The 55,574-nt window shown below is 60.3% G+C and carries 55 protein-coding genes and 1 tRNA gene (2 of these 56 running past the window's edge); 28 read left to right on the plus strand and 28 right to left on the minus strand.

Annotation, left to right across the window (positions count from 1 at the left end; translation table 11 throughout):
- Both ACYJRZ_RS20650 and ftsE read right to left on the minus strand, forming a co-directional pair.
- Positions 1 to 774, minus strand: the 5' portion of a protein-coding gene (locus ACYJRZ_RS20650; RefSeq protein ID WP_459462034.1) for a cell division protein FtsX. 273 nt of this gene lie to the left of the window's left edge; the window shows 774 of its 1,047 coding nt (coding positions 1–774); the start codon lies at positions 772 to 774; its stop codon lies off the left edge, out of view.
- On the minus strand, positions 767 to 1,426 hold the full coding sequence (gene ftsE / locus ACYJRZ_RS20655; RefSeq protein ID WP_004107686.1) for a cell division ATP-binding protein FtsE: 660 nt from the start codon (positions 1,424 to 1,426) through the stop codon (positions 767 to 769). The genes ACYJRZ_RS20650 and ftsE overlap by 8 nt, the downstream gene beginning before the upstream one ends.
- Positions 1,427 to 1,636: 210 nt before the next feature.
- Between ftsE and ACYJRZ_RS20660 the strand changes: the two genes are divergently transcribed.
- From ACYJRZ_RS20660 to ACYJRZ_RS20670, 3 genes are all read left to right on the plus strand, one after another.
- Positions 1,637 to 2,302, plus strand: a complete 666-nt coding sequence (locus ACYJRZ_RS20660; RefSeq protein ID WP_459462036.1) for a hypothetical protein — start codon at positions 1,637 to 1,639, stop codon at positions 2,300 to 2,302.
- Positions 2,303 to 2,443: 141 nt separating this feature from the next.
- The gene (gene hpt, locus ACYJRZ_RS20665; protein WP_095435999.1) at positions 2,444 to 2,992 is read left to right on the plus strand and encodes a hypoxanthine phosphoribosyltransferase; all 549 of its coding nucleotides are present in this window, start codon (positions 2,444 to 2,446) and stop codon (positions 2,990 to 2,992) included.
- Positions 2,993 to 3,151: 159 nt separating this feature from the next.
- The gene (locus ACYJRZ_RS20670; RefSeq protein WP_069612925.1) at positions 3,152 to 3,511 is read left to right on the plus strand and encodes a response regulator; all 360 of its coding nucleotides are present in this window, start codon (positions 3,152 to 3,154) and stop codon (positions 3,509 to 3,511) included.
- A gap of 45 nt (positions 3,512 to 3,556) precedes the next feature.
- Here the strand turns inward: ACYJRZ_RS20670 and ACYJRZ_RS20675 are convergent, their stop codons facing one another.
- The 5 genes from ACYJRZ_RS20675 to argH form a co-directional block, all read right to left on the minus strand.
- Complete coding sequence (locus ACYJRZ_RS20675) at positions 3,557 to 3,982, minus strand: cupin domain-containing protein (RefSeq protein WP_459462038.1); 426 nt, start codon at positions 3,980 to 3,982, stop codon at positions 3,557 to 3,559.
- Positions 3,983 to 4,036: 54 nt separating this feature from the next.
- Positions 4,037 to 6,781 carry a TIGR02302 family protein gene (locus ACYJRZ_RS20680; RefSeq protein ID WP_459462040.1) on the minus strand — a complete coding sequence of 915 codons (2,745 nt, stop codon included), beginning with the start codon at positions 6,779 to 6,781 and terminating at the stop codon, positions 4,037 to 4,039.
- A gap of 227 nt (positions 6,782 to 7,008) precedes the next feature.
- The gene (gene lysA / locus ACYJRZ_RS20685; protein ID WP_459462042.1) at positions 7,009 to 8,280 is read right to left on the minus strand and encodes a diaminopimelate decarboxylase; all 1,272 of its coding nucleotides are present in this window, start codon (positions 8,278 to 8,280) and stop codon (positions 7,009 to 7,011) included.
- A 13-nt stretch (positions 8,281 to 8,293) separates the two neighbouring features.
- A complete protein-coding gene (gene lptM / locus ACYJRZ_RS20690; protein ID WP_015341316.1) occupies positions 8,294 to 8,488 on the minus strand; it encodes an LPS translocon maturation chaperone LptM in 195 nt (64 codons plus the stop codon).
- A gap of 99 nt (positions 8,489 to 8,587) precedes the next feature.
- The gene (argH, locus tag ACYJRZ_RS20695) at positions 8,588 to 9,988 is read right to left on the minus strand and encodes an argininosuccinate lyase (RefSeq protein WP_145636286.1); all 1,401 of its coding nucleotides are present in this window, start codon (positions 9,986 to 9,988) and stop codon (positions 8,588 to 8,590) included.
- 23 nt (positions 9,989 to 10,011) lie between these two features.
- Here argH and tlpA point away from each other — a divergent pair, with 23 nt between their 5' ends.
- The gene (gene tlpA / locus ACYJRZ_RS20700; RefSeq protein ID WP_459462044.1) at positions 10,012 to 10,677 is read left to right on the plus strand and encodes a thiol:disulfide interchange protein TlpA; all 666 of its coding nucleotides are present in this window, start codon (positions 10,012 to 10,014) and stop codon (positions 10,675 to 10,677) included.
- Between the two features lie 208 nt (positions 10,678 to 10,885).
- Here tlpA and ACYJRZ_RS20705 read toward each other — a convergent pair whose 3' ends face one another.
- The 6 genes from ACYJRZ_RS20705 to ACYJRZ_RS20730 form a co-directional block, all read right to left on the minus strand.
- Positions 10,886 to 11,764 (minus strand): 3-hydroxybutyryl-CoA dehydrogenase, encoded by an 879-nt coding sequence (locus ACYJRZ_RS20705; protein WP_459462046.1) that lies wholly within the window; start codon positions 11,762 to 11,764, stop codon positions 10,886 to 10,888.
- A gap of 144 nt (positions 11,765 to 11,908) precedes the next feature.
- Positions 11,909 to 12,838, minus strand: a complete 930-nt coding sequence (locus tag ACYJRZ_RS20710; protein WP_459462048.1) for an electron transfer flavoprotein subunit alpha/FixB family protein — start codon at positions 12,836 to 12,838, stop codon at positions 11,909 to 11,911.
- Between the two features lie 26 nt (positions 12,839 to 12,864).
- Positions 12,865 to 13,614 (minus strand): electron transfer flavoprotein subunit beta/FixA family protein, encoded by a 750-nt coding sequence (locus tag ACYJRZ_RS20715; protein WP_459462050.1) that lies wholly within the window; start codon positions 13,612 to 13,614, stop codon positions 12,865 to 12,867.
- 195 nt (positions 13,615 to 13,809) lie between these two features.
- Positions 13,810 to 14,388: a cob(I)yrinic acid a,c-diamide adenosyltransferase gene (locus tag ACYJRZ_RS20720; RefSeq protein WP_459462052.1), complete on the minus strand. Its 579-nt coding sequence runs from the start codon at positions 14,386 to 14,388 to the stop codon at positions 13,810 to 13,812.
- A 91-nt stretch (positions 14,389 to 14,479) separates the two neighbouring features.
- Positions 14,480 to 14,683 (minus strand): twin transmembrane helix small protein, encoded by a 204-nt coding sequence (locus tag ACYJRZ_RS20725; RefSeq protein WP_015341309.1) that lies wholly within the window; start codon positions 14,681 to 14,683, stop codon positions 14,480 to 14,482.
- A gap of 118 nt (positions 14,684 to 14,801) precedes the next feature.
- Positions 14,802 to 15,635 (minus strand): SDR family oxidoreductase, encoded by an 834-nt coding sequence (locus tag ACYJRZ_RS20730; RefSeq protein WP_459462055.1) that lies wholly within the window; start codon positions 15,633 to 15,635, stop codon positions 14,802 to 14,804.
- Positions 15,636 to 15,747: 112 nt separating this feature from the next.
- Here ACYJRZ_RS20730 and ACYJRZ_RS20735 point away from each other — a divergent pair, with 112 nt between their 5' ends.
- Positions 15,748 to 16,695 (plus strand): YihY/virulence factor BrkB family protein, encoded by a 948-nt coding sequence (locus ACYJRZ_RS20735; protein ID WP_459462057.1) that lies wholly within the window; start codon positions 15,748 to 15,750, stop codon positions 16,693 to 16,695.
- Here ACYJRZ_RS20735 and gluQRS read toward each other — a convergent pair.
- Positions 16,660 to 17,541, minus strand: a complete 882-nt coding sequence (gluQRS, locus tag ACYJRZ_RS20740) for a tRNA glutamyl-Q(34) synthetase GluQRS (protein ID WP_459462059.1) — start codon at positions 17,539 to 17,541, stop codon at positions 16,660 to 16,662. The two genes, ACYJRZ_RS20735 and gluQRS, sit on opposite strands and share 36 nt — an antisense overlap.
- Between gluQRS and ACYJRZ_RS20745 the strand changes: the two genes are divergently transcribed.
- Positions 17,540 to 18,229: a DNA-3-methyladenine glycosylase family protein gene (locus ACYJRZ_RS20745; RefSeq protein WP_459462061.1), complete on the plus strand. Its 690-nt coding sequence runs from the start codon at positions 17,540 to 17,542 to the stop codon at positions 18,227 to 18,229. The genes gluQRS and ACYJRZ_RS20745 overlap by 2 nt on opposite strands.
- 112 nt (positions 18,230 to 18,341) lie before the next feature.
- Entirely contained in the window at positions 18,342 to 18,899 is a 558-nt protein-coding gene (locus ACYJRZ_RS20750) for an HNH endonuclease (RefSeq protein WP_149635818.1), read from the plus strand.
- 191 nt (positions 18,900 to 19,090) lie between these two features.
- On the opposite strand, the gene ACYJRZ_RS20755 is transcribed toward ACYJRZ_RS20750, so the two are convergent.
- The 5 genes from ACYJRZ_RS20755 to ACYJRZ_RS20775 form a co-directional block, all read right to left on the minus strand.
- Positions 19,091 to 19,603 carry a disulfide bond formation protein B gene (locus tag ACYJRZ_RS20755; RefSeq protein WP_459462063.1) on the minus strand — a complete coding sequence of 171 codons (513 nt, stop codon included), beginning with the start codon at positions 19,601 to 19,603 and terminating at the stop codon, positions 19,091 to 19,093.
- 19 nt (positions 19,604 to 19,622) lie between these two features.
- Positions 19,623 to 20,216: a YqaA family protein gene (locus ACYJRZ_RS20760; protein WP_459462065.1), complete on the minus strand. Its 594-nt coding sequence runs from the start codon at positions 20,214 to 20,216 to the stop codon at positions 19,623 to 19,625.
- Positions 20,217 to 20,370: 154 nt separating this feature from the next.
- Complete coding sequence (locus tag ACYJRZ_RS20765) at positions 20,371 to 20,853, minus strand: hypothetical protein (RefSeq protein WP_459462067.1); 483 nt, start codon at positions 20,851 to 20,853, stop codon at positions 20,371 to 20,373.
- A 467-nt stretch (positions 20,854 to 21,320) separates the two neighbouring features.
- Positions 21,321 to 21,405 (minus strand) — tRNA-Leu (locus tag ACYJRZ_RS20770).
- Between the two features lie 144 nt (positions 21,406 to 21,549).
- A complete protein-coding gene (locus tag ACYJRZ_RS20775; RefSeq protein WP_459462068.1) occupies positions 21,550 to 22,848 on the minus strand; it encodes an MFS transporter in 1,299 nt (432 codons plus the stop codon).
- Positions 22,849 to 23,078: 230 nt separating this feature from the next.
- On the opposite strand from ACYJRZ_RS20775, the gene ACYJRZ_RS20780 reads away from it, so the two are divergent.
- Entirely contained in the window at positions 23,079 to 23,666 is a 588-nt protein-coding gene (locus ACYJRZ_RS20780; RefSeq protein WP_459462070.1) for a TetR/AcrR family transcriptional regulator, read from the plus strand.
- 103 nt (positions 23,667 to 23,769) lie between these two features.
- Here the strand turns inward: ACYJRZ_RS20780 and ACYJRZ_RS20785 are convergent, their stop codons facing one another.
- Positions 23,770 to 24,564 (minus strand): class I SAM-dependent methyltransferase, encoded by a 795-nt coding sequence (locus ACYJRZ_RS20785; RefSeq protein ID WP_459462072.1) that lies wholly within the window; start codon positions 24,562 to 24,564, stop codon positions 23,770 to 23,772.
- 173 nt (positions 24,565 to 24,737) lie between these two features.
- Complete coding sequence (locus ACYJRZ_RS20790) at positions 24,738 to 25,718, minus strand: aldo/keto reductase (protein WP_459462074.1); 981 nt, start codon at positions 25,716 to 25,718, stop codon at positions 24,738 to 24,740.
- 255 nt (positions 25,719 to 25,973) lie between these two features.
- Between ACYJRZ_RS20790 and ACYJRZ_RS20795 the strand changes: the two genes are divergently transcribed.
- Positions 25,974 to 27,614, plus strand: a complete 1,641-nt coding sequence (locus ACYJRZ_RS20795; protein ID WP_459462076.1) for an AMP-binding protein — start codon at positions 25,974 to 25,976, stop codon at positions 27,612 to 27,614.
- Here ACYJRZ_RS20795 and ACYJRZ_RS20800 read toward each other — a convergent pair.
- Together ACYJRZ_RS20800 and ACYJRZ_RS20805 are read right to left on the minus strand one after the other, a co-directional pair.
- Positions 27,601 to 28,872 carry a GNAT family N-acetyltransferase gene (locus ACYJRZ_RS20800; protein WP_459462078.1) on the minus strand — a complete coding sequence of 424 codons (1,272 nt, stop codon included), beginning with the start codon at positions 28,870 to 28,872 and terminating at the stop codon, positions 27,601 to 27,603. The two genes, ACYJRZ_RS20795 and ACYJRZ_RS20800, sit on opposite strands and share 14 nt — an antisense overlap.
- Positions 28,873 to 28,874: 2 nt before the next feature.
- On the minus strand, positions 28,875 to 30,290 hold the full coding sequence (locus tag ACYJRZ_RS20805) for a lipopolysaccharide biosynthesis protein (RefSeq protein WP_459462080.1): 1,416 nt from the start codon (positions 30,288 to 30,290) through the stop codon (positions 28,875 to 28,877).
- Positions 30,291 to 30,538: 248 nt separating this feature from the next.
- Here ACYJRZ_RS20805 and ACYJRZ_RS20810 point away from each other — a divergent pair, with 248 nt between their 5' ends.
- A complete protein-coding gene (locus ACYJRZ_RS20810) occupies positions 30,539 to 31,168 on the plus strand; it encodes a glutathione S-transferase family protein (RefSeq protein ID WP_459462082.1) in 630 nt (209 codons plus the stop codon).
- 102 nt (positions 31,169 to 31,270) lie between these two features.
- On the opposite strand, the gene secA is transcribed toward ACYJRZ_RS20810, so the two are convergent.
- Positions 31,271 to 33,991, minus strand: coding sequence for a preprotein translocase subunit SecA (gene secA, locus ACYJRZ_RS20815; protein ID WP_459462084.1), 2,721 nt, complete (start codon positions 33,989 to 33,991; stop codon positions 31,271 to 31,273).
- A gap of 246 nt (positions 33,992 to 34,237) precedes the next feature.
- Between secA and ACYJRZ_RS20820 the strand changes: the two genes are divergently transcribed.
- The 4 genes from ACYJRZ_RS20820 (at position 34,238) to mutT (ending at position 37,664) form a co-directional block, all read left to right on the plus strand.
- Complete coding sequence (locus tag ACYJRZ_RS20820; protein WP_459462086.1) at positions 34,238 to 35,161, plus strand: peptidylprolyl isomerase; 924 nt, start codon at positions 34,238 to 34,240, stop codon at positions 35,159 to 35,161.
- Between the two features lie 61 nt (positions 35,162 to 35,222).
- The gene (argJ, locus tag ACYJRZ_RS20825; protein WP_459462088.1) at positions 35,223 to 36,464 is read left to right on the plus strand and encodes a bifunctional glutamate N-acetyltransferase/amino-acid acetyltransferase ArgJ; all 1,242 of its coding nucleotides are present in this window, start codon (positions 35,223 to 35,225) and stop codon (positions 36,462 to 36,464) included.
- 10 nt (positions 36,465 to 36,474) lie between these two features.
- Positions 36,475 to 37,254, plus strand: coding sequence for a GNAT family N-acetyltransferase (locus ACYJRZ_RS20830; protein ID WP_459462090.1), 780 nt, complete (start codon positions 36,475 to 36,477; stop codon positions 37,252 to 37,254).
- Positions 37,251 to 37,664, plus strand: coding sequence for an 8-oxo-dGTP diphosphatase MutT (gene mutT / locus ACYJRZ_RS20835; RefSeq protein WP_459462092.1), 414 nt, complete (start codon positions 37,251 to 37,253; stop codon positions 37,662 to 37,664). Before ACYJRZ_RS20830 ends, mutT begins: the two co-directional genes overlap by 4 nt.
- Positions 37,665 to 37,718: 54 nt before the next feature.
- Here the strand turns inward: mutT and ACYJRZ_RS20840 are convergent, their stop codons facing one another.
- Complete coding sequence (locus ACYJRZ_RS20840; RefSeq protein ID WP_459462094.1) at positions 37,719 to 38,045, minus strand: hypothetical protein; 327 nt, start codon at positions 38,043 to 38,045, stop codon at positions 37,719 to 37,721.
- A gap of 390 nt (positions 38,046 to 38,435) precedes the next feature.
- Between ACYJRZ_RS20840 and ACYJRZ_RS20845 the strand changes: the two genes are divergently transcribed.
- Complete coding sequence (locus ACYJRZ_RS20845) at positions 38,436 to 38,753, plus strand: hypothetical protein (RefSeq protein ID WP_015341285.1); 318 nt, start codon at positions 38,436 to 38,438, stop codon at positions 38,751 to 38,753.
- 76 nt (positions 38,754 to 38,829) lie between these two features.
- The gene (locus ACYJRZ_RS20850; RefSeq protein ID WP_459462096.1) at positions 38,830 to 39,012 is read left to right on the plus strand and encodes a Flp family type IVb pilin; all 183 of its coding nucleotides are present in this window, start codon (positions 38,830 to 38,832) and stop codon (positions 39,010 to 39,012) included.
- Between the two features lie 20 nt (positions 39,013 to 39,032).
- Here ACYJRZ_RS20850 and ACYJRZ_RS20855 read toward each other — a convergent pair whose 3' ends face one another.
- Positions 39,033 to 39,917 carry a methyltransferase domain-containing protein gene (locus tag ACYJRZ_RS20855; protein WP_459462098.1) on the minus strand — a complete coding sequence of 295 codons (885 nt, stop codon included), beginning with the start codon at positions 39,915 to 39,917 and terminating at the stop codon, positions 39,033 to 39,035.
- Between the two features lie 118 nt (positions 39,918 to 40,035).
- Here ACYJRZ_RS20855 and ACYJRZ_RS20860 point away from each other — a divergent pair, with 118 nt between their 5' ends.
- The 5 genes from ACYJRZ_RS20860 to ACYJRZ_RS20880 are packed head-to-tail and all read left to right on the plus strand — an operon-like array spanning position 40,036 to position 42,993.
- Positions 40,036 to 40,812, plus strand: coding sequence for a ComF family protein (locus ACYJRZ_RS20860; protein WP_459462100.1), 777 nt, complete (start codon positions 40,036 to 40,038; stop codon positions 40,810 to 40,812).
- Between the two features lie 30 nt (positions 40,813 to 40,842).
- A complete protein-coding gene (gene grxC, locus ACYJRZ_RS20865; protein ID WP_112336471.1) occupies positions 40,843 to 41,100 on the plus strand; it encodes a glutaredoxin 3 in 258 nt (85 codons plus the stop codon).
- Between the two features lie 23 nt (positions 41,101 to 41,123).
- Complete coding sequence (locus ACYJRZ_RS20870; protein WP_459462103.1) at positions 41,124 to 41,981, plus strand: carbon-nitrogen hydrolase family protein; 858 nt, start codon at positions 41,124 to 41,126, stop codon at positions 41,979 to 41,981.
- Entirely contained in the window at positions 41,978 to 42,406 is a 429-nt protein-coding gene (locus ACYJRZ_RS20875; protein ID WP_459462105.1) for a DUF1178 family protein, read from the plus strand. The genes ACYJRZ_RS20870 and ACYJRZ_RS20875 overlap by 4 nt, the downstream gene beginning before the upstream one ends.
- The gene (locus ACYJRZ_RS20880) at positions 42,406 to 42,993 is read left to right on the plus strand and encodes a DUF3291 domain-containing protein (protein WP_459462107.1); all 588 of its coding nucleotides are present in this window, start codon (positions 42,406 to 42,408) and stop codon (positions 42,991 to 42,993) included. Before ACYJRZ_RS20875 ends, ACYJRZ_RS20880 begins: the two co-directional genes overlap by 1 nt.
- Before the next feature lie 36 nt (positions 42,994 to 43,029).
- Here the strand turns inward: ACYJRZ_RS20880 and ubiG are convergent, their stop codons facing one another.
- Positions 43,030 to 43,782, minus strand: a complete 753-nt coding sequence (ubiG, locus tag ACYJRZ_RS20885) for a bifunctional 2-polyprenyl-6-hydroxyphenol methylase/3-demethylubiquinol 3-O-methyltransferase UbiG (RefSeq protein WP_459462109.1) — start codon at positions 43,780 to 43,782, stop codon at positions 43,030 to 43,032.
- 264 nt (positions 43,783 to 44,046) lie between these two features.
- On the opposite strand from ubiG, the gene ACYJRZ_RS20890 reads away from it, so the two are divergent.
- From ACYJRZ_RS20890 to clpB, 7 genes are all read left to right on the plus strand, one after another.
- Entirely contained in the window at positions 44,047 to 44,673 is a 627-nt protein-coding gene (locus ACYJRZ_RS20890; RefSeq protein ID WP_459462111.1) for a hypothetical protein, read from the plus strand.
- 171 nt (positions 44,674 to 44,844) lie between these two features.
- Entirely contained in the window at positions 44,845 to 46,119 is a 1,275-nt protein-coding gene (locus ACYJRZ_RS20895) for an aspartate kinase (protein WP_459462113.1), read from the plus strand.
- Positions 46,120 to 46,210: 91 nt separating this feature from the next.
- Positions 46,211 to 48,478, plus strand: coding sequence for a phosphoenolpyruvate--protein phosphotransferase (gene ptsP, locus ACYJRZ_RS20900; protein WP_459462115.1), 2,268 nt, complete (start codon positions 46,211 to 46,213; stop codon positions 48,476 to 48,478).
- A 93-nt stretch (positions 48,479 to 48,571) separates the two neighbouring features.
- On the plus strand, positions 48,572 to 49,651 hold the full coding sequence (prfA, locus tag ACYJRZ_RS20905; RefSeq protein ID WP_459462117.1) for a peptide chain release factor 1: 1,080 nt from the start codon (positions 48,572 to 48,574) through the stop codon (positions 49,649 to 49,651).
- Positions 49,648 to 50,523, plus strand: a complete 876-nt coding sequence (gene prmC, locus ACYJRZ_RS20910) for a peptide chain release factor N(5)-glutamine methyltransferase (protein WP_459462119.1) — start codon at positions 49,648 to 49,650, stop codon at positions 50,521 to 50,523. Before prfA ends, prmC begins: the two co-directional genes overlap by 4 nt.
- 347 nt (positions 50,524 to 50,870) lie before the next feature.
- Positions 50,871 to 51,569: a DUF4167 domain-containing protein gene (locus ACYJRZ_RS20915; protein WP_459462121.1), complete on the plus strand. Its 699-nt coding sequence runs from the start codon at positions 50,871 to 50,873 to the stop codon at positions 51,567 to 51,569.
- Between the two features lie 375 nt (positions 51,570 to 51,944).
- The gene (gene clpB, locus ACYJRZ_RS20920; protein ID WP_459462123.1) at positions 51,945 to 54,545 is read left to right on the plus strand and encodes an ATP-dependent chaperone ClpB; all 2,601 of its coding nucleotides are present in this window, start codon (positions 51,945 to 51,947) and stop codon (positions 54,543 to 54,545) included.
- A gap of 102 nt (positions 54,546 to 54,647) precedes the next feature.
- Here the strand turns inward: clpB and ACYJRZ_RS20925 are convergent, their stop codons facing one another.
- A protein-coding gene (locus ACYJRZ_RS20925) for a M23 family metallopeptidase (protein ID WP_459462125.1) crosses the window boundary here: on the minus strand, positions 54,648 to 55,574 show its end. 1,014 nt of this gene lie beyond the right edge of the window; only the last 927 of its 1,941 coding nucleotides appear in the window; the start codon falls outside the window, past its right edge — the gene reads right to left on this strand; its stop codon occupies positions 54,648 to 54,650.

Here is a 55,574-nt window from a genome sequence, read left to right on the forward strand (position 1 = left end):
TTTGAGGCTGATCTTCAGGAAATGCTTCTGGAATTCATTGGCGACGAAGGTGCTTTCGGCGCCGACGAAATGCAGGACTTCGACAATATGGCGATTGCCTGACAATGCGCCTCGCGTGGCGAAGACCACCGTCAGGACCATGGCGGTGAAGACGAGCAGCAGGACGCCGGTACCGATGAGAACGGTGGTGTGTGCCATCGACACGAGCCGGTCGACCCAGGTGCGGTGGTCATCCAGGGTCGCCTGCGGGATCTGCGCCTTGAGCAGGCTGCGCAGCGCTTCGAAATCAGGTGGATGCGTCTCGTCGATCGTGATGATGACGAGGCGCGGAACAGGCAGTTCCTTGATATCGAGGCCGGCGCCGAGCCACGGCTCGAGCAGGCGCGCAGTCGCCGCCTCGTCAACGATCTGTCCGGACTTGGTGCCGACGAAGCTCAATGCAATATCGCGAGCGCTCGCAAGCGCCTTTTCCATATCGAGATTGTCGTCCGGTTTGATCTGGATGGTGATCTCGCGGGAAATCTGGCTTTCCCAGCTTGCCGCCGTCGAGCGCACCATACTGACCGCACCGAGTGTGAGGCAGGCTAGAAAGGCCATGATAGCAATGACGACAATGAGCGCATTGCCCTGAATGTTGGAGGAGGGCACGATCGGCCCTGTGGGGCGAACGCGCATCTCCGGGCGCTTGCGTTCTCCAGGCGGTGTGCCGGGCGCCTGTCGCGCCTGCGGAGCTCCGGCATTTGGTGCTGTCCTGCGGGGGCGGGGGTCAGTCATAGATATCGAGATGCCCCCCCGATAGGATCATGCGTCTCGCCTCGATCTGGTCCATCAAAGCGAGATCGTGCGTGGCAATGACGACGGCAGTCCCGAGCCGGTTAAGCTCGAGAAAGAGATTGAGCAGGCGCCGCGCCATTGGCGGATCGACATTGCCCGTCGGTTCGTCGGCAAGCAGGATTTCCGGTCGGTCGATGAGAGCGCGTGCGATGGCGGCGCGCTGCTTCTCTCCGCCCGAAAGAACCGGCGGCAGCACGTTGATGCGCTCGCCGAGGCCTACCCATTTCAGCAGTTCCAGGACGTCGGTGCGGTAGGAGCTTTCCTCCTTGCCGCGCACGCGGAGCGGCAGGGCGACATTTTCATAGGTCGTCAGATGCTCGAGCAACCGGAAATCCTGAAAGACGATACCGACGCGGCGGCGCAAGAGCGGCAGTTCATTGCGCGGAATCGAGGAAATCTCCCGGTCGAACATGCGGATCAGCCCGCGCGTCGGCTGCAGCGACATGAAGAGCAGCCGCAGCAGTGTCGTCTTGCCGGCGCCGGAAGGGCCGGTCAGGAACTGGAACGATTTCCTCGGTATGTCGAAGCTCAGGTCGCGGAGGATCTCCGGACCCATGCCGTAGCGCAAACCGACGTTCTCAAAATGGATCAACGGGCAGTCCAGTCTTCCGCAGGGTTCAATCAGGCGACTTGTTAACCAATGGCATTAACAGCCGGTAAATTTTTCTGGAAAGGCGCCCTATTCATGGCGATCTTTGCGAAGCATTAACCAATAAAATTTACGACTGGGCAGGATTCGTTTCAATGCCCAGATTGGCAATGGGCGTCGAAACCATGTGGATCACCGCAATGGGAGACCATCATGGGCGCTTTTCGCCACCGTCAACAGCAGACGGGGCTGGTTTACGACCTCATTCCGCCCGAACGCGGAGCGGGGTCGAGCCCGGTGCATTACGTCACGCCGAAACCCGATATCGTCGATGCCGAATTCGTGACCGTTTCCGCTGCGCGCGGACGAGCGGCTTCGGGCGTGAATATGCGCTATGGCGGGCGTAACCAACCAAGACCTCAGCCAGTGGCGCACAAGACTACACTTTCGCGCATCCTGTCCGTTCTGCGGGTGACCGAGCAGGTCTTGCAGCAAGCATCGCGGCGCAGCTTCGTCGCACTCATCATTTGCCTTGCAATATTGATCTTCGGCCTTTCGGGCGGTTTTTCCGGTCTCTCCGGTGCACCCGCCGAGGCGACGTCCGATCCGCTGCAGTTCTCACATGTCACTCTGACGCCACGCGATGAGAACGGGCTGCCCGTCCTGAGATTGAACGGCATCATCGAGAATGTCAGCGGCGCCACGCTTTCGGTTCCGCAGGTGCGCGCCGATCTTTTTGCCGGTGGTCAACTGGTCAGAAGCATCGTCGTGGATACACCCGTCGATCGCCTCGGGCCGCATGAAAGCCGCGGATTCTCCACAAGATTGCAGCATCCCGGTGGAAAAACGCCGGACGTCCGGCTTTCCTTTATGCCATAGGGGGTGTGTCCAAGCCGCTGATTGTGCTACGGGCTACTGCTTTAGAGTGCTACAGCGACCTTGGCGCGTCGTATAAGACGCGCGGCGCTGCAGAACTTGATCGGCGGCCAGGGGCCGCACAGCCATGGAGCATGCCAATCAATGCCTGTCGTACGCGGGAAGAATATCGAGCCGCTTTTCACTGCCGAGCAGATTGCCGAGCGCAATCATGCCTTGGCGAAGGAAATCGCCAGCGGGCCGACGAAGGACCTCCTCGTCATCGCCATTCTCAAGGGCTCGTTCATTTTCGCAGCCGATTTGCTGCGCGCCCTGCATGAGACCGGGCTTGCCCCGGAGGTCGAGTTCATCACGCTTTCGAGCTATGGCGCCGGCACTACATCGCAGGGCGTGCGCATCGTCAAGGACATCGACAGTGACGTTCGGGATCGCGACGTGCTGCTGATCGACGACATTCTGGAATCGGGTCGCACGCTGCGTTTTGCCAAGGAACTGCTCTATGAGCGTGGCGCCCGCAATGTCACGCTGGCCGTCCTGCTCGACAAGAGTGTCAAGCGCCAGGAAGAGCTGGAGGCCGATTATGTCGGTTTCGAATGCCCCGATTATTTCGTTGTCGGCTACGGCATGGATGTCGCCTACGCCTTCCGCGAATTGCCCTTCGTCGGTGTCGTCACGGGCGACGCCGAGGCCTGATCTTAAGTTAATGCAGGCGGCATGTCCGCCTGTCCCATTCTGCTCCGGCGATGACGAACCGTTAACCACGGAGCTTGATCGCCTGTCCGCCGTTTACCTATCGCAAACGGAATTCTGGTGATTTCGGTCGCGGAACATGACGGACCAGGAGCACGGACCATGGCAAAAATTCTGATCACGGAAGACGAAGATTCGCTTCGTACCTTCGTCGCCCGCGCGCTGCGCTTGGACGGTCACGAGACCGAAGAGGCGGCCGACGGCGCCGAAGGTTTGGAGAAACTGAAGCAGGGCGGCTACGACCTTCTTCTGTCGGATATCCGCATGCCCGTGATGGACGGTATCGAGCTTGCCCATCAGGCCCATTCGACCTGCCCGGGCATGAAGATCCTGCTGATGACCGGCTATGCGGAACAGCGCGAGCGCGCTGACGACCTCATGGAAAAGATCGTCGATGTCGTTGCCAAGCCATTTGCGCTGCCTGATATCCGCAAGGCTGTTGCGCGGGCCTTGGCTGCCTGAAGTTCCCGACTATCGGCGCAGTCGTTTCCTGTGCCGACGTCATCATCATTTGCGGATAGGGCCGAAATGGTCATCCGGATAATAGATGGTTTCTTCTCCCGGCTTCCTGGAGCCGACAACGATCATCGTCACCGCGGCGGCGGAATGGTTGAGCAGATGATGCGCATTCGGTTGCCCCGCCGGAAATCCCACGACATGGCCAGGCCCGACAATATGATGACCATTTTCGTCGATCAGCGTTGGGGTGCCCGTTAGAATATAGAGAAACTCGTCCTCCGCCATATGCCAGTGGCGCGATGAAGACATGCCTCCGGGATCGAGGGTGACGAGGTTCACGCCAAATTGCGTGATGCCCACAGCTTTGGCCAGCCGAATTTCGTGCTTGCCGCTCAGTCTCGCATCCGCGTCGGCAACGCCGGGCAGACCTGTCGTGACAGGCAGATCCGAAATATGGGCAAGCTTGGTCTCCATATCATCCCCTTTGCGAAGCATGAAGACAGGCAGCTTCTTTGATGGCAGGATGCCTTACTGACCCAAATTTAGCAAACGTTCCAGATAGCGCCGTTCTTCGCTGAGCGATGGGTTGTTGCTCAGCCGCTCGCGAATGGCGTCGAGAATTTGGCGGGCGCGCTCTGCCTTAAAAATCTCCGGCACCATGTTATCGTTGGGGTTGTCAGAGAAACCACCGTCGTTGCGTGACCGGCCGAGCGGGTCGCGGCCATTTTGGCCTCCCTGGCCCATCTGTCCAGGCATCTGGCCCTGACCTTGGCCTTGCCCCTGTTGCTGCATCTGGGCCATGAGCTGGTTCATCATCTCGCGGGTGCCCTTGCGTAGGGCATCCAGCGCGCGTCCCTGACCCTGCACGGCGCCTTCGCCATTGCCTTCGGCAAGCTGGCCTGATGCACCCTTCATTTCCTGCTGCGCCTTGCCGTAATTCTGGTTCGGCTTCATGCCGAGCGAGCCAAGGTCTTTCTGCAGCTCACCGAGCTGCTTGCCGAGATCCTCCTGCTGCTGGCGCAATTGCTTCAGCGCGTCGCGCAGCTGATCGGCGGTCATGCCGTCGGTGGGGTCCCTGCTCTTCTGGCCCTGCTGGTTCTGGCCTTGCTGCTGATCCTGCTGGCCCTGATTGCGCTGGCCCATATCCGGCCGCATTGGATCGTTGAGGCCGGGCATGGGCTGATCCAGCAAGCCGTCGCCATCCTCATTGGAATCGCCGCGCTGCATACGGTCGCGCATGGCCTGATCGAGCTTGAAGGTCTGATCCATCAGCTTCTGCTGATCACGCATGATGCGGCCGAGCTTGTCCATCTGCTCGCGCATCTTGTCGTTGGCCTGGTTCTGCTGCTGCCCGGGCTGCGGCTTGCCGGCCTGCAGGCTGTTCATCAGCTGCTGGAGTTCGGAAAGCATCTGCTGTGCGGCCTGACGATTGCCGGAGCGGGCGAGATTCTCGATCTGATCCATCATGCGCTGCAGATCCTGCTGGCGCAGGATATTGGCGGAGCGCTGGTTCGGCTGGGCCGGCATGTTGCGCATGCGCTCGGCCAGTTCCTTCATATAGGCGTCCATCGCCTTGCGCAGCTCGTCGGTCAGCTTCTTGATCTCGGCATCAGAGGCGTTGCGCTGCAGAGCGTCGGAAAGCTTCTGCTGGGCATCGCGCAAGGCCTTTTCCGCATCGGTCAGCTGCGCGTCTTCCATGCCGAGCGCGATCTGCCAGAGGTAATCGGCGGTGTCCTTCAGCGAGGCCTCGTTGCTCGCGAGCTTCATCCGCGTCAGCGCGGACTTGATGGCGAGATAGTTGCCGAGATCAGGAATGGTCTCTTCGGGCCGTATGGTCAGCGATTTGTTGAGCTCGATCGCCTCCGGCATCTTCCGCGTGTCGAGCGCAAATACCTGGCGTTCTTCTGCAACGGCTGCTGCAAGTGGCTGGCTGAAATTGCGTGATGGCAATACCATCTCGTAGGGTGAGCTGCGGCCCGTCTGACCGGCACCGTCCTTGGCGACGAGGGTGATGCGGACGCGCTTGCCGGCAAGCGGATCTTGCGTCAGATCGTGGCTCGCCAGACCCTTGCCGTTGCGCCGGTCGCGGCGCGGCATTTCGAGCTTGAATTCCGGCAAGCCATAGAGCGGCATCGCGGCGGGATCGGATTCGACCGGCACGATCTCGGCATAGGCTTCCTCAACGCCGTAGTCGTCCTTGACCTTGAAGCCGAGTTCCAGTGCGCCGCTCGCCGTCGCATGCGGAATGCCGTCGAAGGTGATCTCCGGCGGTTTGTCGACGACCAAATTGAAGGACCAGGACTTGCCGTTGACGGTGAGTTCGCCACCTTTCTTAAGCTTGAGAACGTGGGTGCGAGCAACCATCCCGTCTACAGCCGAGATATTGCCGGTGCCGTTTGCTGCGGGCGGCCCGGCGGGAGGCGTTGCTGGTCTCGCGCCAGCCGGACCCTGTTTGTCGGCATCAGCGGCCTGCTCGGGAATTTCGACGCCTTTTTCTGCGCCAGTCGCCTGAAACAGCACCTTCTCATCCGTGGCAGCGCCCGAAACACGCACCGTGAGCTCGGAGAATTGCGGCACGTTCAGGCTATTGCCGGCATTGTCGACATTGCCTGTCAGATAGACGGGCGCTTCGCCGGTGTAATAGGGCGGGGTAACCCAGGCATCGACACGGATATCCGGGTTGCTCGACGTCGAGCTCGATGCCGTGAAGGCATCGCCGAGTGAGCCGCCGCTATTGGACATGGAAAAGCTGAAAGCTGTGACCAGCAACAGGGTCGGGATGGCGCGCAATGCGAAGCGGTCGTAGCGGGTAATATCCGGCCTTGGCAGGCCGGCATCCAGCGCCGCGATGCGCTCGGCCATGCGGGTCTGGTGCTCTCGCCAGAGGGCGCGGGCAAAGGGAGTGTCGAGCGCCGGTTCTTCTTCCTGCACCGTAACGGGCTGGTGGGCGAGACCGTTGCGCTCTTCCAGCAGTCGGTCCGCCTCGAGGGTGTTCGGCCAGCGCAGGCGGCGCAGCGGATAGAGGGAGATGGCGAAGCCGACCGCGAAGATGGCAAGCAGCAGAAAGCGCAGAACATCCGGCGCAATGCGGAAAATGCCGAACCAGGCCATGGACAGAAAAAGGGCCAGAATGGACGCGGGCAGCAGCAGCCGCGGCAGCAGCTGTTCGCTGACGAGCACCAGCTGTGCAAAGAGGCGCTTGACCGCAACCATGCGCGCGAGCGCCGGACGGCTGGCAAAAGCGCCCTTCTTAGGGTTGCTGGGGCTGGTCATCGGTCCGGTCTTCTCCGATCTGACGTTGATGGCTAGCAGCCGGCGCGGCGTCCCACACGCTCACACACGCGGCGCCCGGCGAGACACCGTTCAATCAAAGATAACATTCTTTGTGGCGAAGACGAGGGCAACGAGCATGAAAGGCAGCTTTTTCACCGGACTTCGCTTAAACGTGATCGGGTAGGGCGGCTATTCCACCGTCCCCCGAAATCATGGATTGAAGCCGATTATCCCTCAAGCCAGGCCGGGATGGAATCCAGCCCGATCAGATCCTCGTAGGTGGCGCGCGGGCGGATGACGTGGAACTCATTGCCCTTGACCAGCACTTCGGGAACCAGAAGCCGGCTGTTGTAGGTGCCGGCCTGCACGGCGCCATAGGCACCGGCTGAGCCGACGGCCAGCAGATCGCCGGACTTCGGCAGCGCCATCTCGCGGTCGAGTGCCAGATAGTCGCCAGTCTCGCAGACCGGGCCGACGACATCGACCTTGATGCGCTTGATATCGGCAGCACTCGTCACAACCGGACGGATCTCGTGATAGGCTTCATAGAGCGTCGGGCGAATGAGGTCGTTCATGGCGCCGTCGACGATGACGAAGCTCTTGTCGCCGCCATCCTTCACATAGATGACTTCGGTCACCAGAATACCGGCATTTCCGACGATCAGGCGGCCTGGCTCGGTGACGATCCGGCAGTTGAGACCGCGCAGCTGGTTCTTGACGATTTCAGCATAGGCATCCGGCAAAGGCGGCGGATTGTTGTCGTCGCGATAGGGAATGCCGAGGCCGCCGCCGATATCGACATGATGGAGATCGTGGCCATCGCCGCGCAGCGTTTCCACGAGGTCGCGCAGCAGCTTGAAGGCATCGTCGAAGGGCTGCAGCTCGGTAATCTGGCTGCCGATATGCATGTCGATGCCGGTGACCTTGATACCAGGCAGGCTGGCGGCACGTTCATAAACGGCGCGGGCACGCAGCCAGGAAATGCCGAACTTGTTTTCCTTCTTGCCGGTCGAGATCTTCGCATGAGTGCGGGCATCGACATCCGGATTGATGCGGAAGGAAACCGGAGCGACCTTGCCGGCGCGGACGGCGCGCTGGTTCAGCACTTCCAGCTCTGGTTCCGATTCGACATTGAAGCAGTAGATGCCGGCTTCGAGCGCCACATCCATTTCCTGCGCCGTCTTGCCGACGCCGGAGAACATGATGCGGTTTGCGGGGATGCCCGCAGCCAATGCGCGGCGAAGCTCACCGACAGAGACCACATCGACGCCGGCGCCCAGGCGGCCAAGCGTCTTCAGCACCGCCTGGTTGGAATTGGCCTTCATGGCGTAGCAGACCATGGCATCGACATCGCCGAAGGCTTCGGCGAAGACGCGGTAGTGGCGCTCTAGCGTTGCCGTCGAATAGACGTAAAAGGGGGTACCGACCGCCTTTGCGATCTCGGGAACCGGTACATCCTCGGCGTAGAGGATGCCGTCGCGATATTCAAAATGGTTCACGGTCGTTGCCTAATCAGAGAAGCGGGTCGAGGAAGAACTTCTTGTCCTCCGTACCCGGCTCCTTCGTCGGCTTGGAGACGTCACCGCCTTTGGTAGCATGGGCACTCGGCGGATCGAGAGGGCCCTTGCGGCCACATCCGACGACGGCAAGGCCGACGACCGAAAGCACGACGGTCAGGCGGATGATGTGCGGCATGTTGATCTGCATCGAAATCCTCTTGGGCGGCAAACGCGGAAGTCACTCTTCTTAGCGAAGTTTCCAGGCCTTGTGCACCCTGATTGTTGGTTGTGACTTTCGGCGATTTTCTCAGTTGCGAGCGCGCCAGAAGGCGATCTGCTTGCGCACTTCCGAGGGCGCCGTGCCGCCAAAACTCTTGCGGCTGGCGACCGAGGCCTCGACCGTCAGGACATCGAAGATCTTGTCGGTGATATCCGGATGGATCGCCTGCAAGTCCGCAAGCGAGAGCTCAGCCAGCTCGCAGGACTTGCTTTCGGCAAGCGCCACGGCGCGGCCCGTCACATGGTGGGCATCGCGGAAGGGCAAGCCTGCTTCGCGCACCAGCCAATCGGCGAGATCGGTTGCGGTGGAATAGCCAGAGCCGGCGGCAGCCTTCATACGGGCTGTGTTGATCGTCATGTCGCGCATCATGCCGGTCATGGCGGCAATGGCCAATTCCAGGCTTTCGGCAGCGTCGAAGACCTGTTCCTTGTCTTCCTGCATGTCCTTGGAATAGGCGAGCGGCAGGCCCTTCATGATCGTCAGCAGCGCCACCAGCGAGCCGTTGATGCGGCCGGTCTTGGCGCGCACGAGTTCGGCGGCATCCGGGTTCTTCTTCTGCGGCATGATGGAGGAGCCGGTGGAGAAGGCGTCGGAAAGGCGCACGAAGCCGAATTGCGGCGTCGACCAGATGACGATCTCTTCGGCAAGGCGTGACAGGTGCATGCCGGCGATCGCGGCAATTGACAGGAATTCCAGGGCGAAATCGCGGTCGGAGACGGTATCGATCGAGTTACGCGTCGGCTCGCGGAAGCCGAGCGCCTTAGCCGTCATGTGGCGGTCGATCGGGAAGCCGGTGCCGGCAAGGGCCGCGGCGCCGATCGGCGATTCATCCATATGCTCGATGGCGTGGCGCACGCGCGAGCGGTCACGGCCGAACATTTCGACATAGGCCATGCAGTGATGACCGAAGGTGACGGGCTGTGCCGTCTGCAGATGGGTGAAGCCGGGCATGACGGTTTCGGCATGCTCCTCGGCGCGGTCGAGGAAGGCGGCGATCAGATCGGTCAGCGCCTGCTCGCACTTCTGCAGCTCTTCCTTCACCCACAGACGGAAATCGAGCGCCACCTGGTCGTTGCGCGAGCGGGCGGTGTGCAGGCGGCCGGCGGCTGGGCCGATCAGGGTCGCAAGCCGCGCCTCGACGTTCATATGGATGTCTTCGAGGCGGCGGGAGAACTCGAAATTGCCGCTTTCGATCTCTGACAGGATCGTGTTCAACCCGTGAACGATCTTGTCTTTATCCTCGGTTGAAATGATGCCTTGATTGGCGAGCATGCTGGCATGTGCGATTGAACCGCGGATATCCTGGGCAAACAGCTTCTTGTCGAAATCGATCGAGGCATTTATCTCCTCCATGATTGCCGCGGGGCCGGAAGCGAAACGCCCGCCCCACATCTGGTTGGAGGATTTGGTGTCCGTGCCGTCAGTCATGAGATGCCCACCTGGAGAATGTAATGACAGCAAAGAAGCCGTTCGGTCTGCCGTCCATGAAACTTGTTATGCTTGCCGCCGTCGCCGGGGTTATTGCCGGTGCGGCAGCGGTATACGTGAAGGAGGCAGGGTATGGCAATGGCATTGGTGAAACGGCCTCGGCCGATCAATGCGGAACGGCCAGGGATCGTGCCGCTGCCCTGACGCCTTTTACCAAGGGCCAGGTCGCTGCCATGAGCGTGCCGCCGGCGCCGATCTCGCTTCAGGGCGTCTCCTTCAAGGGGGCTGAAGGGCAGCCGCTGTCGATCAGCAGTTTCGCCGGCAAGACCGTGCTCTTGAATGTCTGGGCGACATGGTGCGTGCCGTGCCGCGAGGAAATGCCGGCACTGAACGCGCTCGAAAAGAGCGTCGGCAGCGACAAGTTCGAAGTGGTTGCCGTCAATATCGATACCGGCGACGACGAAAAGACCAAGGCCTTTCGTGCGGAATATGCGATCGACAAGCTCGGCTACTACCGCGACAACACGATGGGCGTGTTCAACGTGCTGAAGAAGCAGGGCCTCGCCTTCGGCCTGCCGGTGACGCTTCTCATCGACAACAAGGGTTGCCTGCTATCGGCCATGAACGGACCGGCGGCGTGGGATAGCGAGGATGCCAGGAACCTGGTGAAGGCTGCTGCGGGGATTTAAGCGCTTGGGGTGTACTATCACCCGCTCTCGCCCTTCGAAGGTCGCTTGCGCTCCCACCTCAGGGTGAGGGCTAATCTATTGTGTCTGCTGCAATTCCCAACATTTTCAGTGGTCGCCATGCAGTTTCGTTCCGCCCTCATGGTGAGGCGCGGAGCCCAAAGAGCGAAGCCTAGAATCAAGAGAGTCGGCCCCGGGGACCTGAAAGCAACTACCGTGTCGGAACCGGCGTTTCCCCGCGATAGTCATAGAAGCCTCGGCCGGATTTACGGCCGAGCCATCCCGCTTCGACATATTTAACCAGCAGCGGGCAGGGGCGATATTTGGAATCGGCGAGCCCGTCATGCAGAATCTGCATGATCGAGAGGCAGGTATCGAGGCCGATGAAGTCGGCAAGCTGCAGCGGGCCCATGGGATGGTTGGCGCCGAGCCGCATGGCGGTGTCGATGGCATCGACGGTGCCCACGCCCTCATAGAGCGTGTAGATAGCCTCGTTGATCATCGGCAGCAGGATGCGGTTGACGATGAAGGCCGGGAAATCCTCGGCGACGGTGATCGTCTTTTCAAGCGAGGAGACATAGTCCTTGGCGGTGGAGAAGGTCGATTCGTCGGTGGCGATGCCGCGCACCAGTTCCACCAGCTTCATGACCGGAACCGGGTTCATGAAGTGGATGCCCATGAAACGCTCGGGACGGTCGGTTGCGGAGGCAAGGCGGGTAATGGACAGCGACGAGGTATTGGTCGCCAGCAGCGCTTCAGGCTTCAGAACGGGACATACCTGCGCGTAGATCTTGCGCTTGACGCTTTCGTCTTCCGTTGCGGCCTCGATAGCGAGATCGACCTGGGCGAGATCGTTGAGATCGGCGGAGCCTGTGATGCGGGAGAGCGCGGCCTTGCGCTCTTCGTCGGTCGTCTTGCCGGATGCGACCTGCCGGGCGAGATTGCCGTTGATGGTAGCAAGGCCGCTCTCGATGCGATCCTGCGAGAGATCGTAGATATGGACCTTGTAGCCGGCCATGGCGGACACATGGGCAATGCCGCAGCCCATCTGGCCCGCGCCGATAATACCGATCGTCTTCAGCGAACTCATTGCCAACTCCCCGGCGCGCTCCTGGCGATGCGCTATGCTTTTAATTCAAATTTGCCGGGCCATTTCTAGCCCGGCAAAGATTGATAGACCTATAAAAGACGATTTTCCAGTCTCTCGCAACTGCGAGAAACTTTATCGGCGCGATCAGAGCGCCTTTTGCAATTCCGGCAGCGCTTCGAAGAGGTCAGCGACGAGGCCGTAGTCTGCGATCTGGAAGATCGGGGCTTCCTCGTCCTTGTTGATGGCGACGATGACCTTCGAATCCTTCATGCCGGCCAAATGCTGGATGGCCCCGGAAATGCCGCAGGCGATGTAGAGCTGCGGTGCCACCACCTTGCCCGTCTGTCCGACCTGCCAGTCGTTTGGCGCATAGCCGGCATCGACAGCAGCGCGCGATGCGCCGACGGCGGCGCCGAGCTTGTCGGCAACCGGAAGGATGACTTCCCTGAACTTCTCGGCAGAGCCGAGCGCACGGCCGCCCGAGATGATGATCTTGGCAGAGGTCAGCTCCGGACGGTCCGAGGAAGACAGCGCATCGCCGACGAAGGTGGAGAGCGCCGGATCGGCAGCCGCAGAAACGGTCTCGATCGCAGCCGAGCCGCCTTCGGCAGCAGATGCGAAGGAAGCCGTGCGCACGGTAATGACCTTCTTGGCATCGGTGGATTGCACCGTCTGGATGGCGTTGCCGGCATAGATCGGCCGCTTGAAGGTGTCGGCGGAAACGACTTCGATGATCTCCGAGACCTGGGCGACATCGAGCAGGGCAGCAACGCGCGGCAGCACGTTCTTGCCGACCGAAGTGGCAGCGCCGATGATCACGTCATAGGAGCCGGAAAGCGATACGATCAGTGCCGCCAGCGGTTCTGCGAGATTGTTGGCGAGGCTTGCATCCTCAGCAACCAGTACCTTCGAGACACCGGCAAGCTTTGCCGCCTGCTCGGCCGCAGTCTTGGCGCCTGCGCCGGCAACAAGCACGTGAACGTCGCCGCCGATCTGGGTGGCAGCCGTCAGCGCCTTGGCGGTCTGGTCGGAGAGGTGGGCGTTGTCGTGATCAGCCAGAAGAAGAATGGCCATATGTCTAACTCCTCGTTCGGACTGGGTTAAAGCACGCCGGCTTCGGTCTTGAGCTTCTCGACCAGCTCGGCAACCGAGCCGACCTTGACACCGGCCTTGCGGCCGCCGGGCTCTTCCGTCTTCAGGACCTTCAGCCGTGGCTCGGTCGAGACGCCGAAATCGGCAGGCGATTTCTTGTCGAGCGGCTTCTTCTTGGCCTTCATGATATTCGGCAGCGAGGCATAGCGCGGCTCGTTCAAGCGCAGGTCGGTCGTGACGACAGCCGGAAGCTTGACTTCGATGGTCTGCAGGCCGCCATCCACTTCGCGGGTGACCTTGGCGCTTCCATCACCGATCTCGATCTTCGAGGCGAAGGTTGCCTGGGCTGTGCCAAGCAGGGCTGCCAGCATCTGGCCGGTCTGGTTCGAATCGTCATCGATCGCCTGCTTGCCGACGATGATGAGGCCCGGCTGTTCGGCATCGGCAACGCCCTTCAGGATCTTGGCGACGGCGAGCGGCTCGACGGCATCGTCGGTCTCGACCAGAATGGCGCGATCCGCGCCCATGGCGAGCGCCGTGCGAAGCGTTTCCTCAGCCTTGGCAGGCCCGATCGAAACGACCACCACTTCTTCGGCCTTCCCGGCTTCCTTCAGACGCAGCGCCTCTTCGACCGAGATCTCGTCGAACGGGTTCATCGACATCTTCACGTTCGAAAGCTCAACGCCAGAACCATCCGGCTTCACGCGGATCTTTACGTTGTAGTCAACGACCCGCTTAACGGGAACCAGTATCTTCATGGAATCCTTCCTTCAACATGACCGCCCGAGAACATGCGCTGCTTAGCGCCATTCCATTTGTCGAATGGCGACATGGATACGCGTTTTTTCCCCAATTACAACGCTTCCAGGTCGCCGAGAGACGAATTGCTTGAAAGGCATAAATAACGTTTACGTTAACGTCAATATATTTGCCTTGGCGATTGGCGCATGCCTCTATCGATTTTTGCCGGGAACCCACAGCACATCGCCTCGGCCCTTATCATTGGCGTAGCGCGCCGCGACGAAAAGCAAATCGGAGAGCCGGTTGATATATTTCAGCGCCGCCGGGCTGACGCGTTCGCCTTGCTCGCGCGACAGGGCCACCATCAGGCGTTCGGCACGCCTGGCGATGGTGCGGGCGAGATGCAGATGTGCGGAGGCGGGACTGCCGGCCGGCAGAACGAAGGATTTCAAAGGCTCGAGATTGGCGTTGAGCAAATCGATATCGTGTTCCAGGCGTTCGACCTGATGGTCGGTGATGCGCAAGGGTTCATAGGCTAGCGGCGCATCGGTTTCCGGCGTCGAAAGATCGGCGCCGAGATCGAAGAGATCGTTCTGGATGCGCATCAGCATCGCGTCGACTTCGGGCATATCTGACACATACAGGCGGGCAACGCCGATGGCGGAATTGGCTTCATCGACCGTGCCATAGCTTTCGACGCGCAAATCATGCTTCAGCCGCCTCGGGCCGGCGGCAAGGCCCGTGGTGCCATCGTCGCCGGTCTTGGTGTAGATCTTGTTGAGCTTGACCATCGTATTCCTGTGGCTAGAGCCTTTCGCTTTTCTTCGGATCTCGAAACGCTCTAACTCTTTATTTTATGCAAATCCGGACGGAAAATCGCCTCTAGGCTGGGCGGCCGCCGCCCGTCAGCCAGAGCGTCAGCATGATCAGGATCACCGCGACTGCCTGCAGCAGCACGCGCAATTGCATCAGCCGGTTCGAAAGGTTCGGATTGTCGCCTTTCATCATGTTCAGCAGGCCGCGAATGAGAACGATCGCGACGAGTCCCATGACAATGATGGCGGCAACATAAGTAACGGTAGACATGGCTCCTCCATCCTTGTCTTCATGGCAGCTCGGTCTTCAATGGAAGCTCCGGTCTGCCATTTCTTGAGTTTCACGCAATTCCGCGCGGAAAACCGCCGCGCACTTTTCCGGGATTGCTCTAGTCCAGCCGGCGCATCAGACGATAGAAAAGGTTAGCCGGCAATAGCCTTTTCAAAAGCATGCCCTGCTTGGCGGGCGTCGTTACCAGATAGTGCGGGCGCGGGTTTCTCACGTTCAAAGCCAATTTTAGCACATCATAGACGGCTTCTGGGCCTAATTTATGTTTACTGATCGGGCCTGAGCCGTCCAGTCGCCTGAGCTGCCTGCGATATTCCACCGCATGCACCGAGCCTTCGAGGTCGATATGCTCGTTGATCTTGGCAAGCGCATTGGCGGTAAACTTCGTCGCGATCGGGCCGGGCTCGATGAGGCTCACATGGATGCCGCTATCCTGCAACTCCATTCTGAGCGTTATCGTCAGTCCTTCGAGTGCGAACTTCGAAGCGGTATAGGCGCCGCGGAAGCGATAGGGGACCAGTCCGAGAATGGAGGAACAGTTGACGATACGGCCATACCTCTGGTTGCGCATCAGTGGCAGGATCTGGCGCGTGAGTTCGTGCCAGCCAAAGAAATTCGTCTCGAACTGCTCGCGCAGCACATCGGTTGTCAGATCCTCGACGGCGCCCGGCTGCCCGTAGGCGCCATTGTTGAACAGGGCGTCGACGCGGTCGCCCGTGCGCTCACGCACTGTCGCTACGGTGGAGGAAATGGTCTCGGGCCTTGTATAGTCAAGAAGCAGCGCTTCGATGCCGTCGGCCTCGAGTGGGGCGAGATCTTCCTGCTTGCGCACGGTTGCAAAGACGCGCCATCCATCGGTCTTCAATGCGCGTGCGCAGTAAGCGCCGATGCCGGAGGAGCAACCAGTGACGAGGATCGTGCGTTGTTCCGTCATGGGAAGATGATTCCTGTACAAACCGAAACTCGTTTCCCATATTCAGGAACCCGATACAATCGACAACCGGCGGTACCAGCCGGGATGAATGCCGACGCCGAGCGGAGATGGAATGCCGACAGCCCTGCGGACGATTTACAAGGTGATCTACGACGCAGTGTTCCATTTCGTCGAGGATGATGGGTTTGCCATGGCAAGCCACGTGGCTCTGTCGACACTGCTGGCGGTTTTTCCCTTCCTGATCTTCGGTACGGCGCTCGCGAGCTTTCTCGGCGCCAGCCAGTTTTCATCGACGGCGGTACACCTGATCTTCGACACATGGCCGGAGGCGATCGCTAAACCGCTTGCCGACCAGGTCGTGCAGGTGCTGACCGTTCCGCGCGGCGGGCTTTTGACGATCTCGGTGCTTGCAGCCGCCTATTTCGCGTCGAACGGCGTCGAGGCGCTGCGCATATCGCTGAACCGCGCCTATCGCGTGCCTGAGACACGGCCGTGGTATTTCAACCGTCTCGCCAGCCTCGGTTATGTGCTGATCGCGGTGCTGATTTTCGCCATTCTCAGCATTCTGCTCGTCGCTGTGCCGCTCGCGCTCAATTACACCAGGCAATGGCTGCCCAAGCTCGCCGATATCCTCGATATCGTCTTCAGCTGGCGGATCTACGGCACGATCTTTCTGCTCTTGGCGGGTCTGCTGATCCTACATCTGTGGCTGGCGGCTGGACGCAGGCGGTTGTTCGATGTCATTCCCGGCGTGATATTGACGCTGGTCTTCTGGTCGATCGGCGCGCTGCTCTTTGCCTACTATCTCTCGACCTTCGCCAATTACACTGCCACCTATGCCGGTCTGGCATCCGTGATGATCGTGCTGATTTTTCTCTATATGTTGGCCGTGATCTTCATCATGGGTGCAGAGATCAATGCGGCGCTGATGAAATTCCGCGTGCGCCGTCTGCTGTTCGGCAAGGCGGCAAGTCGTTCTGCGGAGGTGCCGACGGAAAAGGCATCGCCGGAATCAAAGGGCACATCAGAGGCCGATGCGGCGGCGAAGCTCCGCCGGTGAGAGGCCCCGGCTGCGCCATTCGGCAATGCCGGTGTCGCCCATGCTCTTGGAGAGCTTTTTGCCATCTGCACCGAGGACGAGGCGATGGTGATGATAGAGCGGTTCCGGCAGGCCGAGCAGCGTCTGCAGCAGTCGATGAATCGAAGTGGCGTGGAAGAGGTCGAGCCCCCGCACGACATTCGTGATGCCCTGCACCGCGTCGTCGACCACGACCGAAAGATGGTAGCTCGAGGGCGCATCGGAACGCGACAGCACGACATCGCCCCAGGCGGCGGGATCGGCCGGAATAATGCCCGTCTCGCCGTCGCCGCTTTCCTGCCAGTGCAATGGTTCGTCCACCGCCGCCTGCGCCCTTTTCATATCGAGACGCCAGGCGTGTTTCATGCCCGATGCCAGCAGGCGCCGCTTGTCGGCATCGCTGCGCTCGCGATCGTCGGGCGGATAGAGCGGCGTGCCGTCCGGGTCGCGCGGCCATGATTTGCCACCCGCCTCGAAAGCGACAACGCGTGATTTGACCTCGCCGCGGGTCAGGAAGGCGGGATAGACGAGGCCGCGCTCGATAAGCGTCTGCAACGCTGTCTGATAGGCTGGAAAATGCTCGGACTGCCGGCGCACCGGCTGTTGCCAGCTGAGGCCGAGCCAGGAGAGATCGGTATAGATGCCCTCTTCGAAATCGGGTGTGCAGCGCGCCTGATCTATGTCTTCGATGCGCAGCAGGAAATCACCGCCGGTTTTCCGCGCCATCTCGTGATTGAGGATCGCCGACAGCGCATGGCCGAGATGCAGTGGGCCGTTCGGGCTTGGGGCAAAACGGAATTTCGGCTTTTGACGGGGAATCTCGATCATGCTTTCTTCTGCCACGAATTTGAACCAGGGACTACGAGACGTCATGCACATCATTCGCGACGAGCGCGATATCGAACAGGGATTGGCAGCCCTTTTGGAGCTCGACCCGCGCCTGCGGCCCGTTGCCGCAGAGGCTGGAGCCTTGCCGCTGCGCCTGCGCGAACCGGGCTTCGAGGGGCTTGCCCATATCATCGTATCGCAGGTCGTCTCCCGCGCCAGTGCCGATGCGATCTGGGGGAAGATGATCGTTGGAATGGGGAAGGTGACCGCCGAAGGCTATGCCGGTCTCGAGCCGGAAGCATGGCGGACTTTCGGCTTGTCGCGAATCAAGCACGAAACGCTTCACCGCGTTGCCGATGCCGTCACCGGCGGCAGCCTCGATCTCCATGCGCTCAGCGCCGAATCACCTGACAAGGCGCTTGCCGAACTGACATCGATCAAGGGAATCGGCCCTTGGACGGCCGAGGTCTACCTGATGTTTTGCGGCGGTCACGCAGATGTGTTTCCGGCCGGCGACGTTGCGCTGCAGGCGGCCGTCGGCATGGCTTTCGGCCATGAAGTCAGGCCCTTGGCCAAGGCCGTTGCCCTGGAAGCCGCGGCTTGGGCGCCCTGGCGCTCGGTCGCGGCCCGGCTTTTCTGGGCCTATTATGCCGTGAAAACACGCCGGGATGCGCTGCCTATAGTTTAATCGGCCGCCTCCCTGAAATCGCCTTTATGCACTGAATTTATTGGACTTCACAATCCTGTAACAACCGGCCTAATATACAGGATGTAGATGCCGAATCGATCAGGAGGGTTCCTTGACGATTGCAGTCTCCCCGCAGTCCTTGCCGGCGCTCGTGCTGAACGCTGACTACAGACCGCTGAGTTACTATCCCTTGTCGCTCTGGTCCTGGCAGGACGCGATCAAGGCGGTTTTTCTTGACCGTGTGAACATCATCGCAGAATACGATCAATGCGTGTCCTCACCGAGCTTCTCGATGCGGCTGCCGAGCGTCGTATGCCTGAAGACATATGTGCAGCCGTCCCGCAATCCCGCCTTCACCCGCTTCAATGTCTTTCTGCGCGACCGGTTCGAATGCCAGTATTGCGGCTCCCATGACGACCTGACCTTCGACCACGTCATCCCGCGCGCCCATGGCGGCGAGACGACCTGGGAGAACGTCGTGGCCGCCTGTTCGCCGTGCAACCTGCGCAAGGGCAGCAAGCTGCCGAAGCAGGCCGGCATGTTCCCGGCGCAGAAGCCATACCAGCCGACCGTGCAGGACCTGCACAACAACGGCCGGCTCTTCCCGCCGAACTACCTGCACGACAGCTGGCTCGACTATCTCTACTGGGATTCGGAACTGCAGCCGTAAATTTCCTTCTCCCCTCGGGGAGAAGGTGGCCCAAAGGGTCGGATGAGGGGGAGCGGCGGCACGCAAATTTCCCTTTTCGCTTGCCGCTCAAGGCCCTCGTCGCTTCGCTTCTCGCCCCCCTCATCCGGCCGCTCGCGGTTTCGCTTTGCTCACCTGCTCGCGTTCACCTTTCCTCCGCAGGAGAGAAGGGTTTAAGCAGCCTTCTTCGCCCCCACAAAAGCAATCGCAGCCAAGATCACGCTGGCGATCACATTCCAGCCAGCCATCGAAAGGCCGGCAACACGAAGGGCTGCTTCCGTGCAGGACGGCCCCTTGATGGTGTTCAGCTGGCCGAGGAGATCGCCGGCATTCTGCGTGACGCTGCTGGCCGTTGTTGAGCAGGTGGTCGGGCCTTCCCAGAAGTGCCATTCGACGCCGGCGTGATAGACGCCGATGCCGCCGCCGACCACCATCATCAGGCCGGCGATGATCAGCAGCCCGCGGGTGATCCAGGAGGGCAGGCCGGCAACCGCCGTCAGCACGGCGATGATGGCGACGGGGATGCCGTAATAATAGGGCTGGCGCTGGTCCAGGCAGAGCGCGCAGGGGATATAGCCGCCAATATACTGGAAGCCGAGAGCCGAGCCGATGACGACGATCATGCCGATCGTCAGTAGGACGCCATAGCCGAGACCGGCGCGGGAGGAAGGCGAAGTCATGGACATGCGTTGGGGGCTCCTTGGATCAGCTCGCCAGGGCAAAATGGAAGACGGCGTAGAGGGCGATGAGAACGGCGGCGGCTGCCATAGCGATCTGGCCCAGGCGCTTCTCGATGAAATGGCGGATGGATTCGCCATAGCGGCGAAGCAGGAAGGCCAGGAGAAAGAAGCGCCCGCCGCGCGCGACGATGGCGGAGATGATGAACAGGCCGAGATCGATATGGGCGACGCCGGAGAGGATCGTCACCACCTTGATCGGCGGCAGATGCGCCAGACCCGATGTGACCAGCAGCAGTAGAACCCATTCATAGGTGATGCCGGCGCTCATCTGGTTGAACGCATCGAGCTTGCCGTAGAATTCGAGGATCGGCTTGGCGATGGTCTCGAAGGCATAGTAGCCGAGCGCCCAGCCGGCAATGCCGCCAAGCACGGAGGCAACCGTCGCCGTCAGCGCATAGCGCCAGGCACGCTCGGGCTTGGCAAGCGACATCGGCAGGAAAAGCACATCCGCCGGAACGAGAAAGATGGAGCTCTCGACGAAGGCGATAACGGCCAACCAGATTTCCGCCGATTTGCGGCCGGCGAGCGACATGGTCCAGTCGTAAAGTTTACGAAGCATGAGGGCCCCCTTTTTGCTGCGTTGCAAACCTTTAGGGGGCAGGATTATGGCTGTAAATGGTCGAGGGCTGATGGAAATGGCGGAAAGGCAAAATTTTTCGTGATGGTGAAACGTTCGATGCCGGGACTCCGCCCGGTGATCAGGCGCTAAGGCTCTAGCCAGTACAGGTCATCACGCCATCTCTAACAATGTCAGCCCATTTAGTTCCAAGCGTTTCCTTCGCAGAAAGCGCATTTTGAGCCCCAGGCTCACCGTTCTTAAACATATGCACCGCCAGCTTCTGATTATGACGGCCGGCGACGAACATAGGTCCAGGCTGATAAACGGTGTTGGCTTGGTAAAAGCCGGTATTGCCTGAGAAAGTCGCAGTGCCAGTCGTTGAGTAAGATCCCGGCATCTGAACCAGATGGGTCGTGTCCTGCCCTTGCTGACCGACTATTATATACCGATCATAGCCTGCCTTGATTGTTTCGATCGCTGCTTGTTTTTCAGCGACCTTCATTGCACCCTCATCTCCGCAAACTGGCGCGGCGCTCGTGCTTATGATTGCCTCGTTTTGCGAAATTCGCATCGCACTGGAACGTGCGCAGCCCGCAGCGAGCAGGCAGAGGCCTACCGCGACGACGATTTTAAACATGCCCAATGCCCCTCAAACTCTTTCGCGGTAGAGTTGATTGTAGTGCACCTTAAGTCAACCAACATTTTCGGTGCTTGCCCATCGGCGCTGAAATTGCTGAGAAAGCGTTTTTCTTGCAACGCAAGTGCTCAGTAGCAATTGCTGAGCGTTTGGAATTGGAGCTTTTAATGCGACGCAATTTCGTATTGCTTAGCTTCTTGCTTGCTTATCTCGTCCCCAAATTCATCATCATCCTAGTAAGAGTCGGTTGGGGTGGGCGCCGCCTAGGTCACATCTATCGGCCATGTTGTGGCGCAAGGAGTGGACGGCATAGAGGGGATTTTCGGTGATAGGAGGTACGGTTTCTAAGGGTCAACCAAAGATAAATAGTCACGTCTTCCGTGCCTGGCGCTGTAGCAGTTTGCTGTCGCAGATGGAGACTCAAGTCATTGAGGTCATAGCAAGTGATTGAGTTATTTGAGGATTTTTGGTGCCCCATGCCGGAGTCGAACCAGCACTTCTTTCGAAACTCGATTTTGAGTCGAGCGCGTCTACCAATTCCGCCAATGGGGCAACGGGGTACTGACGAGGCGGCTGTCTAGCATGTGAGCGGCGGGGCGCGCAAGCCGGGGATGGCAGATATTGCGAGTGTTTCCGCAGGGTTGCGGTTTGGCCCATGGCGTGGGTAGACGCCATGGGCTTTTTGTCGCGTGAAGCTCAGTGCGCCATGGCCGGGCCTTTGCTCGTGGAGCCGGACTTTTGCAAAGTGATCGCGAGGATCGCGGCGAGCAGGCAGAAGGCGCCGGCGACGAAGAAGGCGGGCAGGTAGGTGTTGAGTTCCGTGCGGGTGAGGCCGGCGCCATAGGCGGCGGTCGCGGCACCCAGCTGATGGCCGGCGAAGACCCAGCCGAAGACGAGGCCGGCCTTTTCGCGGCCGAAACGGTCGGCGGCGATCTTGACGGTCGGCGGCACGGTGGCGATCCAGTCGAGGCCGTAGAAGACGGCGAAGATCGATAGGCCGTAGAAGGTGAAATCGCTGAAGGGCAGGTAGACCAGCGACAGGCCGCGCAGGCCGTAATACCAGAAGAGCAGCCAGCGATTGTCGAAACGATCGGAGAGCCAGCCGGAGCCGATCGTGCCGAAGAAATCGAAGATGCCCATGACGGCAAGGACGCTGGCGGCAGCGACCGGCACGATGCCGAAATCGCCGCATAGGGTGACGAAATGCGTCTGGATCAGGCCGTTGGTCGACAGGCCGCAGATGAAGAAGGTGGCAAAGAGGATCCAGAAGGTCGAAGTGGTGGAAACCTCCCGCAGGATCGCGATCGGCGAGGCGAGGGCTGCCTTCAGATTCCTGGTCGCAGCCGGCGGCGGCGTGATGTGGATTTCGCCCACCAGCGGCAGATTGACGTCCGAGGGGCGGTCGCGCATCAGAAGCAGCACGACGAGCGCGGCAACGACGATCATGCCGCAGACGAATAGCACCGTGGTGCGCCAGCCGTAGCGCGTCGTCAGCTCCGCCATCAGCGGCAGGAAGACCAGCTGTCCCGTCGCCGAGCTTGCCGAGAGCATGCCGATGACGAGACCGCGATGCTTGGTGAACCAGCGCGTCGAGACGGTCGCTGCCAGCACCATGGCGGTGAGGCCGGTGCCGAAACCGATGATAATTCCCCAGCAGAGCAGCAGCTGCCAGACTTCGGTCATATAGAGCGAGCCGATGAAGCCGACGCCGATGGTCGCCAGTGCGAATACGATGACCTTGCGAACGCCGAAATGGTTCATGAAGGCGGCGGCAAAGGGACCCATGAGGCCGAACAGCACGAGGCGGACCGCAAGCGCGGACGAGATGGAGGAGGTGCTCCAGCCGAATTCGTCCTCCAGCGGCTTGATGAGCACGCCGGGCGCGCCCATGGCGCCGGCCGTGACCAGCATGGTGAGAAAGGTGGCGGCGACGACGACCCATCCGTAGTGGATGTTGCGCCGGGCGAGCGTCGAGGCAAGGGCAGTGGAAACCATGAGCTGCGTTCCAATCAGGTTGGGTATCGTGCCGTCAGGCCGGACTTGCGAAAACGCTGGATCGCGGACAGTCGGGGGTACCGTACCACGTCTAGCGCCCTGCCGTTCTCCCGGCTTGAACGTTTGTGCAAAGGCATTTACATGATTGCTATCATATTTGTTGCGTATTGATGATGGTCATCATATAAATTGTCAATACAGATTTATTGATGCTCTGATGGAGTTTGTTGATGAGAGTGAGCCGGGAGAAATTCGCCGAGAATCGCGAGAAGATCCTTGCCGTGGCAGGCGAGCTCTTTCGCGAGAAGGGTTTCGACGGCATCGGCGTCGCCGAGATCATGAAGGCGGCGGGGCTGACGCATGGCGGCTTCTACGGCCATTTCGATTCGAAGGACGAACTTGCCTGCGAGGCGAGCAAGGCGCTGGTGGCCCGGTCGCTGGAGCGCTGGAAGGAAGTGGCGTCAAGCTCGCCCGACCAGCCGCTGGAAGCGCTGCTCGCCCATTATCTCTCGCATCGCAACGTGGTCGAGCACGCGACAGGCTGTGTCTTCGCGGCACTGACGCAGGAGGTCAGCCGTCACGGCCCCAAGATGCAGTCCACCTTCACCGGCGGTCTCATGGGGCTGGTCGAGGTGCTGGAAGAGATCGTTCCCGGCGAAACGCCGGAGGAGCGCCGGCGCAAGGCCTTTGCCAGCCTCTCGGCCATGGTCGGCGCCGTCATCCTGGCCCGCGCCATGGACAATCCCGAATTGTCGCAGGAATTCCTGTCGGCGACCAGGCAGGAGCTGTCGCCGCTGCCGGGTGAAAGCAACGGCTGATCTACAGCGGTTCAGCTTTTCACGGAATCTCTGAGCCGCTCTATCTCTTTGTTGTCTCGCAATTCCGGACGGAAAACCGCTGCGCACTTTTCCTGGAATTGCTCTAGTCGCGGAAGGCGAGCAGCCCGTTCGCCTCGACGACCTCCCTGAATTTGCCGTCGGGTGCGACTGCGAGCAGTTCGGCGCGAAGTGCGGCTTCGAAATCGGCTACCTTGTCCCCCAGCGCCTGCGGCGAGGTCGACGACATCGAGAAAATGCGGCCGACGATCTCTTCGATGTCCCTGGTGTATTCCGAGACGATGCCGATTCGTTCGAGATTGCGGAAAGGCGAGGCGAGCAGCATGGCTTCATGCGGCGCCCATTCCTTGCTCCGGCGCATCTGCCGCTCCGCGCTGCGCTCGGGTGAATAGGTTTCCATCAGGGGTTCAAGGATGCCGCGCCAGTTCGGCTCCGCCAGAATGCCTTTATCGTGGAAAAGCACGACGGCGCCACCCGGCTCGATCAGCCTGTCGAGGGCTTCAAGCGTTGCCGGCCTGTCCATCCAGTGGAAGGAGCGGCCCATGACGCAGAGGTGCAGCCTGCGGATATCGGGGCTAAGATCGTAGGAAGAGCCCTGCCGGATATCGATATCGACGCCGGCTGCCTTCGCGCCGAGCTCGGCTTCGGCTAACATTTCCGGCTCCGGGTCCATCGCAGTGACGACGGCACCTTGCAGCCGGACGAAGGCAATGCCGAGCTGGCCGGGGCCGCAGCCGAGATCGAGCACGTGATCGCCGGGCTTCAGGCCGCTGCGTTCGGCAACGCGGGTAATCAGCCTGTCCGGATAGGGGATGCGATAGCGCAGGTAATAGGCCGCGGTCGATTGAAAGCGCCGCGCCTCGAAGGGAACTGTGATCATTGGATGTCATCCTCGGGGGAAAGGAACCACCACCTGTTAAGCCCCAACTATGACCTGTTCGTGAAGTCACTTTTGCGCGATTTGTTGCGCTCTGCGGGGAGAGGGCTGGGTGAGGGGCCAGGCACATCCATCGCAACAGTGATGAACGCGCCTGACGAGCGCGAAATCCCGATTCACTTAAATCCAGCAACTCCGTGCGGGACATAGGGTGCTTCAAGCGCTTCGATTTCCTCCGGCGTCAATTTGACCTCCAGGGAGGCGACGGCATCGGTGATGTGGCCGGGCTTGGAAGCGCCGATGATCGGGGCGGTGACGGCGCTCTTCTGCAGGATCCAGGCGGTTGCGACCTGCGCGCGCGGGATGCCGCGTGCCTTGGCAACGGTGCCGACGGCATCGACGATCTTGCGGTCGGCTTCGAGCGCCTGGGTATAGAGCGTCTTGCCGAATTCGTCGGACTCCGTGCGGGCCGTCGCTTCGTCCCAATCGCGGGTGAGGCGACCGCGCGCGAGCGGGCTCCACGGGATGACGGCGATCTTCTGGTCCTCGCAGAAGGGTAGCATCTCGCGTTCTTCCTCGCGGTAGAGCAGGTTCAGGTGGTCCTGCATGCTGACGAACTCCGTCCAGCCATTGAGGCGCGAGGTATAGATCGCCTTGGCGAACTGCCAAGCATACATGGAGGAGGCGCCGATATAGCGGGCCTTGCCGGCCTTGACGACATCGTGCAGCGCTTCCAGCGTTTCCTCGATCGGCGTCGTATAATCCCAGCGGTGGATCTGGTAGAGATCGACATAGTCGGTGCCGAGGCGGCGCAGGCTGTTGTCGATCTCGTCGAAGATCGCCTTGCGCGACAGGCCGGCGCCATTCGGGCCGGGGCGCATGCGATTGAAGACCTTGGTGGCGAGCACGATATCGTCGCGCTTGGCGAAATCCTTGATGGCGCGGCCGACGATCTCCTCCGAGGAACCGTTGGAGTAGGTGTTGGCCGTATCGAGGAAGTTGATGCCGGCCTCGATCGCCTGGCGCAGCAGCGGGCGGCTGTCTTCTTCTTTCAATGACCAGGCGTGCGTGCCCTTGTTGGGATCGCCATAGGTCATGCAACCCAGGCAGATGCGTGAGACTTCAAGGCCGGTCCTGCCAAGCTTTACGTATTCCATCGCTATTCTCCGTCCATTCGATCATTCGCTACAAGGAGGCCCACCGTCGGAAGGGCGATGGGATGGGTGCGCCGAGAAAAGCAAATCGGCGGGCAAAGTCGCCGCCGGTCGACGCATGAATTCGTGAAGAGCTTCGAAGTATTCCTCAATAAATAAGGCGATTCGCCCGGCAGAGAAGACGGCAGTTTCAAATGTTTCCTTGAACCCCGTGGGCGACAGGTGTTAGCTGCACCGCACCATTTTTTGGAATTCCGCATGAGATTGCCCCCGCGTGATACTTATGAAGCCCTCTATCGCGACTTTCGTTGGGAGATTCCGGCGAATTTCAACATGGGGCATGCTGTTTGCGACGCCTGGGCAGAGCATGAGCCCGACCGGATCTGCCTCCAGCATTTCAATCCGGACGGCAATCACTTTTCCATGACCTACGGTGAGTTGCGGGGTCGTTCCGCCTCTTTCGCCAATGCGCTCGTCGCGCTCGGGGTGCGGGCGGGAGATCGGGTGGCGCTGCTGCTGCCGCAGAGCTTCGAGACCGTCGTCGCGCATGTGGCGATCTACAAGATGGGCGCGATCGCATTGCCGCTGGCCTTGCTGTTCGGCGCCGAGGCGCTGGAATACCGGCTGAGGGCAGCCGGGGCATCGGCCATCGTCACCAACCGGTTCGGCCTCGAGCGGCTGCGTCCGATACGGGACCGATTGCCGGAACTGGCGCAAGTGATCAGCATCGATGGTGCCGAAGAGGGCGTTTCCGGCTTTGCCGATCTGGTGGCGGCCCATCCGCCTTTGTTTGCGGTCGCCGATACCGGCCCGGATGATCCAGCATTGATGATCTTCACCTCGGGCACGACCGGGCCGCCTAAAGGCGCGCTGCATGGCCATCGCGTGCTGCCGGGTCATATTCCGGGCATGCAGTTCGCCCATGAAGGCTTTCCCAAGGCCGGCGACCGGCTCTGGACGCCATCGGACTGGGCCTGGGCCGGCGGTCTCCTGAATGCTCTGTTGCCGAGCCTGATGCTCGGCGTCCCCGTCGTTTCCTCTCCCGCGCAGAAGTTCGATCCAAACATGGCCTTCCGCATCATGGCTGAGATGGAGGTGCGCAATGCCTTCATTCCGCCAACGGCGCTGCGTTTGCTGAAGGCCGTCGACAATCCGCGGGCGCATTTTGATCTGAAGCTGCGCACGATAGGGTCTGCAGGCGAGGCGCTCGGCCGTGAAACCTTCGAATGGGCGCGGTCCGCGCTTGGTGTCAGCGTCAACGAATTCTTCGGCCAGACGGAGTGCAATTTCGTGCTCTCCTCCAGCGAGGCGTTCGGCGTCAGCCGCGGCGGGGCGACGGGCAAGCCCGCCCCCGGCCATCGTGTCGCGATCGTTGATGCCGATGGCCATGAGGTTGCAGTAGGGGAGACGGGTCAGATCGCGATCAAGCGGCCCGATCCGGTGATGTTCCTCGGCTACTGGCAGAACGAGGCGGCGACGGAGGCGAAATTTGCCAATGACTGGCTGCTGACCGGCGATATCGGCCGGCAGGATGCGGATGGCTATATTTCCTTCGTCGGGCGCGACGATGATGTCATCACCTCGTCCGGCTATCGCATCGGGCCGAGCGAGATCGAAGATTGCCTCGGCGGCCATCCGGCCGTGCAGCTTGCCGCGGCGGTGGGAAAGCCGGATGCGGTCAGAACGGAAATCGTCAAAGCCTATGTCGTTCTCGTGCCAGGCCACGAGCCGAGTGACAAATTGGCGATCGAAATCCGCGAGTGGGTGAAAACCCGGCTTTCCATGCACGAATATCCGCGCGAGATCGAATTCGTCGACGCTCTGCCGCTGACGACCTCAGGCAAGGTGATCCGCCGCCTGCTGCGCGAGCGGGCGATCGCCGAGGTCAGCGTTTCGTAAGCGATAGGATCTTTTCGCGCAGCAGCTTCGCCATGTTGCGGGTGCTGCGATACATGTGCAGCTGCGTGGTCACCTGGCGGACATCGCGGTCGCCGTTCGGCGTCAGGCCGATTATGAGCGTGCCCATATCCTCGCGTTCGTGCCAGAAGCGGCTCATGATCGGATGGTCCGGCACGGCGCAGGAATCGGAACGAACGACGTTGGCATCGTCGAGATGCCATTCCGTCAATTCGCCCATCAAGAGCTTGCCCGGCGAAAAGCGGGCATAGGCCTCGTCATAGGCCGTCTTCCAGGTATAGGCCTCGCCGCCCATGATGAGCACTATCATCGAGGCGATGGCTCTGCCGTTGAGATCGATGGTGTGGATGCGCACCGCGTCGATGGCGGCAAGGTTGGAAATCGCTTCGCGGGCAAAGGCCGCATGATGGCGATCGGTTACCAGCGCCGAGCGCTTCTTGCCCTTCCAGCCGCTTGCCTCCAGCGCCAGGAATTCTTCCATGCGCCCATGAATATCGCGGGGCTGACGGGCGACGCTGTAGGTGACTTCGCCGTGGTTTTCCAAAAGTCGCCACTGCCGGCGCATTTCCCGCAAGTGCGCGTTGGAAATCGTTCGCCTGAGATAGGCGAGCGCGTCGTCGTTACTCTGGAGCATCGGGCGTTGGAAGGAGTTGGCGATGGCGATCGGCAGGTTTCGGCCGATCGCAATGACCTTGGCCATCTGGACGAAACGGCCGTTGAGCCGCACATCCGGCAATACGAGCGTGGTGGGGAGATGCAGCTCCGGCCGGGAGAGTGCCTCGAAGAGGTTGTCGAGCGTTTCGCCGGCATCCTCGGCGTCTAGCAGGGGCGTGCCGAGCGGGCCGAAGGAGTTCGACCAGACGCGGATGATCGACGGGCCGATGGCAAAGCCCGGCTTGTCGACCGTGAAGGGCATCAGCAGACGCATGCGGCTGCGCGTGCTGTTGATATCGCGCATTAGCGCCAGACGCACCTGCCGATCCTCAAGGCGCGGCATGGCGGGCGCCAGGAAGCGACCCGAGAAGAAGACGTTCGGCTCCATGGCGCGATTGGACAGGAAGTCCAGCTCGTCCTGCAACTCGTAGCCAAGTTTGCCGGGATAGAGGCAGAGTTCGCGGCCGGCGCGGCCGACCTCGACCCGGGCTTCCGCTTTCGGCGTTTCGAAATGCAGTGCTGCGAGCGCATGGGTCAGGGCGTTCACTTGGCTGTCGGTGGTTTCGGTGTAAGGGGGACGTGCCATGATCAGAAGACCCTCGTTGCCGATGACGCCGACGAGCGCCGGAGGAGGGCGAATAGTTTGATGCCAAGCGCGCGGCGGACGGCTACGTGCAGGAGCAAGGCCTCGATTGCCATGGCGGTGGCGCCGGCAATCGCCGCGCCTTCGATGCCGAAATGCGGGATGAGCGCGACATTGAGCCCGACATTGGCAACGAGCGCTACAGCATAGAGATAGACGCAGAGCATCTGCTTGTCCGCCATGGTCAAAAGCACTTCGGCAGGGCCGACGAGCGCTCTTGCAAGGATGCCGGCAAGCAGGATCGCCATCACGATTTGCCCCTCCGTGAATGCGGCGCCGAACAGCGACAGCAGGAGTTGCCCCGCCGCCAGCACCACGAGGCCGAGGGCAAGTGCCGGAAAGAAGGACCAGCGTGTCGCCTCCGTCGCAAAGGCTGCGAGCTTGCTCCGGTCGCCTTCGGCAAGAATGGCGGCAAAGCGCGGACCGATGGCGGCTCTGACGGCGAAGGAGACAAAGAGCACCAGGGCCATCGTCTTGGCGGCGGCGAAATAGACGGCGACTTCATCCGGATCGAGGAACATGCCGACGACGATGACGTCTGAATTGGTGAGGAGGTAGCCCACGCCTTCGACCAGGAAGATCGGCAGTGCCACCGCCGTCCAGGCATTGAATTCGATTGCTTTCGGGCCGCGTGGATAATGACGGCGCAGACGGAGCGTCACCGCGAGATATTGCAGCAGGACACTGGTGAAGGCGCCGGCAAGAGCTGCGGCCATAGCGGTGACGGCATCGCGCGGTGCGCCGGCGGCAATCGCAGCGACCATGAACAGTAGGATCAGCGTCGGGCGGATGAGGAAGGTTGGGCTCAGTGCCATGATCGGCCAGTGCTTGGCGCGGGCCGTACCGTCCAGAACGTCTCCAAGCGCGATCATCGGCACGGCAATCAGGCCGAGGAAAACCGGGATGACGTAATAGTGCTCGACCATGCCGCGGAAGGCGAAGAGCAAGAGCGCCCCAATCAGCGCCAGCGTGCCCGAGACGGCGACCACGAACAGGCGTGCCGTGGCGTTCAAACCGCGAATGGCATCATGATTGCCGGTGGCGTCGTATTGCGGCAGGAAGCGGATGATGGCTGTCGGGAAGCCAAGGCAGGCGAGATTGCCGAACAGGATCATCAGCACCCAGACGAAGACGAAGATGCCGTATTCGAACCGGCCCATCAAACGGGCAAGGATGATCTGTGAGAGAAAGGCGAGCGCGGCGCCGGCAACACGGATAGTGAAAGCGATCAGCGCCATGCGTTGCGAGGCGGCCTTCTCATCCTGACCGGCAAGCAGAATGCTGATCTTGCGTAGATACGGCGATAGAGCGGCCCGCAAAGCGGACGGCAACATTCTTTCCGCTGTTTGAAAGACCGCCATGATCGATACGCAATACTTTAAGTATGATCCCAAACTCGCGTTAGTCTTGGCAGAGGAGAGTTAAGAATCGGTTCTTTCGATAGTTAAATGTGAGGTTCATGCATGCGGTCGGTTGTGTGCCGGATGAGCGCAGAAGCAACCGTTGGATGCGATGGGTCCGTGGCAGTTCCAGTTGGAGAGCTGTCGCAGGAAACGGGTGGCGGATGCGAAGCTTGCATGTAGGTTTCCTCCGCTGCGAGGAGAATTCCATGTTTACACTATATGACTATCTACCATCACAGAATGGGTGGAAGGCCAGGGTTCTGTTCGGATTGCTCGATATTCCCTACCAGACCCGCCTGGTATCCATTTTCGAGGGTAAGGGGCGCACGGACGCCTTTCTGGATCTCAATCCGGCTGGCGGCATTCCTGTCCTCGAACTGGAGGATGGGCGCACGATCGCCGAATCGAATGCAATTCTCACCTATGTTGCCGAAGGCACGCGCTTTCTTCCGGCGGATCGCTATCGGCACGCCAAGGTGATGCAATGGCTGTTCTTCGAACAATATCATGTCGAACCGGTCATCGGTACGCTGCGCTTCTGGACGCTGACGGGGCGGCTGGAATCCAATGCCGTCATGGTAGAAGCCAAGCGCTCGGCCGGTCTTCGCACGCTTGCAGCGCTCGAGCGCGGGCTGAAGAATACGCCGTTTCTCATCGGTGAGGAGTTTTCGATCGCCGATATCGCAGTTTATGCCTATGCCCATAGAGCGGCGGACTGCGGCTTCGATCTTGCCGATTATCCCGCGTTCACAGCTTGGCTTGATCGTGTGCTTGATGTCATCGGATCAAACTACCCGGTCCATCTCTACAGCGAAGATCCGCATTCCGCTGTCTAAATGCGCTGGGCCTGCCCGTCGCGAATGGTGAGACTAGATCGTTACAAATAAAAATGCCGCCCAGAGGCGGCATTTTTGTTCATGGCTGTCGGTTTGCGACGCTCAGACCACTTCGCTGCTTTCGAAGGCGCCGTGGCAGTGCTTGTATTTCTTGCCGGAGCCGCAGGGGCAGGCCTCGTTGCGGCCGACGCGGCCCCACGTTGCCGGGTTTTGCGGATCGCGATTTTCCGGGGATACGACGCTTTCACTTGCCAGATTGAACTGTGAAAATTCGTCCTCGCCCGTTGTCGCGTCGATATGACGGGCCTGCATCGGCGGTGTTTCCGGCTCGGCCGGCTGCTGCACCAGTTCCACGCGTGAAAGCTGCGCCGTGACGGCCTGGCGCAGATTGTTCAACAGCGCCTGGAACAGCTCGAAGGCTTCCGCCTTGTATTCCTGTAGCGGATCGCGCTGGGCGTAGCCGCGGAAGCCGATGACCGAGCGTAGATGATCGAGGTTGACGATATGCTCGCGCCAGAGATTGTCCAGCGTCTGCAACACGATGGAGCGCTCGACATAGGTCATGATCTCGGGGCCGAAGCGCTCAGCCTTTTCGGCCGCAGCCTTTTCGGCGGCTTCCGTCAGGCGCGCACGGATGTCGTCTTCGCCGATGCCTTCTTCCTTGACCCAATCATGGATGGGCAGGTCGAGATCGAAGAAGTTGGCGACAGCCGTCTTCAGGCCGTCGGCATCCCACTGCTCGGCATAGGCGCGCTCGGGAATATGCCTGGCGACGAGGTCCTCGATGACGTCATGACGCATGTCGCCGACAAATTCGGAGAGGTCCTTCGATTCCATCAGCTCGACGCGCTGGTCGAAGATGACCTTGCGCTGATCGTTCAATACGTCGTCGTACTTCAGAACGTTCTTGCGGATGTCGAAGTTGCGAGCCTCGACCTTCTTCTGGGCGCGTTCCACCGCCTTGTTGATCCAGGGGTGGACGATCGCTTCGCCTTCCTTGAGGCCGAGCTTCTGCAGCATGCCGTCCATGCGGTCGGAGCCGAAGATGCGCATCAGGTCGTCCTGGAGCGACAGGTAGAATTTCGAGCGGCCCGGATCGCCCTGGCGGCCAGAACGGCCACGCAGCTGGTTGTCGATACGGCGGCTTTCGTGGCGCTCGGAGGCGATGACGTAGAGACCGCCGGCAGCGATTGCTTTCTGCTTGAGTTCCTTGATTTCTTCGGCAATGCGGGCAACGGCCGCGTCGCGTTCGGGACCCGGCTCGATCTCGTGCAGGTCGCGCTCGACCCGCATTTCCAGATTGCCGCCGAGCTGGATGTCGGTGCCGCGGCCGGCCATGTTAGTGGCGATCGTCACCGCGCCGGGAACGCCGGCCTGGGCGACGATATAGGCTTCCTGCTCGTGGTAGCGGGCGTTCAGAACCTGGAAATTGTTGAAGCCACGCTTGCGCATGAGATCGGCGAGAAGTTCGGACTTCTCGATCGACGTCGTGCCAACCAGTACCGGCTGGCCGCGTTTGTGCGCATCAAGGATCTCGTTGATGATGGCGTTATACTTCTCGGCATGCGTACGATAGACCTCGTCGTCCTCATCGATACGCTGGATCGGAAGGTTGGTCGGTACCTCGATCACGTCGAGGCCGTAGATGTTGCCGAATTCCTCCGCTTCCGTCGAAGCCGTACCTGTCATGCCGGCGAGCTTGTCGTACATGCGGAAGTAATTCTGGAAGGTGATCTGCGCCAGCGTCTGGTTTTCCGGCTGGATCTGCACATGTTCCTTGGCTTCCAGAGCCTGATGCTGACCGTCCGAATAACGGCGGCCCGGCATCATGCGGCCGGTGAATTCGTCGATGATGACGACTTCGCCGTTACGGACGATATAGTCCTTGTCGCGCTGGAAGAGCTTGTGCGCCTTGAGCGCGTTGTTGATGTGGTGGACGATCGCGACGTTCTCGACGTCGTAAAGCGATTCACCCTTCAACAGGCCGGCGTCACGCAGCATGTTCTCCAGCTTCTCGGTGCCTTCTTCGGAGAAGTTGGCCGAGCGCTGCTTTTCATCGATTTCGTAGTCTTCTTTCGCCAGGCGCGGAATGAAGGCGTCGATGGTGATATAGAGATCGGAGCGGTCGTCGAGCGGACCGGAGATGATGAGCGGCGTGCGCGCTTCGTCGACTAGGATCGAGTCTACTTCGTCGACGATCGCAAAATTGTGGCCGCGCTGAACCATCTGGGCGCGTTCATATTTCATGTTGTCGCGCAGGTAGTCGAAGCCGAGCTCGTTGTTGGTGGCATAGGTGATATCGCATGCATAGGCGTCATGGCGCTGTTCATCTGACAGGCCGTGGACGATGACGCCCGTGGTCAAGCCGAGGAAGCCGTACAGACGACTCATGGTGCCGCTGTCGCGCTGCGCCAGATAGTCGTTGACGGTAACAACATGCACGCCCTTGCCAGCCAGCGCGTTCAGATAGACCGGCAGGGTTGCGACGAGGGTCTTGCCTTCACCGGTCTTCATTTCAGCAATGGCATTGGAATGAAGGATCATGCCGCCGATGAGCTGCACGTCGAAAGGCCGCATGCCGAGAACGCGGCGTGAGGCTTCGCGGGCAACGGCGAAGGCAGGGACCAGAATATCGTCCAGCGTCTTGCCTTCCGCGAGCTGTTGGCGGAACTCAACCGTCTTGGCGGCCAGAGCTTCATCGGACAGCGCACGCATTTCCTGCTCGAGCGCATTGATTGCGGCTACTTTCGGCTGGAACGACTTAACCCGGCGGTCGTTGGACGAGCCGAACAACTTGCGGGCAATTCCACCTAGGCTGACCATGTGACTGGTCCTTTCTGAGATTTCATCCTGCCGTTTCCTGCTGTATCCCTTCCCGAAAAAAACGGGAGTATAGCACAAAACGGCCGGAAACTGTTCTGGACGCGAGGTTGCGTGACAGATAAGAGGGGGGTCGATTGATGTCAACGGGATTTGGCCGATACAGAAAGGCCACATTCTCCTGCTGAAGGCTTTTTCACGCCGGATTCACATCTGTCGAGCCGGTCGAGATCACCGAAGGGTTATTTTATGTTGAAGTATAACAAGCTTGCTGCGGTTGCTTTCGCAACAATCGTTACCTTCCAGGCTCCGGTCTTCGCGGCCGACGCCAAGGACCCCGTTGTCGCCAAGGTCGGCGATGTCGAAATCCATCAATCCGAACTCGATCTGGCGATCGCCAATCTCGATCCGCAGCTCGGCCAGCTTCCGGATGATCAGAAGAAGGTCGCAGCACTTTCAGCTTCTGTCGATGTGAAGCTTTTGTCACAGAAGGCCGCTGCCGAAAAGCTCGACCAGACGCCGGACTTCCAGGCTCACATGGCCTATCTGCGCGACCGCGAGCTGCACAATGCTTTCTTCAAGGCGCATGTCGCCGACGCCATCAAGGATGATGAAGTAAAGGCTCGTTACGACAAGGAAGTCGCAGCCCTGCCGAAGCAGGAAGAAGTTCATGCCCGCCACATCCTCGTAAAGACCGAGGATGAAGCCAAGGCGATCATCAAGGAACTCGATGCCGGCAAGGATTTTGCCGCACTTGCCAAGGAAAAGTCGACCGATCCGAACAAGGCTGACGGCGGCGATCTCGGCTATTTCGGCCATGGCCGCATGGTCAAGGAATTCGAAGACGCGGCTTTCGCGCTGCCGGTCGGCACCTACACGAAGACCCCGGTCAAGACCGATTTCGGCTGGCACATCATCAAGGTCGAGGATAAGCGCAATGCTCCTCCTCCGCCGTTCGACCAGGTCAAGGACCAGGTTCGTCAGCTCGTCATGCGCGACAAGTATCTTGAGCTTCTGAACAAGGCCAAGCAGGATACCAAGGTCGTCATCAACGATCCGGCGCTCAGCAAGGCTTATGACGACGCGCAGAAGCAGCAGGATGCGGCACCGGCCGACGACGCCGTTGCTCCCGCCGATGGTGCAGCAGCGCCCGACGCGCAGCCGCAGCAGTAATTGAAGGCAGTCAAACAATCGAGGCCCGGTTTTCCGGGCCTTTCACTATTAGGTGGGTCTCATGTCCGGTTCCGTCTCTCCGCTCGCTCCGAAATCCTTCGTTTCCATGCCGGCTCTGCGCGGCGTGCGCATGACCACGGCGTCCGCCGGCATCAAGTACAAGAACCGTACAGACGTCCTGCTGATGGTTTTCGACAAGCCGGCCGCCGTTGCCGGTGTATTCACCCGTTCGAAGTGCCCTTCAGCCCCGGTCGATTTCTGCCGCAAGAATCTGGCCCATGGCAGCGCCCGCGCCGTCGTCGTCAATTCCGGCAATGCCAATGCCTTCACCGGCCTGAAGGGACGCCAGGCGACGGAACTGACCGCCAAGTCCGCGGCGGCTGCCGTCGGCTGCGGTGAAAATGAGGTCTATCTCGCCTCCACCGGCGTCATCGGCGAGCCGCTGGACGCCACCAAGTTTGCCGGCGTGCTCGATACGATGGCAAAGGATGCGACAAGCGATTTCTGGTTCGAGGCCGCCAAGGCGATCATGACCACGGATACCTATCCGAAGGTTGCGACCCGCACCGCCGAGATTGGCGGCGTCAAGGTCACGATCAACGGCATTGCCAAGGGTGCCGGCATGATCGCGCCCGACATGGCGACGATGCTCTCCTTCGTGGTCACCGATGCCGATATTTCCTCCGCCGCTCTGCAGACGCTGTTGTCGGAGGGTGTCGGCCCGAGCTTCAACTCCATGACCGTCGACAGCGATACCTCGACCTCAGACACATTGATGCTCTTTGCCACCGGCGCTGCCGCAGCTGACGGGCAGGCGCATATCGATCGTGCCGACGATCCGAAGCTTGGTGCTTTCCGTGTGGCACTCAACGAGCTGCTGAAGGATCTTGCCATCCAGGTCGTTCGTGACGGCGAAGGCGCGACCAAGATGCTCGAAATCACCGTGACGGGTGCAGAAAACGACGCTGCTGCCAAGCGCATCGCGCTTTCGATCGCCAATTCGCCGCTGGTCAAGACCGCGGCCGCCGGCGAAGACGCCAATTGGGGCCGCGTCGTCATGGCTGTCGGCAAAGCCGGTGAAATGGCGGATCGCGACAAGCTCGCCATCTGGTTCGGCGATGTCCGCGTCGCCGTCAACGGCGAGCGTGACGCTTCCTATTCAGAAGAAGCCGCCTCGAATGTCATGAAGCAGCAGGATATTCCCGTGAAGGTCGATCTCGGCCTCGGCAATGGCCGTGCAACGGTGTGGACCTGCGACCTTACCAAGGAATATGTTGCCATCAATGGCGACTATCGGAGCTGATACCTAGCTGATGCATGCGCAGTCCACGATAAACAAGCTGCCCCTGGTGCGCAGGCTCGAAGCCGTCGGCTTCCGGGCCTGGCCTGCCTCGTCGGTGCAATATGACGGCAGTTGGCAAATCCGGCTAACGGCGGGTCATCCGTCAAAGCGGCTGAATTCCGTCGTGCCGCTCGATCCCTCCGATCATCGCGATCTCGAAATCCGCCTGGCAAAAGCGCAGCGCAAGTTCGAAGCCTATGGCAGGCCGATGGTGGTGCGCGAGACGCCGCTCGCCTCGCAGAAGCTTATCGATCTCCTGCGCGAGCGCGGCTGGACGTGTTTCGACGAGACGATCGTCATGACCGCCGATCTCGTCGATCTCGAATTGCCTGATATGTTGGATCATCTGCCGAGCCATGATGTCGGCCGCTTTGTCGATGCGAGCCTCATCGTTGATGAGGCCGATCCGGCTCTGAAGCCGGCATTGGCGGAAGTGGTGAGCGGCATCAAGCCGCCATCGGGCCTCTTTGTCATTGAAAATGATGATGCCGGGCCGGTGGCGACGACGCTTTGCGTGCAGGACAATGATCTTGCCGGCATCATGTCGGTTGCCGTCTCGCCGCAGCATCGGCGCAAGGGGCTCGGAGCCGAAATCCTGACGTCTGCATTGCGTTGGGCGCGGATGCGCAGCGCCAAGACCGCCTGGCTGCAGGTCAGTGCCGACAATGCGCCGGCTTTGGCGCTCTATGTCCGCTTCGGCTTCCGCGAAGCCTATCGTTATTGCTATTGGCAACCGCCGGAGAAAGCATGAGCGAGGCTGGCCGAAAGATCGTTCTCGTTGCTGCTTGCGCACTCATCGATGCCGATGGCCGTATCCTTTTGGCGCAGCGCCCCGAGGGAAAATCGCTCGCCGGCCTATGGGAGTTTCCCGGCGGCAAGGTCGAGGCTGGCGAGACGCCGGAGGAGACTTTGGTGCGCGAGCTTCAGGAAGAGCTCGGCATCCAGACGAAAATCGCCTGTCTCGCGCCGCTGACCTTCGCCAGCCACACCTACGATGCCTTTCATCTGCTGATGCCGCTCTACATCTGCCGTCGTTATGAAGGGATCCCGCATGGCCGGGAAGGGCAGGCAATCAAATGGGTGCGGCCCCAGGCCCTGCGCGACTACCCGATGCCGCCGGCCGACGAGCCGTTGATCCCGTTCCTGCAGGATCTGCTTTAAGAGCACCTGCGCCCAGGTCCGGTATTTGGCTGGCTGGCTGGAATTGTCCTCGGGTCAGATGTCCTTGAAGCGGAAGTTCGACTTGGTGAGCTGATCGAGGCTTTGCGCCGTGGACTCTCGATGAGACGGCCCTGCTTTCGGTGTTCTCCGCAACAGCTCCGCCAGCATTTCCGACTGTTCGGTTGAGTTCCGGCGGATCGCGACCAAGTGTTCGAGCATCAATCCAAACGTAAAAATCGCGGCACCGCAGAATCCCCAGAGAAGGACGACCACCAGCCCCGCGAAAAAGCCGTTGATGCCTCCGATGGCAACCATCCACATGGCCATCACGACGGCTACGGCTATGACGAGGCCGCCGACGACTTTGAACAATCCCACCATGCATTAGCTCCACTGCAACTTACGATAATAGCATCCGGCCGATAAGTCGCACCAATGCGAGTGAATATCAATATCAATCTATTGGATTACGTTGCGTTTTATACACGCTATGGTGTGTGGTTGCCGAAGCGATCTGTCATCCGAGGCGAAGCTTGATCCTTCCGGAATTTTTACAGCGCACATTCGGTGCGTCGAGGGACGGCTCATCGCAAACATGGTTAACGGGAATTAGCCATTTAATATCAGGCCGATAATGCGAATCACGCACTGTCCCGGAATTTTACGTCTCATTAATTTGCATGTGGATATTAAGGGATCGTTTATGACCTTCTGGCATTCAATTCTCTCAATCAAGCGGGTTGTTGGGTGCGTTAGAGAAGGCTTGACATAATGGACGACGATTTCTGGAAAGCTGTTCAGGAAAAAGAGCAGTCCTATTCCACGTCGCGCAGGACGGGCGCGTTGAATATCGCTTTGCTGTTCGGTACGGCGGCGGTCGCGCTTTCGCTTATTCTGACCCCCATGCTCTCTGACAAATCCAAGTCGCGCGTGCTTGCAAGCGCGCCGGATATTGACAATATTGCCACGGGTTCGATCCCGCAGACGGAAAACGGCAAGCGGTATACGATCCGCCGCAGCGTTTTGCAGCAGGAACCGGGTTCGGTCTGCATCGTCCAGGGTTATGGTGCCGATACCGGCTGCCAATAGTGCATGAGCATAGCCTGCCGGATGCCATGACGAGCATCGGATTCATCAGTTGTCCAATGCTGGGAGCTTCGAGCTTATGCGTTCCGTTCGGCGTATTTTCACCGATAAGACCGGTGCCACGGTCATTGAATATGGTCTCATCGCTGCCTTGATGTCGGCTGCCATCATCAGTGGTGTCGGCGCCTTCGGCGGCAGCCTTTCAAACACATTCAATCTTCTGTCCAATACAATACAGAATTCGGCGGCGTCCCAGAACTGACGTGGCCGGCAAATCTTTGGCTACTGCTTCAGCTTGTGCTCCTCAACCTTGAGCGCATCCGCCAAGCGCGTCTTGGCAGAACCAGGCCGCAGTGGCTTTTGCTGGCTTTCGTGTGGTGTCCAGCCGGAGACGTAGATGATCGAGAATGTCGCCCTGATCCGCCCGTCCGGATCGGAATAGCGCTCAGCATAGATCTCGGCCGCACGCAGAAAGAAGGCACGCGTCAGCGGCTTGCGGCTGCGATCGACCAGCGGATTGGTCATGCCCATGGCGCGCAGGTCGCGCATCAAGGCAAACAGATTGTCGTAGCGTACGGTGTAGTTTTCAGCATCGATAACCGGCAGGGTAAAGCCGGCGCGCTGAAGGAGACCGCCGACATCACGCACATCGGCAAAGGGGATGACGCGCGGGCTGGCACCCCCCGTCAGCTCGATTTCGGTCGCGAGCAGCACGTCGCGCAATTCCTGTAGGGTTCCTGAGCCGGGGATCGCCGCCAGGAAAAGGCCATCGGCCTTCAGCGCTCGGCGGATCTGAATGAAGACGCCGGGCGTGTCGTTGGTGACATGCAGGTTGAGCGGAGAGAGCGCGAGATTGACCGATTCCGGCTCCAGCGGCAGTTCCTCTGGCGGCGCCTCGATGATGGTCTCGCCGGGAGCGGCAAAGCCCTTCTCGCTTTCGATCCGTTTCAGATGACCGATCTTGCCCGTCGCCAGAGCCAGGCGCGCAGCAATGCCGGTCGTGCCGTGCAACTCGACCGCTTCGTCGAAATGGCGTTCGGTGACAGCAAGCCGCTCCGCCAATTCGCCGGCGGCGATATCGAGCAGGAAAGAGGCATTCGTATCACCTTGTTTTAGCGCCCGGCGCTTGCGGGCCGAAAGCAGCGATTGGTCGAACACGATTTCCATGGTGGTTTCCTGCACTATCGTCAATTCGGCTGGGCATGCCGGGCACACGCGTTTCTCTCGCACAATTCCGAGCGGAAAACCGCTATACACTTTTCCCGGAATTGCTAGTCTCAATCATATGGGGATGATGGTACGCGAAATCACCTTGTCTATGCTGGGCGCCGGGCTGAAAAGGTCCTTCGTGGCGCTCGCCGATCTCGTCTATCCGCCCGCATGCCCGGGCTGTGGGGTTTCGGTCGGCGCGCATCGAGGCCTCTGTCCGACATGCTGGTCCGGTATCCGCTTCATCGAACGGCCCTATTGCGAGGTGCTCGGCAGCCCGTTTTCCCATGATCTTGGTGCCGGCATTCTGAGTGCCGAGGCGATTGCCGATCCGCCTGTCTTCGACCGTCTGCGCTCCGCCGCCGTCCATGATGGTATAGTGCGGGATCTCGTTCTCAGCCTGAAATATCGCGATCGCACCGACCTCGCGCCGATGATGGCTGGCTGGATGCTACGCGCCAGCGACGGGACGGTGGCTGCCTGCGATGCGATTATTCCGGTGCCGCTGCACCGGGCGCGGCTGTTTGCGCGCAAATACAATCAAGCGGCCGAACTTGCGCGGCATATCGCACGCCTTTCGGGCAAGCCGCTGTTGGCAGCAACGCTCCTGCGCGTCAAACGCACGACCCAGCAGGTCGGGCTGGGAGCCAAGGCGCGGCAGGACAATGTGCGCGGCGCTTTCGCTGTCTCCGAGCATCGGGCGGCCGATATATTCGGGCGGCGCATCGTGCTCGTCGACGACGTTTATACGACCGGCGCCACGGTTGCGGCTGCTACGCGGGCCTTGAAGAAAGCAGGGGCCGCCGATGTCACGGTTTTGACCTTTGCAAGGGTCGTCGGCCATCTTATATGACAATCAATATAGGCTTTTCCGGAGTGGATCATGGCATCCGTCGTTATCTATACGCGTGAATTCTGCGGCTATTGCGCCCGTGCAAAATCCCTGCTCGAATCCAAAGGTGTCGATTATGTCGAGCACAACGCCACCTATTCGCCCGAGCTGCGGCAGGAGATGATCGCCAAGGCAAATGGCGCTTCGACCTTCCCGCAGATCTTCATCAATGGCGAGCATGTTGGCGGCTGTGACGATATCCACGCACTCGACCGGGCCGGCAAGCTCGACCCGATGCTGGCTGCCTGATCCATATTGACGAGGAGAAACCGATGAGCTTCAAGGCTGCTGCCATCCAGATGTGTTCCGGCGTCGATCCCGTGAAGAACGCGGCTGATATGGCCCGTCTGGTGCGTGACGCCGCCTCGCGAGGGGCGATCTACGTGCAGACGCCGGAGATGACCGGTGCCGTGCAGAAGGATCGACCGGGCTTGCGCACCGTGCTGCGTGACGAGCCGAACGATATCATCGTCAAGACGGCCTCCGAACTGGCCAAGGAACTTGGCATCCATCTTCACATCGGCTCGACGGCCATTGCACTGGATGACGGCAAGATCGCCAATCGCGGTTTCCTCTTCGGTCCCGACGGCAAGCTCATCAATCGCTACGACAAGATTCACATGTTCGATGTCGATCTTGACAATGGCGAGAGCTGGCGCGAAAGCGCCGTCTACCGGCCGGGGTCGGAAGCACGCATCGCCTCGCTGCCATTCGCCGAACTCGGCTTTTCCATCTGCTACGATGTCCGCTTTCCGCAGCTCTTCCGCGCCCAGGCCGTTGCCGGCGCCGAAGTAATGACGGTGCCTGCCGCCTTTACCAAGCAGACGGGCGAAGCGCATTGGGAAATTCTGCTGCGCGCCCGTGCCATCGAAAACGGCATATTCGTTATTGCCGCCGCCCAGGCCGGCAAGCATGAGGACGGCCGCGAAACCTTCGGCCATTCGATGATCGTCGATCCCTGGGGCAAGGTGCTGGCATCGGCCGGCGGCACAGGCGAGGCGGTCGTCATCGCCGAGATCGATATCGCTGCCGTCAAATCGGCCCATGACAAGATACCGAACCTGAAGAATGCGCGTGAATTTTCGCTGGAGAAGATCGCGACGCCGGCGGCTGGAGGCGTCGCTGCTTGATCCGTTATTCGCTTACCTGTGAGAGTGCCCATGAGTTCGAGGGCTGGTTTTCCGAAAGCGCCGATTTCGACCGTCAGGTCGCGAGCGGCTTCCTCACTTGTCCCGTCTGCAATTCGGCTAAGATCTCCAAGCTGCTGATGGCGCCTTCGGTTTCGACGGCGCGCAAGAAGGACGAGATGCAGACGCTTGCGATGGACGCAGCACGCAAGCAGGCTTTGGTGAAACTCAAGGAAGCGGTTGACGCCATCAAGGCCAATGCCGAGGATGTCGGCACCAAATTCCCCGAGGAAGCCCGCAAGATCCATTACGGCGAGGCGGATGCGCGCGGGATCATCGGCAAGGCAACACCCGACGAGGCGCAGGCCCTCGTCGACGAAGGTATCGAGATCGCCGCCATTCCCGTGCTGCCCGACGATATCAACTGATGCCGGCAGGCGCGGACAAGCATCTCGCAATGTATAATTTCGGGCTGCACGTCGCAGCCTATGAGAGCCCTGCAGTCGAGGGTTTTCGGCTGCGAGAAGCGGCGAACTTCGAAGCGGCTGCGTGTGCTCACGGCTTCTTAGGCCGCTCCGGTTATGCCGGCGAGCCCGGCATCGCCTGCTGGGGCGAGCAGGTCTTTCCGCGTTTCATCGAGGGCAGCGGCTTTCAGACTGCACCATCGTCCCTTTCGCTTTGGGCCGATATCGAATCGCTGATGGCATTCACTTATAGCGGCGTGCATGCCGATGCCCTGAAACATGGGCGACACTGGAATGTCAGGCAGAGCTGGCCGCCGCTTGTTCTTTGGTGGGTGGAGGCTGGAGCCGTTCCGCGGTGGCAGGATGGTGTCGAGCGCCTCGAACACCTTCATGATCATGGTGCAAGTCCAAGGGCGTTCTCATTCAAACAGCCCTATGGATCCGATGGTCAATCACTTGAGATCGACCGTTCTCGTATCAAGGAGATCGCTGCTCGCAATGCCGTGAGCCAGAGCGAGTTGCTGGCGCATGTGCTGACATTGAAAATTTGAAGCGCGAAGGCCTGAGGGTGGTTCGCAGGTGCGCGATCAGCTCAGATTCGCCCGCTTCGCCAGCAGCATATAATTGACATCCATATCCTTGGAGAGATTCCAGCGGTCCTGCAGCGGTGAATAGAAGACGCCGGTGCGGGCAATGATGTCGAGGCCATTCGCGGCAAGCGGCTTTTCGATCTCCTCCGGACGCACGAGCTTTTCATATTGATGGGTGCCGCGCGGCAGCCAACGTAGGACGTTTTCGGCGGCGAAGATCGCAAGGGCCGCTGCCTTCATGGTGCGGTTGATGGTCGCAACGAACATCAGGCCGCCCGGGCGCACCATTTTTGCGCAGGTCGACAGGAAGAATTCGACGTCGGCGACATGCTCGACCACTTCCATGTTCAGCACGATATCGAAGGTTTCGCCGGCCTCGGCCAGTTGCTCGGCCGTGACGGCTCGGTAGTCGACGGGAACGCCGGAAGCCTTTGCATGCGTCGAGGCAATGCCGATATTCTTCTCGGAAGGATCGGCACCGACGACAGAGGCGCCCATGCGCGCTACCGGCTCCGACAGCAGGCCGCCGCCGCAGCCGATGTCGAGCACGCGCAAGCCCTCAAGCGGCCGGCTGCTCTTTGGGTCGCGATCGAAATTTTCGCAGGCCCGGTCGCGAATATAGGCGAGGCGCACCGGGTTGAACTTGTGCAGCGGCTTGAACTTGCCGGTGGGGCTCCACCATTCCGCCGCCATGGCGGAGAAACGGTCCACTTCGCTCTGGTCGATCGTGCTCTTCGCCGTTTCGTTCATGGCTTGCTCCGTGATTTGCGTCGCTCGAAGGTTCGGCCGACCGCACACAATAATTCTATCCGTAGGGTGAAGTCGGACGATCGATGCGCGATGTCAAGGCCCTGCGATCTTCGATCACCTGTGGGCTATCCCGATCAGGAGGCGCGAATTGCGATGCGAAGGTTGACATAGAGGTATCTTATGGCCGATCAATCCCCGGGGCTGTGAAATGGACTTTCGGAACCGGGATCGATGGCGATCGACCGGCTTGTAGAGGAGTTCCTCATGAGACCACTCCGTCTCGCGACGGCCATCGCCATGGGCTGGCTCGCGGCCAGCCATGCAAATGCCGGAGACGGCAAGGGGTTTCGCCTGACGATCGACGGGGTCAGTGTCGGCATCAATCCCGGCGATATGCTCGAAGTTACTATGAAGGACGGCAGCAAGGTGCCGGTGGAGTTGCAACGCAGCGAAACAGTGACCTTTACGGGCGGCAAGTTCTCCTTCGATCATGATGGCAAATTCACAGTCGCAAAGACGGATCTCGGCGACGGCGTGCAGCAATATGCGCTGATGACGCCGATCGGCACCGGCATTATCGTGCAGGTCTATAAGGGTCTCAATCCGTCCAGCTACACCGATGTGGTCCTGCAGCAGATGGTGCAGGAGAGCCTCAATGGCGGCGCGAAGATCAGTAAGCGACCAACCCAGCGCACGTTGCCGAGCGGCACGGTTCTGAAGGGCCTCAAGGCCGAAACGACGACGGACGACGACGTCATGGAATATGAGATCGTTGCGACCGGCCGGCCGGAAGGCGGCGTGCTTGTCGCCACGTTCCTCAATAAAGAAAATAGCCCCAAGGAAGGGGGCATTCTCGACAAGCTCTGGTCCACCCTAAAAGTGGATTTTTAAAGTAAACTTTTCGTCGCCTCTGGCGCCCGATGCTATTGCGCCTGCCCGACAAACTCGCTAAGAGACGGCCCCATTGAGATCACGCTTTTCCGGCTACCGAACCGGAAGGGCGATTTTGCATGTCGGGCTTTTCGCGTTCAGCCGCCCGGCGCAGGGTACTGGTAGAGGCACATGGCACGCATCGTGATGAAATTCGGCGGGACCTCCGTCGCGGATCTGGACCGTATCAAGAATGTCGCCCGCCATGTGAAACGCGAGGTCGATGCCGGTCACGAAGTGGCCGTCGTCGTTTCCGCCATGTCCGGCAAGACCAACGAATTGGTCGGCTGGGTTCAGAACATGCCCAAGGTCGCCGGCGCCAATCACTCGATCTATGATGCGCGTGAATATGATGCCGTCGTGGCTTCGGGCGAGCAGGTCACCTCCGGTCTACTGGCGATTGCGCTGCAGGCGATGGGCATCAACGCCCGCTCCTGGCAGGGCTGGCAGATCCCGATCCGCACTGACAATGCGCATGGCGCAGCCCGCATCCTCGACATCGACGGCGAGGATATGATCCGCCGCATGAAGGAAGGCCAGGTGGCAGTTGTCGCCGGCTTCCAGGGGCTCGGTCCCGACAATCGCGTTGCGACGCTTGGCCGCGGCGGCTCCGATACATCAGCCGTTGCGATCGCCGCCGCCGTCAAGGCCGACCGCTGCGATATCTATACCGATGTCGATGGCGTCTATACGACCGATCCGCGCATCGAACCCAAGGCACGTCGCCTGAAGAAGATCGCCTTCGAGGAAATGCTCGAAATGGCCTCTCTCGGCGCAAAGGTGCTGCAGGTGCGCTCGGTCGAGCTTGCCATGGTGTTCAAGGTCCGCACCTTCGTGCGCTCTTCTTTCGAGGATCCCGATGCTCCGGGCATGGGCGATCTGCTCAACCCGCCCGGAACGCTGATTTGTGACGAGGATGAAATCGTGGAACAGGAAGTAGTCACCGGCATTGCCTATGCCAAGGATGAGGCCCAGATCTCGCTGCGCCGTCTTGCCGACCGGCCGGGCGTATCCGCCGCGATCTTCGGGCCGCTGGCCGAAAACCACATCAATGTCGACATGATCGTCCAGAATATTTCGGAGGACGGTTCGAAGACCGACATGACTTTCACGGTCCCATCAGGCGATGTCGAGAAGGCGTTGCGCGTTCTTGGTGAGAACAAGGAAAAGATCGGCTACGACGTCGTCCAGAGCGAATCAGGCCTGGTCAAGGTTTCGGTTATCGGCATCGGCATGCGTTCGCATGCAGGCGTAGCCGCGACGGCTTTCCAGGCACTTGCCGAAAAAGGCATCAACATCAAGGCTATTACGACGTCAGAAATCAAGATTTCCATCCTGATCGACGGTCCTTATGCAGAACTCGCAGTCAGGACTTTGCATTCCTGCTACGGTCTGGATAAGAGTTGAGTCACGACTGCTGACGACGGACCGTGACGGAGGCGAGTTTCGGCCGGCCCTGACGTGGGCATGACATCTTGATTCGGGAGCTAGTGGCGCAATGAGAGACCTATCCGGCGGTCCACGCGTTCTGCTCAAGCGGCTACGCGAATTGATGGCGGAGCCGCTGGAGCCGCAGGAGCGCCTTGACCGGATCGTCCGCCAGATTGCCAGCAACATGGTTGCCGAGGTGTGCTCGGTTTACGTGCTGCGTGCCGACGGAGTCCTTGAGCTTTATGCCACCGAGGGCCTGAATAAAGAGGCCGTCCACCTTTCGCAATTGAAGATGGGGCAGGGCCTGGTCGGTACGATCGCGGCTTCTGCCCAGCCGCTGAACCTTTCGGACGCGCAATCGCATCCCGCCTATCGCTACCTGCCGGAAACCGGCGAAGAGATCTACCATTCCTTCCTCGGCGTGCCGATCCTGCGCACCGGCCGGTCGCTTGGTGTCCTCGTCGTCCAGAACAAGGCGAGCCGCACGTATCGCGAGGAAGAGCTGGAGGCGCTCGAGACGACGGCCATGGTGCTGGCCGAGATGATCGCCACCGGCGAGCTGAAAAAGATCACCAAGCCTGGCCTGGAACTCGATCTCACCCGTTCCGTCACCATCGATGGCGACAGCTATAATGAAGGTATCGGGCTCGGCTATGTCGTGCTGCACGAGCCGCGCATCGTCGTCACCAACCTCTTGAACGAGGATGCCGACAAAGAAATCGGCCGTCTCGCCGAAGCGCTTGGTTCGCTGCGCATTTCGATCGACGATATGCTCTCGCGCCGCGACGTTTCCATGGAGGGCGAACATCGCGAGGTTCTTGAAACCTACCGCATGTTCGCGCACGACCAAGGCTGGGTGCGCAAGCTCGAGGAAGCCGTCCGCAACGGCCTGACCGCTGAAGCTGCCGTCGAAAAGGTGCAGAGCGATACCAAGGCCCGCATGATGCGCCTGACCGATCCTTATCTGCGCGAGCGCATGCACGATTTCGAGGATCTGGCGAACCGGCTTTTGCGGCAACTCATCGGGCATGCTGGCCGCACCAGCGCCGAAGGTTTCCCGAACGATGCGGTCATCTTTGCGCGTGCGATGGGCGCGGCGGAACTGCTCGATTATCCGCGCGCCAATATTCGCGGCCTGGTGCTGGAAGAGGGCGCGGTCACGAGCCATGTCGTCATCGTGGCGCGCGCCATGGGCATTCCAGTCGTCGGACAGGCGGTAGGCATTGTCGCGCTGGCGGAAAATGGCGATTCGGTCATCATCGATGGCGATGGCGGCCATGTTCACCTTCGGCCTATGGCCGATCATCAGCGCTCCTATGAGGAGAAGGTCCGGTTTCGCGCCCGCAGGCAGGAACAGTTCCGGGCTCTGCGCGCCGTCGAGCCGGTCACCAAGGACGGGCAACGCATTTCGCTGCTGATGAATGCCGGCCTGCTGGTGGACCTGCCGCAGCTTGCCGAATCAGGCGCAGAGGGTATCGGCCTGTTCCGCACCGAGCTGCAGTTCATGATCGCCTCGACCATGCCGAAGGCGGACGAGCAGGAAGCCTTCTATCGCAATGTCATGAAGCAAGCGGGCGGCCGTGTCGTCACCTTCCGCACGCTCGATATCGGCGGCGACAAGGTGGTTCCCTATTTCCGAGCGCATGAGGAAGAAAACCCCGCGCTCGGCTGGCGCGCCATCCGCCTCTCGCTCGATCGTCCCGGCTTGTTGCGCACGCAGCTCAGGGCCATGCTCAAGGCGGCGGCCGACAGCGAATTGAAGATGATGGTGCCGATGGTCACGGAAGTCTCCGAGATCAGAGCGGTGCGCGAGCTTCTGCAGAAGGAAGTGCAGCACCTCTCGCGCTTCGGGCACGGCCTGCCGCGCAAGCTGCAATTCGGTGCAATGCTCGAGGTGCCGGCGCTGTTGTGGCAGCTGGACGAGCTGATGGCTGAAGTCGATTTCGTCTCGGTCGGCTCCAATGACCTGTTCCAGTTCTCGATGGCGGTCGATCGCGGCAATGCCCGCGTCTCGGACCGTTTCGATCCGCTCGAGCGCCCGTTTCTTCGCATCCTGCGCGATATCGTGCGCGCGGGGCAGCGCAACAATACGCCGGTGACGCTTTGCGGCGAATTGGCCGGCAAGACGATTTCGGCCATGGCCCTGCTTGGCCTCGGCTTCCGCTCTGTTTCCATGTCGCCGGCCTCAATCGGCCCGGTCAAGGCGATGCTGCTCGGGCTCGATCTCAAGGCCTTGTCGGATGTCATGGAGGCTGCGCTGGATGACAAGCAGCCGAAGTCTTCGATGCGGGAGATTCTTGCGCACTTTGCCGAGAGCCACAATATTCCGCTGTAGCGTCCGATCCTGAAAAGCACGAAGCGGTTTGCAGGCAGGATCATGCGCATCACAACATCAAAGCAGAGATAATAAGAAGAATTGGAGTTGAGGGTGGCGAAGCTTCCCGTTGAAAAAATACGCGAGTTGGAACGCCGTTTCGGCGAGATCGAAGCGCGTATGTCCGCTGGCCCGGCCGCAGATGTCTATGTGAAGCTTGCTTCCGAATATTCCGAATTGCAGCCGGTCGTGACCAAGATCCGGGATTATGAGCGCGCCCTTACTGAGGCTGCCGATCTCGAGACCATGCTCTCCGACAAGTCGGTCGACCGCGACATGCGCGATCTCGCCGAAATGGAGTTGCCCGAGGTGAAGGAGCGCATCGAGACGCTGGAGCAGGCCATCCAGATCGAGCTCCTACCGAAGGATGCTGCCGACGAGAAGAGCGCGATCCTCGAAATCCGCGCCGGCACCGGCGGCTCCGAGGCAGCCCTTTTCGCGGGCGACCTCTTCCGGATGTATGAGCGTTTCGCCGCCAGCAATGGCTGGAAGGTGGAGGTTCTCTCCGCCAGTGAGGGCGAAGCGGGTGGTTTCAAGGAAATCATCGCCACCATCAGCGGCAAGGGTGTGTTTTCCCGATTGAAGTTCGAATCCGGCGTTCATCGCGTGCAGCGTGTGCCGGAAACGGAGGCGGGCGGCCGCATCCACACCTCGGCGGCAACGGTCGCCGTGCTGCCGGAAGCCGAGGAAATCGATATCGAAATCCGGCCCGAGGATATCCGCATCGACACCATGCGTTCTTCAGGCGCCGGCGGCCAGCACGTCAACACGACGGACTCGGCCGTGCGCATCACGCACCTTCCTTCCGGCATCGTCGTCACGAGCTCGGAAAAGTCGCAGCACCAGAACCGCGCCAAGGCCATGCAGGTCCTGCGGTCGCGCCTCTTTGACATGGAGCGCCAGCGCGCCGACAGCGAGCGTTCCGCCGACCGCAAGAGCCAGGTCGGCTCGGGCGACCGGTCAGAGCGCATCCGCACCTATAATTTCCCGCAGGGGCGCGTCACCGATCACCGTATCAACCTGACGCTCTACAAGCTCGACCGGATGATGGAAGGCGAGATCGACGAGGTGGTCGATGCGCTGCTGGCGGATTATCAGGCTAGCCAGCTCGCCCAACTCGGCGAACAGGCATGAGCGGCGGGCAGGGGCCAACCGTATCCGGGCTCCTACAGGAGGTGCGCGCGCGTCTTGCGGAGGCTGACCTCGATGATCCCGCGACGGAGGCGCGCATTCTTGTCGGCGGCCTTCTCCGTCTTTCCGCCACCGGGCTCGTGACGCGCGGCTCCAAAGTTGTGTCTGCTGACGACACGGCGGCAGTGCGGACGGCGATCGCGCGACGGCTGAATCACGAGCCGGTCTACCGCATTCTCGGTGAGCGGGAATTCTATGGTCTGTCGCTGCGGCTTTCGGCTGCGACGCTAGAACCGCGGCCCGATACGGAAATTCTCGTCGATACGATGCTGCCGCATGTCAGGCGTCTTGAATCCCATATCGGCAATATCCATATACTGGACATCGGAACGGGAACCGGAGCCATTTGTCTGGCTCTGCTTCATGAATGCCCCAGAGCGATGGGCGTAGGTTCTGACATTTCCAGCGAAGCGCTGGAAACCGCTCGCGGGAACGCTGAGCGAAATGGCCTGGCGGCGCGGTTCAGGACCGCGCATGGAAGCTGGTTTGACGCCGTCCACGAACGTTTTCATGTGATTGTCTCAAATCCGCCCTATATTGCGTCCAATGTCATTTCCACTCTCGCTCCAGAAGTAAAGGATTTCGATCCTCCCGCGGCCCTAGATGGGGGCCTTGATGGGCTGGACGCATATAGAGCGATCGCAAAAGATGCGGCGCGGTTTCTATTTCCGAATGGCATGATTGGAGTAGAGATCGGTTACGATCAGCGTGAAACGGTGACTTCGATTTTTGAAGGAGCAGGATTTTCCCTTGTCGAGGCAGTTCGTGACTACGGGCAGAATGACCGGGTTCTTGTGTTTGAATTTCAACATTAATGCGACGTTTTTCAGCGGATTTGTGGGACCCCGTTGTTATCGCAAAGAAAAAGCTTGGATTTCCTGAGGAAGCAATATAGGTTGCGCTCACGCGTTGGGCGGCTGGGACTGAGCGAGACGATTCGCTTATCTTGGACAGCCTCGGGGAACCGCTCTCTGGTAAGAGTGTCAAAGGTTGAAGATAACCCAATGCGTGATCAGTTTAATCTGACGTAGTCGAGCGGCAGACCGGCGCCAAAGCGCAGTTTGCTTGCGGCACGAAAGCCCTGGTTTGGCAGTGTCCGAACCTCGGCGGCAGGTGTCGTGTATAATTTTATCCCAACGAAGAGAATTCAGGTGAAGGATCTATGAGGCCAGGACAGCAGAACAAGCGCGGTCGGGGGCGTGGTAACAACAACGGCGGCGGCGGAAATAACAACAACAATTTCAACCGCAAGGGCTCGAACCCGCTGACCAGGACTTACGACAGCTCCGGTCCCGACGTGAAAATCCGCGGAACCGCACAGCATATCGCCGAGAAATACGCGGCCTTGGCTCGCGATGCTCAAAGCTCCGGCGACCGCGTCATGGCGGAAAATTACCTGCAGCATGCCGAACACTACAATCGGATCATTGCCAGCGCCCAGGCGCAGATGCAGGAGCGCTACCAGCGCGACGATCATCACAACTACAATGACCGCGATAATGCCGAGCGTGACATCGACGATATGGACGCGCAGGAAATCGACGATCAGCCGCAGATGGCTCAGCCTCACGTTCGCCAGCAGCAGGCTGCTCCAGCCGCTGCCGCAGCGCCCGCTCACGAGCCGGAAGCCATCAACGGTACGGGTCCGCAGCCTGTAATCGAAGGCATCCCGGCCGAAGTGGCGATCGAAGAGGAAACTCCGGCAGTCGCCGCCACCGAGCGGCAGCCGCGTCGCCGCAGTGCGGGTGGTAATCGCCCGCGCCGCCAGCCGCGCCGTAGCGCTGCATCGGGTGAAGGCGAAGGTCAAGGTGACGCCGCTTCGGGCGAAGCGCCAGCCATGGCGGATGCTACCTCGGAATAAGACTTTTGCGCCTTCTGGCGCAGGTGGTCACAATATTGAAACGGCAACGGCAGTGCGAGATGCACAGCCGTTGCCGTTTTGCTATGGGCGAATGGAAAGGGCTGAACGGTCATCAGGTCGCGAGAGGGAAAGATTCGCCACCCTCGACCGCCGAAGCTGGGTAGCCGGCCAATAAGTCGGCGCGATTTGCTAACCAAACCTCGTGCTTTTTTCGCGATTTGAACCCTTTAAACTCTTCAAATAGCCTCCCATATCTCCTCCAGTTGTCTTGCCGCAAATCTCAATGGCGGTAAGGCGGGCTCGCCTCTAGAGGGGGCTCAATCTCAATCATCGGTCTGTGCCGGGTTCGGGCAGAGCGATTTATGGAGGTCTCATATGAATATTGAAAAATACTCCGAGCGGGTACGCGGTTTCCTGCAATCCGCCCAAACCAACGCGCTCGCACAGGGCAATCAGCAGTTCACGCCCGAGCACGTTCTCAAGGTGCTTCTGGACGACGATCAGGGCATGGCCGCCTCATTGATCGAACGTGCCGGCGGCGACGCCAAGGCTGCCCGTATCGCCAATGATGCCGCACTTGCCAAGCTGCCGAAGGTTTCCGGCGGTGACGGCCAGGTCTATCTCTCACAGCCGCTCGCCAAGGTTTTCACGACCGCAGAAGATGCGGCCAAGAAGGCGGGCGATAGTTTCGTCACTGTCGAGCGTCTTTTGCAGGCGTTGGCGATCGAACCCACAGCGTCGACCTCGGCAACCCTGAAAAATGCAGGCGTCACGCCCGTCGCCCTCAATCAGGTCATCAATGATATCCGCAAGGGCCGCACGGCTGACTCCGCCAATGCGGAGCAGGGCTTCGATTCCTTGAAAAAATATGCCCGCGATCTCACCGCCGAGGCCCGCGAAGGCAAGCTCGACCCGGTGATCGGTCGTGACGACGAAATTCGTCGCACGATCCAGGTCCTGTCCCGCCGTACGAAGAACAATCCTGTGCTGATCGGCGAGCCCGGCGTTGGTAAGACGGCAATTGTCGAAGGCTTGGCGCTGCGTATCGTCAATGGCGACGTGCCGGAATCGCTGAAGGACAAGAAGCTGATGGCGCTCGACATGGGCGCGCTGATTGCCGGTGCGAAATTCCGCGGCGAGTTCGAAGAGCGGCTGAAGGCCGTACTCAACGAAGTGCAGTCGGAAAACGGCGAGATCATCCTGTTCATCGATGAGATGCATACGCTGGTCGGCGCCGGCAAGGCCGACGGCGCGATGGATGCATCCAACCTGCTGAAGCCCGCGCTCGCACGCGGCGAGCTTCATTGCGTCGGTGCGACCACGCTCGATGAATACCGCAAGCATGTCGAGAAGGATCCAGCTCTTGCCCGCCGTTTCCAGCCCGTCATGGTCGAGGAGCCGACGGTCGAAGACACGATCTCGATCCTGCGCGGCTTGAAGGAAAAATACGAACAGCATCACAAGGTGCGCATCGCCGATGCCGCGCTGGTGGCTGCCGCGACCCTGTCGAACCGCTACATCACCGATCGCTTCCTGCCCGATAAGGCCATCGACCTGATGGACGAGGCTGCAGCGCGCTTGCGTATGCAGGTGGATTCGAAGCCGGAAGAGCTTGACGAGCTCGATCGTCGCATCATCCAGCTGAAGATCGAGCGTGAGGCACTGAAGAAGGAAACCGACCAGTCCTCGGCCGACCGGCTGAAAAGACTGGAGGGTGACCTTGCTTCTCTCGAAGAGGAAGCCGATGCGCTGACCGCGCGTTGGCAGGCTGAAAAGCAGAAGCTCGGTCTTGCCGCCGATCTGAAAAAGCAGCTCGACGATGCTCGCAACGAGCTTGCCATTGCCCAACGCAAGGGTGAATTCCAGCGTGCCGGCGAGCTTGCCTATGGCGTTATCCCCAATCTGGAGAAGGAACTCCACGCCGCGGAAGAGCAGGATAGCGCCCGCGATTCCATGGTGCAGGAGGTCGTCACCGCCGACAACATCGCCCAGGTGGTTTCCCGCTGGACTGGGATCCCCGTCGACAAGATGCTGGAAGGCGAGCGCGACAAGCTGCTCAGGATGGAAGATGAGCTGGCAAAGTGGGTCGTCGGCCAGGGCGATGCCGTTCAGGCTGTTTCCCGCGCCGTTCGCCGCTCGCGAGCCGGCCTGCAGGATCCGAACCGGCCGATCGGCTCGTTCATCTTCCTCGGTCCGACCGGTGTCGGCAAGACGGAGCTGACAAAGGCGCTTGCCCGCTTCCTCTTCGACGACGACACCGCGATGGTGCGCATCGACATGTCGGAATACATGGAGAAGCATTCCGTGGCGCGGTTGATCGGTGCCCCTCCCGGCTATGTCGGCTATGAGGAAGGCGGCGCACTGACCGAAGCAGTCCGCCGGCGGCCCTATCAGGTCGTGCTGTTCGATGAGATCGAAAAGGCGCATCCCGATGTGTTCAACATCTTGCTCCAGGTTCTGGATGACGGACGCTTGACGGACGGGCAGGGCCGCACGGTCGATTTCCGCAATACGATGATCATCATGACTTCCAATCTGGGCGCTGAATATCTAACCCAGCTGAAGGAGGGTGATGACAGCGATCTGGTGCGCGAGCAGGTGATGGAAGTCGTCCGGTCGCATTTCCGGCCAGAATTTCTGAACCGTATCGACGAAATCATCCTGTTCCACCGCCTGAAGCGCGATGAGATGGGCGCGATCGTCGACATTCAGCTCGAACGACTGCTGAAGTTGCTCTCGGAGCGCAAGATCACGCTCGAACTCGATGACGATGCCCGCAACTGGCTCGCCAACAAGGGTTACGATCCGGTCTATGGTGCAAGGCCGTTGAAGCGGGTAATCCAGAAATACGTTCAGGATCCGCTCGCCGAGCAGATCCTTTCGGGTCAGATTCCGGATGGTTCGCTCGTCAAGGTCACCAGCGGTTCGGACCGGCTGCTGTTCCGGCCGCGTCAGTCGATAAACGAAGCGGCCTGAGCTGCGGCGACTGAGTAAATGCGTATGGCGGTCTTCGGGCCGCCATTTTGCTATTGACCGCACCGTCGAAAGATCAGCGTGAAATGCGCCGCGCGGTTGAGGCTATTTGCTGGCGATCTGCTTCGTCTTGTCGTCGGTCAGCAGTGCATCGATGCGCTTGCGCTCTTCCTGGAATTTGGTGAGTGCATCGCCTTCCAGCGATTTGCCGCCGGGAAGGCGGATGCGCAGCGGATCGACCTTCGTACCGTTGACGATCAGCTCGTAATGCAGATGCGGGCCGGTCGCAAGGCCAGTCGAGCCGATGAAGCCGATGACCTGTCCCTGTACCACCTTTGCGCCGGGGACGACGCCCTTGGCGATGGCGCTCTGGTGATTGTAGGAGGAGACGTAGCCGTTCGCGTGACGGATCAGTGTCTGGTTGCCGAAGCCGCCGGAATCCCAGCTGGCCTTTTCGACGATGCCGTTGCCGGCAGCGATGATCGGCGTGCCGCGCGGCGCCGACCAGTCGACGCCGGTATGCATGCGCGCAAAGCCGAGGATCGGGTGGCGGCGCATGCCGAAGCCGGATTTGAAGACGCCGGTGGGAACAGGATTGCGCAGCAGGAACTGCCGGATGCTCTTGCCGTTCTCGTCGAAGTAATCGATCGAGTGGTCCGTCGGATCCTCGAAGCGATAGAAGCGGGTTACGTTATCGCCGAACCTGGCGTTGACGTAGAGCAACTCGGAATCTGCCGTCGCCTGTCCCTTGCCGTCGGTGACGGAGAAGAAGGCTTCCAGCGAATCCGTCGGCTTCAATTGTGCCTGGAAGTCGACATTGCTTGCAAGCAGCTTGACGATCTGCGCCACCATTTCCTTGGTCATGCCGTAGGAGAGGGCGGCGCGATAGATGCCGTCATAGACGCTCGGCAGGTCGCGGCCGGCTGTCAGGACGGGCGCGTCGTTGTCGAAAGCCGTCGAGATGGCATCGAGCATTGGCGGCGCGTTCCCAGCAACGAATTCGCCATGATCGTTCTGCGCGACGGTCAGCAG

Source organism: Rhizobium sp. No.120, from assembly GCF_054558365.1.

Bases quoted from the DNA above. Each gene is read 5' to 3' on its own strand.
- argJ (WP_459462088.1), top strand. From the start codon at position 35,223: ATGTCCGGTTCCGTCTCTCCGCTCGCTCCGAAATCCTTCGTTTCCATG.
- tlpA (WP_459462044.1), top strand. From the start codon at position 10,012: ATGACAGCAAAGAAGCCGTTCGGTCTGCCGTCCATGAAACTTGTTATG.
- ACYJRZ_RS20820 (WP_459462086.1), top strand. From the start codon at position 34,238: ATGTTGAAGTATAACAAGCTTGCTGCGGTTGCTTTCGCAACAATCGTT.
- ACYJRZ_RS20675 (WP_459462038.1), bottom strand. From the start codon at position 3,982: ATGGAGACCAAGCTTGCCCATATTTCGGATCTGCCTGTCACGACAGGT.
- ACYJRZ_RS20775 (WP_459462068.1), bottom strand. From the start codon at position 22,848: ATGGTTTCCACTGCCCTTGCCTCGACGCTCGCCCGGCGCAACATCCAC.
- ACYJRZ_RS20680 (WP_459462040.1), bottom strand. From the start codon at position 6,781: ATGACCAGCCCCAGCAACCCTAAGAAGGGCGCTTTTGCCAGCCGTCCG.
- secA (WP_459462084.1), bottom strand. From the start codon at position 33,991: ATGGTCAGCCTAGGTGGAATTGCCCGCAAGTTGTTCGGCTCGTCCAAC.
- gluQRS (WP_459462059.1), bottom strand. From the start codon at position 17,541: ATGATCGAGATTCCCCGTCAAAAGCCGAAATTCCGTTTTGCCCCAAGC.
- ACYJRZ_RS20845 (WP_015341285.1), top strand. From the start codon at position 38,436: ATGGACGACGATTTCTGGAAAGCTGTTCAGGAAAAAGAGCAGTCCTAT.
- ACYJRZ_RS20860 (WP_459462100.1), top strand. From the start codon at position 40,036: ATGGGGATGATGGTACGCGAAATCACCTTGTCTATGCTGGGCGCCGGG.
- ACYJRZ_RS20890 (WP_459462111.1), top strand. From the start codon at position 44,047: ATGAGACCACTCCGTCTCGCGACGGCCATCGCCATGGGCTGGCTCGCG.
- ACYJRZ_RS20895 (WP_459462113.1), top strand. From the start codon at position 44,845: ATGGCACGCATCGTGATGAAATTCGGCGGGACCTCCGTCGCGGATCTG.
- ptsP (WP_459462115.1), top strand. From the start codon at position 46,211: ATGAGAGACCTATCCGGCGGTCCACGCGTTCTGCTCAAGCGGCTACGC.
- ACYJRZ_RS20765 (WP_459462067.1), bottom strand. From the start codon at position 20,853: ATGTTTAAAATCGTCGTCGCGGTAGGCCTCTGCCTGCTCGCTGCGGGC.
- ACYJRZ_RS20785 (WP_459462072.1), bottom strand. From the start codon at position 24,564: ATGATCACAGTTCCCTTCGAGGCGCGGCGCTTTCAATCGACCGCGGCC.
- ACYJRZ_RS20760 (WP_459462065.1), bottom strand. From the start codon at position 20,216: ATGCTTCGTAAACTTTACGACTGGACCATGTCGCTCGCCGGCCGCAAA.
- ACYJRZ_RS20670 (WP_069612925.1), top strand. From the start codon at position 3,152: ATGGCAAAAATTCTGATCACGGAAGACGAAGATTCGCTTCGTACCTTC.
- ACYJRZ_RS20915 (WP_459462121.1), top strand. From the start codon at position 50,871: ATGAGGCCAGGACAGCAGAACAAGCGCGGTCGGGGGCGTGGTAACAAC.
- ACYJRZ_RS20725 (WP_015341309.1), bottom strand. From the start codon at position 14,683: ATGTCTACCGTTACTTATGTTGCCGCCATCATTGTCATGGGACTCGTC.
- ACYJRZ_RS20855 (WP_459462098.1), bottom strand. From the start codon at position 39,917: ATGGAAATCGTGTTCGACCAATCGCTGCTTTCGGCCCGCAAGCGCCGG.
- ACYJRZ_RS20755 (WP_459462063.1), bottom strand. From the start codon at position 19,603: ATGTCCATGACTTCGCCTTCCTCCCGCGCCGGTCTCGGCTATGGCGTC.
- ACYJRZ_RS20660 (WP_459462036.1), top strand. From the start codon at position 1,637: ATGGGCGCTTTTCGCCACCGTCAACAGCAGACGGGGCTGGTTTACGAC.
- ACYJRZ_RS20870 (WP_459462103.1), top strand. From the start codon at position 41,124: ATGAGCTTCAAGGCTGCTGCCATCCAGATGTGTTCCGGCGTCGATCCC.
- ACYJRZ_RS20715 (WP_459462050.1), bottom strand. From the start codon at position 13,614: ATGAAGATACTGGTTCCCGTTAAGCGGGTCGTTGACTACAACGTAAAG.
- ubiG (WP_459462109.1), bottom strand. From the start codon at position 43,782: ATGAACGAAACGGCGAAGAGCACGATCGACCAGAGCGAAGTGGACCGT.
- ACYJRZ_RS20780 (WP_459462070.1), top strand. From the start codon at position 23,079: ATGAGAGTGAGCCGGGAGAAATTCGCCGAGAATCGCGAGAAGATCCTT.
- ACYJRZ_RS20840 (WP_459462094.1), bottom strand. From the start codon at position 38,045: ATGGTGGGATTGTTCAAAGTCGTCGGCGGCCTCGTCATAGCCGTAGCC.
- ACYJRZ_RS20800 (WP_459462078.1), bottom strand. From the start codon at position 28,872: ATGGCACGTCCCCCTTACACCGAAACCACCGACAGCCAAGTGAACGCC.
- mutT (WP_459462092.1), top strand. From the start codon at position 37,251: ATGAGCGAGGCTGGCCGAAAGATCGTTCTCGTTGCTGCTTGCGCACTC.
- hpt (WP_095435999.1), top strand. From the start codon at position 2,444: ATGCCTGTCGTACGCGGGAAGAATATCGAGCCGCTTTTCACTGCCGAG.
- prmC (WP_459462119.1), top strand. From the start codon at position 49,648: ATGAGCGGCGGGCAGGGGCCAACCGTATCCGGGCTCCTACAGGAGGTG.
- ACYJRZ_RS20705 (WP_459462046.1), bottom strand. From the start codon at position 11,764: ATGAGTTCGCTGAAGACGATCGGTATTATCGGCGCGGGCCAGATGGGC.
- clpB (WP_459462123.1), top strand. From the start codon at position 51,945: ATGAATATTGAAAAATACTCCGAGCGGGTACGCGGTTTCCTGCAATCC.
- lptM (WP_015341316.1), bottom strand. From the start codon at position 8,488: ATGCAGATCAACATGCCGCACATCATCCGCCTGACCGTCGTGCTTTCG.
- ACYJRZ_RS20710 (WP_459462048.1), bottom strand. From the start codon at position 12,838: ATGGCCATTCTTCTTCTGGCTGATCACGACAACGCCCACCTCTCCGAC.
- ACYJRZ_RS20730 (WP_459462055.1), bottom strand. From the start codon at position 15,635: ATGACGGAACAACGCACGATCCTCGTCACTGGTTGCTCCTCCGGCATC.
- ACYJRZ_RS20795 (WP_459462076.1), top strand. From the start codon at position 25,974: ATGAGATTGCCCCCGCGTGATACTTATGAAGCCCTCTATCGCGACTTT.
- ACYJRZ_RS20805 (WP_459462080.1), bottom strand. From the start codon at position 30,290: ATGGCGGTCTTTCAAACAGCGGAAAGAATGTTGCCGTCCGCTTTGCGG.
- ACYJRZ_RS20850 (WP_459462096.1), top strand. From the start codon at position 38,830: ATGCGTTCCGTTCGGCGTATTTTCACCGATAAGACCGGTGCCACGGTC.
- ACYJRZ_RS20790 (WP_459462074.1), bottom strand. From the start codon at position 25,718: ATGGAATACGTAAAGCTTGGCAGGACCGGCCTTGAAGTCTCACGCATC.
- ACYJRZ_RS20810 (WP_459462082.1), top strand. From the start codon at position 30,539: ATGTTTACACTATATGACTATCTACCATCACAGAATGGGTGGAAGGCC.
- ACYJRZ_RS20720 (WP_459462052.1), bottom strand. From the start codon at position 14,388: ATGGTCAAGCTCAACAAGATCTACACCAAGACCGGCGACGATGGCACC.
- ACYJRZ_RS20735 (WP_459462057.1), top strand. From the start codon at position 15,748: ATGCCGACAGCCCTGCGGACGATTTACAAGGTGATCTACGACGCAGTG.
- argH (WP_145636286.1), bottom strand. From the start codon at position 9,988: ATGACTGACGGCACGGACACCAAATCCTCCAACCAGATGTGGGGCGGG.
- ACYJRZ_RS20880 (WP_459462107.1), top strand. From the start codon at position 42,406: ATGCCGGCAGGCGCGGACAAGCATCTCGCAATGTATAATTTCGGGCTG.
- ACYJRZ_RS20830 (WP_459462090.1), top strand. From the start codon at position 36,475: ATGCATGCGCAGTCCACGATAAACAAGCTGCCCCTGGTGCGCAGGCTC.
- grxC (WP_112336471.1), top strand. From the start codon at position 40,843: ATGGCATCCGTCGTTATCTATACGCGTGAATTCTGCGGCTATTGCGCC.
- ACYJRZ_RS20745 (WP_459462061.1), top strand. From the start codon at position 17,540: ATGCTTTCTTCTGCCACGAATTTGAACCAGGGACTACGAGACGTCATG.